The organism is Novosphingobium clariflavum (assembly GCF_026420865.1).
Classification (GTDB): Bacteria; Pseudomonadota; Alphaproteobacteria; order Sphingomonadales; family Sphingomonadaceae; genus Novosphingobium; species Novosphingobium clariflavum.
This window is the reverse complement of the sequence record NZ_JAPCWC010000001.1, coordinates 403,362-461,032: the sequence shown is the minus strand read 5'-3', so window position 1 is coordinate 461,032 and position 57,671 is coordinate 403,362. Positions and strand designations below refer to the sequence as shown.

The following is a 57,671-nucleotide window of genomic DNA, read 5'->3' as shown; positions in this document are numbered from 1 at the left end:
CGCGTGCGATCGCCAGCTGGGCGGTCTTGGTCATGCCGTAGTGGATCATCTCGCCGGGGATCACCAGTGCGCTTTCGCTGGCGATGAAGATCACGCGGCCCCAGCCGCTCGCCAGCATCTGCGGGAAATAGTGACGGGCAAGGCGGGCGCCGCTCACCACGTTGACCTCGAAGAAGTGGTGCCAGTCGGCATCGGTGATCTCGGTGAAGGGCTTGGCCTCGTAGATGCCGAGGTTGTTGACGAGGATGTCGGCGGCGGGGACGGCGGCGATCAGGGCTTCGGCGCCTTGTGCGGTAGCCGGATCAGCCAGTACGGGGCGTACCTTGCCGCCGTTTGCGGCCGCTTCGGCGACGATGGCGGCTGCGGCGTCGAGCTTGTCCTGGCTACGGCCACTGATGGCGACGTCGACGCCCTCGGCAGCGAGGCGCTGGGCGATGGCAAGGCCGATACCGGCCGTCGATCCGGTGACGAGGGCGGTCTTTCCGGTGAGTTTGAGGTCCATCTGGGGCATTCCTTTACATTCGGGGGGAGAGGGATGACCGGAAGATAGGCGAAGTCGCTATTGATGATTAGATCGACGCAATGCATCTTAGAAGTGCATCGAAATCACGAGTACGGCCATGGACAACCGCTTGGGCGACATGCAGATTTTCCTCGCCGTAGCGCAGTCGGGCAGTTTTGCCGGTGCCGCTCGGGCCCTTCGGCTGACGCCGTCGGCGGTCAGCCGGGCAATCTCCCGACTGGAGACCCGCATCGGCGTGCAGATGGTGAGCCGCACGACGCGGGCCTTGTCGCTGACCGCCGAAGGCGAAGTCTATCGTGAGCGCGTGTCCGGGCTCATCGCCGAAGTGGACGAAGTGGAGCGCGGCTTCATGGCACATGAGGAAGCCCCAAGGGGGCCGCTGCGCGTCAACGCCTCGGTGCCGTTCGGAACCCAGTGCCTCCTGCCGATCCTGCCGCGCTTTCTGGTCCGCTATCCGGCGGTGCGGGTGGAACTGGCGCTGGCCGATGAACTGGTCGACCTGGTCGAGGCGCGCGCGGATGTCGCGATCCGCATCGGCCCGCTGCGGGATACCGGGCTCAAGGCGAAGAAGCTTGGCCGCAGCGCCATGGCCTTGGTGGCGAGCCCGGCCTACCTCGCGGCGCGCGGCGTGCCGGAGCATCCGCGCGATCTTGCCCGGCACGCCTGTCTCCAGTTCAGCTTCCGCCGCTCGCTCGACAGCTGGCCCTTCCGGATCGACGGTGCGCTTGTCCAGCGGCCGGTCGAGGCCGCGTTTCTCGGCAATTCGGGCGAGGTGGTGCGGCTCATGGCGGTGGCCGGCGGCGGGATCGCCCGGCTCGGGCAATTCCACGTCGCGGCCGATCTGGCTGCCGGGCGACTGGTGGAAGTTCTCGGCGACTTCAATCCCGGCGATCACGAGGAGATCCACGCGCTCTACGTTGGCCACCAGCGCATGGCTTCGCGCATCCGCGCCTTCCTCGATTTCCTCGAGGAAGACCTCGAACTACCGCAGCGCATTTCAAGATAATCGAACATTTGCATTGAGATTATCGCGATTTCGCGAAAACCGGAAAAGGCGCATCTGCAGCTGCGAGCCGGACGTCCGATAAGACGCAGCCCCCGGCACCCCATGCAGGAGCAGCGCCATGACCCGGATGATTGAAAGCCTCAATGAACGTGCCCGGCCTTACGCCAACATGGCACAGCCGGTGATCGTCGCGCTGAGCACGGCGGGCCTGACCGGCGGGACGATGGCCGCGCTGGGGCTTATCGCCGACCATGCCTGGCGCCGCCGCAAGGCTGGAAGCACTCTCGCCAACTGATCTAGGCGGTCGCTCCTGGGGCGGCGGCAAGCGGGAGCGGCGCATGGCGCCTTGTCGGAAAACCGTGAAGCAACGTTGCCCCGCCGGCCCTTTCGCCGGCGGGGTTTTTATGTCGGCATGAGCGGGGCGCAGGGGTCGGGGGGGGGACGCCGGCAAGGCGCCCCCAGCCCGTCAGGCCTGGTGCGGCAGTGCCGAGACCGGGTCGCGTGCGAACAGCAGGGTTGCCCCGATCACCACGATGCTGGCTACTGCCAGCGGCACCGCCAGGCTGAACCGAAGCAGGGCCGCACCAATCGCCGCGCCGAGGAAGATCGAGAGCACGGCGGCAAATCGCCGCGCGAAGTTGGGTGAGGCGGCGCGGCCGGTCTGGTCGGCTGCGATGCCGGTGATCGTCAGCGTGAGCACGGTGGTGGTGAGGTCGGGTACTTTGAGCGAGCGGATCGTTGCGTTGCGCAGGCCCATGGCAAAGCCGGTCAGCACGATCACCGCCAGCACGGCGGGTTCCGGCGCCTGTGCCGCGACGTCGATGTTCAGCGCGACCAATGCTGCGGCAAGCAGCAGGCTGCCTTCGACAACGGCGGCGCGCAGCAGCCAGCGCCGCAACGGCAAGGCGGAATGGGCGCGGGCGAGCTTGCCGGCCCCCCATGCGCCCACCATGAAGGCAAGCAGCGCCATGACCGCCGGCAAGACCTTGAAGCCCGGCGTGCCCACGGCCGCGAAGCCGAGAAACACCACGTTGCCGGTCATGTTGGCGGTGAAGACCTTGCCCAGCCCCAGCACCGAAGCCGCGTCGACAAGGCCGGTGGTGGCGGACAGCAGCAACAGCAGCCGTGGGAGCGAGGAAGATGAGCTTGGTCGGGGCGGTGTTGCTGTCATTGCGATCTCCGGGGGGAAAGAGAGGTTGTGCCGCAGGTCTAGGTCCATGCCGCAATGGCCGGTATCCGCATAAGATCGTTCGTTTCGTTCGAAACGATGGAACGACGATCAGAACCGGAAATTGCTTTCGAGGCCGAGCATGTGGATCGTTTTGGCGGAGCCGGTCTCGCGGATGAAGGCACCCGGCGCAAAAGCGGAAAGCGATGCGGAAAGTTCGAGTTCGGCGCTCGCCTGCCAGGCAAGCGTCGCTTCCACTTCCTTGCCGACGAACCTGGCGCGGCTGTCTCCGGCGTCTCGGATCAGGTTGCCGGGGATATCGTAGATGCCGTCCGCCCGCGAGTAGCGCCAGTAGGCCATGGCGGCGAGGCTGGCCGAGACATCCGGCGCCAGTTGCAGGCCGAGCGAGGAATAGGCATTGACGATGTTGTAGGGACCGACCGGCGAGAGTTCGCCGAAGTATTTGCCCTTGGGGAATAGCGCGTTGAATGTGCCGAGCCGGTTGTCATTGCGCTTGGCGTCACCGCTGACGACATTGACGCGCACGGTGAGATCGGGCGCCAGCGGGGCATCCGGGAAGGCGTGGCCGAGTTCGGTGCCAAGGGTCCAGGCCGAGATCGGCCCGCCTGCAAAGCGGCCGGACTGGTAGACGCCCTCGACGTTCCAGTGCCAGTCATCCTGCTTGCCGTGCCAACGCGCGCCAAGGCTGTGGCGGGTTTCGGTGCCGCTGCGTGTGCCCCAGTGGGCGGCATCGTTGCGGTAGCCGAGATAGTAGAGGTCGAGCGTCGGCAGCGCGGCATAGGCGCCCCAGAGCGACTTGTCGGGCGAAGTGCGGTCGTTGAAATCGCCCTTGCGGGCCTGAACCGGCTTTACCGCGAGCAGGCTGACGGTGGCTGCGCCCAGCTTTACGTTGGCGCGCAGGCCGTCGAAGGCGAGCGGCACGTTGGGGCCGTAGCGGGTGCCGATCAGCCGCTCGGTGCCGAGCGAGAGCATTTGCCGCCCGCCGCGCAGGGTGACCGGGCCAAGGTCGGCCTCGACGAAACCTTGCAGCAGGTCGGCGCCGGTGCCGTCCACTGCGCCGGGAGCAGGCGCGACGCTGGCGGAGGTCGAGGCGATCGGCTGCACGAAGGCGCGAAGCTTGCCGGCATGGAGATCGGCATAAGGCAGCGCGCGAAACCAGACGTAGCTGTCGTTCAGCGCCTGCGCGCTGCCCCAGAGGTTGTTCTCCAGATTCTCGCTACGCACGCGCAGTTCGATGCCGGTGGAGAGCCAGACATCGTCGCTAATGGGAATGTACTTGAATTGGCCGGTCCAGTGGTGCGCGCGCTTTTCGGTGTCGGCGAGGTCCGACCAGTCTTCGTCGTAGCGGGTGATCGAAAGGGTGGGGGCCTGCCAGGCCTCGGTGGGTTCGGCGTGAGCAGGCGTTGGCACAATGCCCGGCAGGACTGTGGCCGCAAGCATTGCAAGCGGAAGAAACCTAGGCACTTCGCTGCGTCCGGTAGGCGAGAATCGCAACGAGAACGAACCCGCCGACAAGGCCCATGTGCTCGAAAAAGGCATTGGTGGCGCCGAAGCGCGCGGGCCCCTCGGGCATGGCCCAGAAGGCATTGGCGACGAGCGCGGCGAAGAACGTGAACACGCCGAGCATGCCGGCGCCCAGCCAGACGAGGCGCCCGGTCAGGATCAGCAGCGGGCCGATCAGTTCCACCGCGATGGTGAGAGCGGCCCAGAGTGCGGGCGGGGTCAGTCCGAAGTGGACCTGTTCCGCCACGGCGCCCTGCCAGTCGGTCAACTTGGTAAGACCGCCCACGAGGTAGGCGCTCACCAGCAGCAGGCGGGCGAGCAGCCCTGTCGGCGCGAAGTCCAGCACCGATGCGACCAATTTGGGCATAGCGGTGCCGGACATGGCTCAGTTAGCCTCGCCCGAATGGATCTCGGCGATGTAGCCGCCGGGGAAGCGAACGATGGCAGCTTGACGCTTGCCGGTCGTGTAAGGTGCAACCAGCGTTTCCACGCCTGCCGACGAAGCCTTGGCGAGCGTCGCGTTGAGGTCGCTGACGGCATAGCCGGTCATGTCGCGGCCATAGGGCCAGGGGAGCGGGCCGTCCGAGACGTAGACCACCATCTTGCCGTAGCCGCTGGTGAGCGCGACGCGGCGGATGGTCTTGCCGGGTTCGCCGATCTCGGCGCCATTGGCCGCCTTGTCGTCGGCGGTGATCCTTGCGTGGGCGAAGCCGGTCCAGCTCTTGATGAAGGTGTCGGCGGCATCGACGGTCAGGTAGATGCGGTTTTCGGGCACGGTTTCGAGCGGGGTGTAGCTGGGCTTGGCGGTGTGCCAGTAGAGCTGCATGTTCACGCCGCCCGGCCACTGGACCACCGAATCCCGCCCGATCGGATCGGGGAAGGTCTCCAGACGGCGCACGGCGCCATGCCTCTGCGCCGACTTCACCGCGGCGTCGAGGTCGGTGACCAGATAGCCGGTGCGCTCATCGCCGAAGGGATAGGGGATCGGTGTCTTGAAGCCGAACACCGAGACGGTGCCGGCAGGCGTCAGCACCAGCTGCGACTTGGTGAGGCTCTTGGTCGGCGTCACCTGGAATTCGCCCTGCTTGCTGGTGGTGCCGCCGAACGTGGCGACGAAGCTGGACACGAAGGTGTCGAACTGGCCTTCCGGTACGTAGACATGGGTGGTGTCGTACTGGGCGCCGACCGCGTAGTCGGCCGAGGCCTTTTCTGCGGCGAAAGCAGGCGTAAAGGCAGGGCTCGCGACCAGTGTGGCGGCCGCGATGATCAGGGTGAAGCGTGTCATGTCTGTGGCTCCGATGGGGGGAGGGCAGTGCCGCTCGGTCGTTGGCGCAGGACCTGTCTAGGGGGTGACCGAGGATCTATCGATCCGAATAATATCGACCATTATGTTCGGAATTATGGAATAGTGTGCGACACGGCCCCTCCTCGCCCGGAGGGGCCGTGTCGGATCAGACGGCCCAGCAGCCGCAGCCGAGCGAGCCCCAGAAGGTCTGGACATCGGCGGCGGGAACGTTGGCGCCGAGTGCGGCGGCATGGTCGTGGCCGTGGACGCCGCAGGAACTGGCGCAGCCGCAGGCCGAGGCCAGCTTCTGCTTGGCTTCCGGCGTCTGGTAATAGCCACCGAACGTCGCGACCGGCGACCAGTCCGGCATCGCGCGCGGCAGTTCCGGCGCGAGCGGGCGATAGTCGCCCTCGCCATGCACCACCTTGCCGCCCAGCAGCGTCAGGATCGAACGGATGTGGACGATCTCGTTGTCGGGTACGCTGAAGTAGTCGTCGGAAAGCAGCGCAAGGTCGGCCAGCTGGCCCGCCTTGATCTGCCCCTTCTTGCCCACTTCGTTCGAGAACCAGGTGTTCTCGTGCGTCCACATGCGCAGCGCCTTTTCCCGGCTGACGCGGTTGTCGCCGCGATATAGTGAGAGGCCGCCCACGGTGCGCCCGGTGACGAGCCACGAGAGCGAGACCCAGGGGTTGTAGCTGGCGACGCGGGTCGCGTCGGTGCCGCCGCCCACGGGGATGCCGGCGGCGAGCATCCGGGCGATCGGCGGCGTGCGTTCGGCGGCCTTGGCGCCGTAGCGTTCGACGAAGTATTCGCCCTGATAGGCCATGCGGTGCTGCACCGCGATGCCGCCGCCGAGCGCGGCGATGCGGTCGATATTGCGGTCCGAAATCGTCTCGGCGTGGTCGAAGAACCAGTTGATGCCCTGAAGCGGAATGTCGCGGTTGACCTTCTCGTAGACGTCGAGCGCGCGGCCGATCGTCTCGTCATAGGTGGCGTGCAGGCGCCAGGGCCAGCGATGCTCGGCGAGCAGGCGGATGACCGGTTCCAGATCGCCTTCCATGCTGGGCGGCATGTCGGGGCGCTCGACGCGGAAATCCTCGAAGTCGGCAGCGGAATAGACCAGCATCTCGCCCGCGCCGTTGTGGCGATAGGTGTCGTCGCCCTGTCCGGGGCTGACCTGCGAGACCCAGCCCGAGAAGTCCGCCAGTTCCTCTTTCGGCTTCTGCGTGAAGAGGTTGTAGCTGATGCGCACGGTCAGCTGGTCTTCGGCGTGGAGCTTCTCGATGATGTCGTAATCGTCGGGATAGTTCTGGAAGCCGCCGCCCGCGTCGATCACGCCGGTCACGCCCAGCGCGTTGACTTCGCGCATGAAGTGACGGGTGGAGTTGAGCTGGTACTCGGGCGGAAGCTTGGGGCCCTTGGCGAGCGTGGAATAGAGGATCGTCGCGTTCGGCTGGGCGAGGAGCAGGCCGGTCGGGTTGCCGGCAGCATCGCGCACGATCTCGCCGCCCGGCGGGTTCGGCGTGTCCTTGGTATAGCCGACGACGCGCAGGGCAGCGGCGTTCAGCAGCGCGCGGTCGTAGAGGTGGAGGATGAAGACCGGCGTATCGGGCGCGACGGCGTTCAGTTCCTCGATCGTCGGCAGGCGCTTCTCGGCGAACTGGTGCTCGGTAAAGCCGCCGACGACGCGGACCCACTGCGGGGCGGGGGTGTTGTCGACCTGCCTCTTCAGCATCGCCATCGCTTCGGCCAACGAGGTCACGCCGTCCCAGCGCAGCTCCATGTTGAAGTTCAGGCCGCCGCGGATGATGTGCATGTGGCTGTCGATGAGGCCGGGGATCAGGCGGCGGCCCTTGGCGTCGATCACGACGGCGTCAGGAGCGGCGGCTTCGCGGGCTTCCTGTTCGCTGCCTACGGTCAGGAACTTGCCGTCGCGGATGACCACGGCTTCGGCCTGCGGGTTCTCGCGGTCGAGCGTGGTCACTTTGGCGTTGACGATGATCGTATCGGTCATGGGGGCTTCCTTGGATCGGGCAGTCTGGCTGGTGAGCAGGGAGGGCATGAGCGACGTGGCGGCCGCTCCGAGCAATGTATGGCGGCGGGTGATCACGCCTCGCCCTTGTGGTCGGCGGTGCGGCAGGGGAACTTGTCGCCCGGCAGACGGCCGAGAACGTGCTTTCGGCAGTCGGTCTGGACGAACCGGGCGACTTCCTCGTGCGCCCAGATCTTCTTCGCCAGCGGGACGATCTGTTCGCCGAGCAGGATGCCGAGAAGCCCGATCAGGGCAATCATCGGCGGGGCCGGCGAACGGACGCCGAGGAGACTGTAGACCACGCCCACCAGCAGCCCGGCAGCAATCGAGAGAAGGTAGGGTTTCATGGTTCAGTCTCCCCGGAGTCTTGAGCTTAGTCTTTGGGCTTAGGCCTGCACGAAGGCGAGCAGGTCGGGGTTGATGGTGTCGGCGTTGACGGTGAGCATGCCGTGCGAGAAGCCCTCGTAGATCTTGAGCGTCGCATTCGGCAGGATCTCGGCCTGGAGCACGCCGGCGTTCTTGTAGGGGACGACCTGGTCGTCATCGCCGTGGAGGACGAGGGTGGGCACGGTGATCGCCGTCAGATCGTCGGTCTGGTCGGTTTCCGAGAAGGCCTTGATGCCTTCGTAGTGGGCCTTGGCGCTGCCCATCATGCCCTGGCGCCACCAGTTGTCGATCACGGCGGGCAGCACGTTCGCGCCTTCGCGGTTGAAGCCGTAGAACGGGCCGGCGGCAACGGCGCGGAAGAATTCGGCACGATTGGCGGCAAGCGCGGACCGGAAGCCATCGAACACCTCGATCGGCAGGCCGCCGGGGTAACGCTCGGTCTTGAGCATGATCGGCGGCACCGCGCTCACGAGAACGGCCTTGGCGACGCGGCCCTGCGGGATGCCGTAGCGGGCGACATAGGCTGCCACTTCACCGCCGCCGGTCGAGTGGCCGATGTGGACCGCGTTCTTGAGGTCGAGGTGTTCCATCACGGCCGCGGCATCGGCGGCGTAGTGGTCCATGTCGTGACCGTCGCTCACCTGCTCCGAGCGGCCATGGCCACGGCGGTCATGGGCGACGACGCGGTAGCCCTTGGAGAGGAAGAACAGCATCTGCGCATCCCAGTCGTCCGACGAGAGCGGCCAGCCGTGGTGGAAGACGATCGGCTGGGCATCCTTCGGGCCCCAGTCCTTGTAGAAGATGTCGACGCCGTCCTTGGTGGTTACATATGCCATGATGCTGATCCTTCGGTGGGTTGGGAGAGGGATTTGGGGAGGGCTTCGACAAGTTCAGCCTGAGCGGGTCTGGATTTGCGGGGGGCTACTTCCGCTCATCCTGAGCCTGTCGAAGGATCACGAACTGAACTTAGTGAGCGCCTTCGGACGCGCCGAACATGGTCTTGGCATAATTAATGCCGATACCATATGCGCCGCCCCACTTCTTGGCGATGCCGGTGGTGCTGTCGTAGGTTTCGGTGCGGGCCCAGTCGCGCTGCAGTTCGAGCAGGTACTGGAGCGAGGTCATCGGCACGGCGCCGAGCTGGATCATGCGCTCCACCGCACGCTCATGCGCTTCTGTGGAGATATCGCCGCAAGCGTCGGTGATGACGTAGGCTTCGAAGCCCTGGTCGATGGCCGAGGCGACCGGGCCGACGATGCAGACCGAGGTCCAGAGGCCGGCGAAGACGATGCGCGGCTTGGCGATGCGGTTGATCTCGGCGATCACGGCTTCGTCTTCCCAGGTGTTCATGCTGGTGCGGTCGAGCATGGCCTGGCCTTCGAAGGCTTCGGTGATCTCGTCGAACATCGGGCCGGAGAAGCTCTTCTCGGCAACCGTGGTGAGAATGGTGGGGACGCCAAACGACTTGGCACCGCGCGAGATCAGGGCGGCATTATTACGCAGCAGTTCGGCCGAGATCGACTTGGTGGCAAAAGCCATCTGCGACTGGAAGTCGATCAGGACAAGCGCGTGATTGTCAGGCGAGATCAGCGACTTGCCGGGGGTTGCGGTGGCGGTGGGGGTTGCGGTGACGGTCATGGGTAAGCTCCTGTCCTCAAAGTGTCCGTGCCGGGGCGGCGTCTGGTGAAGCCTTTGTTGCCCGGTTTCGTCGAATGGAAAATCCGGATAAAATCACTTGAAACATTCGATGAAATTGAAATGTTTTCGAACGTGCGCGATTTTGCCGCCTGAGGGGCCCGCTGGGTATCAACCGTTGGTATAGGCAACCTTGGCATAGGGGCGCTCATCCGCCGGGACGGGGGCAGCGCAGGTCTGCGTAATCGGGATGATGGTTGCACACATCGCGCGAGGCGTCGACGGGGGTTAGTGCTAGAGGACAGCGAGAGACCGGCGCCCGTACCGTTCGCCGCGTGCTTGTCGAGGAGAGATTACGTGATCGCCATCGGATGCCTTGCCCTTGTCGTGCTGCCGCTGATCGGGCTGGCGCTGGGCGGGTTTCTCGGCGGGCCGACCGGGGCCAAGTGGGGCGCTGCAACCGGTTTCGTGCTCGCGCTCGGGCTGTGCGGGATAAGCAGTTACGCCCTGCTCAAGGCCGCGCGTCGGAAATAGCGCGCAGACACGCTCCGCAGTCAGTTGGAACGACAAGGGCGCCGACCCCGGCCGCGCCCCGCGATTGCGGGATATGCGGTTCGGGGGGCCGGCGCCTATGGTCACGGCGGCGGGGCGGCTTGCGGAAGGACCGCTCCGCCGCCGCTAGGGGGGATTACGCGGTGGGCGGGTAGGGATGCAGCCCGAAGATCCATTTCGTGCGCGGGTCCTGCGCCGTATCGGCGATCAGGACTTGCGCGTCATGCCCGGCCATGCCGGCCTGGTGGGCGGCATCGATCGCGCGGTTGAGGGCGGCTTTCATGTCCGCGAACACGGCCAGGGCAACGCCGTGGAGAGTGACCGTCCAGCGGTCGCCCTGCGGGATCACATGATACTCATTCTGAGCCATTTGCGTCTCTCCTCTTGCGATACTTCCTCGTTCTGCCCGCACCCGAAGAGCGCGAGGCAGTGGAAAGCGTGGAACGCCGGCGGGCGGTGATGCCTCTGCTGGCGCTGCGTCGCTTCAATCTCAACTGTAATGGTAGAGAATATGGAGTCAACGGGAATTCGCAAGGCTGCGGCAGTCTCGTCGCGCCGTAGCCTCCGCTCGTCGCCGGGCTCGTCCTGTGCCTTGGAACCCCATGTTTCAGTGCGACAAAATTTACACAATCCTTACATTTCCGCGCAAACTCTTAACCCACAAGACAGGGTTATGCCGCCATACCGGCGGGCATGTCGACCAAGCGCCGTCTCGTAATCGGTGGCATCGTTGTTGCCGCCGCCCTTGCCCTGTTCCTTGCGTGGAAGCTGTTTTCCGGCCCCGCCGAACCCGTCGTCGCCACGGCCAAGGTCACGCGCGGCGAACTGGAGCAGACCGTCGAAGCCACCGGCACGCTGGAGCCGAAGGAACTGGTCAGCGTCGGCGCGCAGGTTTCCGGGCGGCTCGAGCAATTGCATGTGGCGGTCGGCGATGTCGTCCATCAGGGCGACCTCATCGGCATGATCGACCAGCGCACCCAGACCAACAGCCTGGAAACCGCCAAGGCCGATCTGGCCAACATGCAGGCGCAACTGGCCGGCGCCAAGGCCACTTTGGCCAAGGCGCAGCTTGCCTATCGCCGCCAGCAGGCGCTGGGTTCGGGCGAGGCGACCTCGCAGGCCGATTTCGAGGCGGCACGCGCCGAACTGCAGTCCGCGCAGGCCAGCTACGATGCGTTGCAGGCGCAGATCCGTGCGGCGACCGTCAGCGTCGATACTGCCGAGGTCCAGCTGGGCTATACCAAGATCACCGCACCGATGGACGGCGTGGTCGTTTCGGTCGTCACCAAGCAGGGACAGACCGTCAACGCCAACCAGTCGGCGCCGACCATCGTCATCCTCGCCAAGCTCGACGTGATGACCGTCAAGGCCGAAGTGTCCGAGGCCGACGTCATCAACGTGAAGCCGGACCTGCCGGTCTATTTCACGATCCTCGGCGATCCCGACAAGCGGTATCAGGCAAAGCTGCGGCTGATCGAACCTGCGCCGGAATCGATCGTCAACGAGGTCGATTCCAGCAGCTCGACATCGTCCAGCACCAGCACATCGGATTCGGCGATCTACTACAACGCGCTGTTCGAGGTTCCCAACGAGGACGGCCGCCTGCGCGCGCTGATGACCGCCAAGGTCAGCATTGTCCTGGCCAAACGCGCCAATGCGCTGACGATCCCATCGACCGCGCTGGGCACCAAGGGCAAGGACGGCACGTATACGGTGCGCGTGAAGGGTGACGACGGCAAGATCGCCGCGCGCAAGGTGCGTATCGGCATCGACAACAACATCAGCGCCGAAGTTCTTTCGGGCCTGAAGGAAGGCGAATCCGTGGTTGTCGGCGAGGCAAGCACGGCAACCAAGAGCAACCAGGGGCCGATGGGCCCGCCCCCGGTCTGAGCCGCCGGTCCGACGCGTGATGACCCGCACTCCGCTCATTTCTCTCTCGCACGTCCGGCGCGAGTATCCCTCGGGCGACGGCGTCTTCGCCGCCCTCAAGGACATCGACCTGTCGATCGAGGCGGGTGAGATGGTAGCCATTGTCGGCCAGTCCGGTTCGGGCAAGTCGACGCTGATGAACATCCTGGGCTGTCTCGACCGGCCGACTTCCGGTTCCTACAGGATCAACGGCCGCGACACCGGCGATCTCGAGCCGGACGAATTGGCGGCGCTGCGGCGAGAGCATTTCGGCTTCATCTTCCAGCGCTACCACCTCCTCACCGACCTTTCCGCCCTCGGGAACGTCGAAGTGCCTGCGGTCTATGCCGGCCGCGCGCGCGGCGAGCGGGCAGGGCGTGCACGCGAAATCCTCGCCCGGCTTGGCCTGGGCGAGCGTACCGGGCACCGGCCGGGACAGCTTTCCGGCGGCCAGCAGCAGCGCGTCTCGATCGCGCGCGCGCTGATGAACGGCGGCGAGGTGATCTTCGCCGACGAACCGACCGGCGCGCTGGATTCCGCGAGCGGCGTCGAAGTGATGCGCATTCTCGGCGAACTTCACGCCGAGGGGCATACGGTCATCCTCGTCACCCACGACATGAAAGTGGCCGAGCATGCCGACCGCATCATCGAAATCCGCGACGGCGAGATCATCGACGATCGCCGTACCCGCGACAGCGCGGCGCGCCCGGCGGTGCAGAAAGCCGCGCCGGTCGCCAGCGGCCTGCAGCAGGTGGTCGACCGGTTCCGCGAGGCATTCCGGATGGCGGTGCTGGCGATGTCGGCGCACAAGCTGCGCACATTCCTGACGATGCTGGGCATCATCATCGGCATCGCCTCGGTTGTTTCGGTGGTGGCGCTTGGCGGCGGTGCGCAGGAAAAGATCCTCTCCGACATCAGCAGCCTGGGCACCAATACGCTGACGATCTACCCCGGCAAGAGCTTCGGCGACATGCGCTCGGCCAAGATCGAGACGCTGAAGGACGCCGATGCCGATGCCCTGGCCCAGCTTCCCTATGTCGACAGCGTAACGCCCAGTGTCTCGACCAGCGTGACCGCGCGCTACCGCAACGTGGCGGCCACCGCGAACGTCAACGGGGTAGGCGCGGACTACTTCCGTGTACGAGGCCTCGAACTGGTGTCCGGCGGCCTGTTCGATGCCCAGAGCGTTCATGAACTGTCGCAGGACGTCGTGATCGACGAGAACTCGCGCGACACCCTGTTCCCCAGTGGCGAGGATCCGCTCGGCAAAGTCGTGCTGCTCGGCAAGGTGCCCGCGCGCATCGTCGGCGTGGTCGGCACGCAGCAACAGGGGTTCGGCGGCAGCGACAGCCTGACCGCCTATGTGCCCTACACCACGGCGATGAGCCGCATGCTGGGGCAGACCTATCTCTCCAGCATCACCGTGCGCGTCAGCGACGATACCTCGACGGCAGCGGCCGAAACAGCGGTCACGCAGTTGCTTGCCAAGCGCCACGGCACCACCGACTTCTTCATCAGCAACTCCGACGACATTCGCCAGACCATCACCAATGCCACCAACACGATGACGCTGCTGATCGCCGCCATCGCGGTGATCGCGCTGATCGTCGGCGGAATCGGCGTGATGAACATCATGCTGGTGTCCGTCACCGAGCGCACCGCGGAGATCGGCGTCCGCATGGCCGTTGGTGCGCGCCAGTCGGACATTCTCCAGCAGTTCCTGATCGAAGCGGTGCTGGTCTGCCTCATAGGCGGGGTGATCGGCGTCGGCCTGTCGCTGGCGGTGGGCGTGGCCGTCTCGTTCACGCCGATCGACTTCCGAATGGCCTATTCGGTGACCTCGATCGTGGCCGCGTTTGCCTGTTCCACCCTCATCGGCGTCGTCTTCGGCTTCCTGCCTGCCCGCCGCGCGGCCCGGCTCGACCCGGTCGATGCCCTTTCGAGAGACTGATCCCGTGTCCGAGCCGAAGACCCTGCTCCTTCGCCCCGCGCTGCTGACCGCGCTGGCCCTCGTACTAGGCACTGGGGGTTGTGCGGGCGTGACGCGCTCGCAATATGCCGCGCCGGAACTGCCCGTGGCGGCGACCTGGGACCAGGCCGCGCCGGGCGCGCCAGGGACAGCGGGCGCGCCGTGGTGGAATGCGTTTGGCGATCCCCGGCTGACGACGCTGGTCGCTCAGGTGCTGGCTGCCAATGCCGATCTTGCGGCAGCGGGGCTCAGGCTGAAGCAGGCGCATCTTTCGGCCGAACAGGCACGCCAGGGCCTGTTCCCGAGCGGCACGGCAAGCCTTTCCACGGATGGCTCCAAGGCGTTGCAGGGCGGTTCGGCGTGGAGCAAGAGCAGTGCTGCTTCGCTTGGCGTATCCTGGGAACTGGACTTGTTCGGTCGCCTCGGCGCAGCGGCGGATGCCGCGCAATGGGAAGCCCGGGCCAGCGCGCAGGATCTGGCGGAAACCCGCCTGTCGCTGATCGCGACGACCGCAGAGGCATGGTGGCAGCTCGGCTATGCCAACGAGCAGGTCGCCATCGGCGAACAAAGCCTGGCCTACGTGCGCCGCGCGCTGGAACTGGTGCAGCGACAGTATGATGCAGGCGCGGTCTCGCGGCTCGAACTGCGCGATGCCCAGCAATCGGTCGCGGCGCAGGAATCCGCGCAGACGCAGTTGGTGCAGGCGCGGGTCTCGGCGCTCAAGACAATCGCCGCACTGCTGGACCAGCAGTCCTATGACGGCACCGAACTGACCGTGCTGCCCGCGCAGCCATTGCCCGAAATCGCTGTCGGGGTTCCCGCTTCGCTGCTGTCGCGGCGCCCGGACCTTGCCGCCGCCGAACTGCGCCTGCGCAAGACACTGGCGACCAGCGATGCGACGGCGGCGAGCTATTATCCCAGCTTCAGCCTCACCGGAGCGCTGGGCACCGCGAGTTCCTCGCTGCTCACGTTCTTTTCCAATCCGGCCGCAAGCCTTGGAGCGGCACTATCGCTGGCAGAACTCAATCCGGAGAAAGTGCGCCTCGGTACCGGCATTGCCCGGGCCGATTACGATATTGCCGTTCAGGATTTCCGTCAGACATTCTACGACGCGCTGCGCGACACGCAGGTTTCCCTCTCTGCACGCGAGCAATACGTGAAGCAGGGGCGCTTCGCGCAGGCCAACTACGAGGCGGCGCGTGATGCCGAGGCGCTTTATGCGCGGCAGTACCGCGCCGGGGCGATTCCCCTGCGCGACTGGCTCGATGCCCAGGAACGCCTGCGAACCGCGCGAACCGGCCTGATCCAGAACCGTTACAATCAGCTGGTGGCGCAAGTTGCGGTCTATCAGGCACTTGGCGGAGATCCCGCCGAGGCTACGGCGCCGTAACCGGAGCGGGCAGTTCGCCTGCCGGGAGTTCGATCGTCACGACAAGACCGCCGGTGTCGCGGTTGGTGGCAAAGATCCGGCCGCGATGGGCCGCCACCGCACGCGAGGCGATGGCCAGTCCGAGCCCGAGATTGCTGCCACCGGGCATGCCGCGCACGAAAGGCTCGAACATCGCACCGGCCAGTTCCGCACTGACGCCGGGGCCTTCGTCGATCACCGAGATCCGAAACAGACGGGCTTCCGGCAGGTACTCGGCGCGGACCGCGATGTGGCCGTCGCGCGGGGTGAAGCGCAGGGCATTGCGCACGACGTTGTCGACGGCGCGGTGGATCAGTTCGGCGTTCCCGCGCACGCACGGCGGATCCTCGGCCAGTTCCGGAGGGAGCGCCAGCGCGCCGAAAGAGATTTCGATACCGCGCGGCTCTGCTTCGTAGCGGGCGTCGGCGACGATGCTCTCGGCGATGCCGCTGATGTCGAAATACTCGTCGCCCGGGTGCTGATCGTTCTCGGCGCGGGCCAGAGTGAGCAGTTCGCCGACAAGCCCCTCGAGCCGGTCCACTTCGTGCTCGATCCGGTCCATGGAACTGTCGAAGCGTGATGGCGACTGCCGCGTAAGGGCGATGGCCAGTTGCAGCCGCGCCAGCGGCGAGCGCAGTTCATGCGACACGTCGTGGAGCAACCGGTCGCGGCTTTCCACGAGTTGCTGGAGACGGGCGGCCATGCTGTCGAATTCGTGGGCAAGGTCGGCCACTTCGTCGCGGCGACTGCCGATCTGGGGGGAGACCCGGGTCGTCAGTTCACCCCGGGCCAGGCGCTGGAAACCGCGCCGCAAGTGGTTGATCGGCCGTACCAGATACCAGGCCAGGAAGGCGCTGAAGATGATCCCGGCGAGCAAGCCGATGACCAGGAGTTCCGGCGGGACGTTGAAACGCCAGGGCGGTTGGTTCGCATGATAGCGGAAGCGCAGGACGTAGGCGCGGCCGGCGGGATCGCTGACCTGCCGGTCGATCACGGCATTCTCGTGGTCGTCCGCCGATGGTCTGGCCGTGCCGGGATCCAGCAGCAGGATATGGTCACGCTGGTCCGGCGGCAAATCGGCGACCATGCTGTCGAACCGGGAACGCCCGCCCGCGCGCACCGCCTGGGTCCCCGCCTCCAGTACGGCGGGACCGATCTGGCTGGACATCAGGAACGGGGGAAGCTCGCGCTCGCGGTCGTCATGGAGCGCAAAAAGCAGCCACACCGCCTGCGTCATCAGCAGGAAGGTGAAAATGAAACCCAGCAGGATCTTCCAGAACAGCCGCCGACGGGTCATTTCACCTGCAATCTGTAGCCGACACCCCGGATCGTTTCGACCCGCGCGCCGCCCTGCGAAACGGCTTCCAGCTTGATCCTGAGGTTGCTGACATGAACGTCGACGCTGCGATCGTAACTTTGACGAGGTCGGCCAAGGCCGCGCAGCGACAGATCGTCCTTGGTCGCCACCGCCTCGCCGGCGCGCAGCAGCACCAGCAGGATGTTGAATTCGGATGCCGTCAGTTCGACCAGCTTGCCCTGCCACAATGCCTTGCGTGCGGCGACCTGGACTTCCAACCGCCCGGCGGTGAGCATGGCAGGGGCCGGTGCGCCCCGTTCCGAGGGCTGATGGCGACGCAAGTTCGCACGGATGCGGGCAACCAGTTCACGCGGATAACAGGGCTTGGCCACGTAATCGTCGGCGTCCAGTTCCAGGCCGATCACCTTGTCGACCTCGTCGCCGCGTGCGGAAAGCATGATGACCGGAACCTCATTGGTCTCGCGAAGCTGGCGCAGCAGTTCGATGCCGTTGAGGCGTGGCAGCATGATATCCAGGACAATAGCGTCGTGTTCGCCGGACACGGCCCGCTGCATCCCGGCCAGTCCGTCGGCCACGATCTCGACGCGAAACCCTTCACTTTCCAGATACTCGCCGAGCATCGCGCCCAGTTCGAGATCGTCGTCGATCAGCAATATGCGTTTGGCGTCCTCTTCCACGCGATCCTGATGGCGCAATCGGGCGCGGTTGTCAGCCTGTGTCTGGGGGCATTACGAAAACTTTACGCAGGGCTTGCGAAGTCTTTACCCACAAATCGCGCATTGCCGGCCATATCGAATTAGTCAGACTAATTAAGCGGTCTGCTTCGTCGATATGGGGCATGGTAATCGGCCAGCCCCTCAGGGAGGGTTGATCCATGGCGCTCAAGCCATTTGCGTTTTGCACCGTATCCATTCTGGCGCTCGGCCTTGCCGGTGTTGCCCATGCGCAGGACTCTGTCCCTGCAAACAGCGGCGATGGCACGGAACGTGCAGAGCCCAGCGCCGAGGACATCATCGTCACGGGCGTGCGAGCGTCGATCGTCGGCGCGCTCAACGTGCGCAAGGATTCGGTGCAGATCGTCGATTCGATCGTCGCCGAGGACGTCGGTAAATTGCCGGACAATAACGTCGTCGAAGCGCTCCAGCGCGTGACCGGCATCCAGATCACCGACCGGGCCGGCGGCGAGGCCGCCACCATCACCATTCGCGGCCTTCCCGACGCGGCCACGACGATGAACGGCCGCAACATCTTCACCTCCACCGGGCAGTCGTTCTCGCTGCAGGACATCTCGGCGAACCTCGTCAAGCAGGTGGACGTCTTCAAGACGCGCTCGGCAGACCAGCTCGAAACCGGGCTTGCCGGGCAGATCGACGTCAAGACCCGCCGTCCGTTCGATTTCGACGGTTTTGCCGTCTCGGGCCTGGTGCGCGGCACTTACAACGAGATTGCCGACAGCTACAATCCCAACGTGGCGCTGCTGGTCTCTGACCGCTGGGAAACCGGGATCGGCGACATCGGCATCCTCGTCAACGGCAGCTACAGCAAGACCAAGTACCGCAACGAAACGGTGACGGCCGGCGCGCTGGTGCCTTTCGCGACGGAAAATCCAACGGATGGATCGGGGCTGTCCCCGCTCGAGCGAATCTTCTCGGGCTGGACGCCCGGGCTTAACGAAGGCCTGCCGACGACGCCGGGTTCGACGATCAACTACAACGGCGTCGAGGTGCCCTATTACCTCTCGCGCGATGCGGTATTCTCGACCGACCAGTACGGCACCCGCAAGCGGCCATCCTTCAATGTCGCCTTGCAGTGGGCCCCGAACAGCTCTTCGGTCTACACCGCCGAGATGTATTACACGGGCTTCCGCGGCTCGCTCTACAGCGACATGATGTTCAGCTATGTCGACTATTGGAGCAATCCCGGTGCATTCGAGACTTATGATGGCACCAACATCATCAAGTCGCGCACGGTGGACGATGTCTACGGGTTCAATAGCGGCGACTATACGAAAAACAGTACCGACAGCTACGTCTATGCCCTGAACGGCCAGTGGGACGTCGGTGACGGTCACGGCAAGATCACCGCGGATCTCGCTTATCAGGACAGCGTCTACAAGACCTCGTTCATTGCCATGCGCACCGATCGCACGGCGAACCAGATCACCGCGGACTTCAATTCCGGCGGCGGCGTCCCCTCCTATCACTTCGATGACGATTCCCTGCTGACCCAGGCCTCCAGCTGGAACGTCGCACAGCTTTACGACAACGCCGAGCGCGACAAGGGCAGCGCCGTGACGGCACAGTTGGACGGTTACTACAGCTGGGACGAAGGCTTCCTGCGCCGCATCAAGGCGGGTCTGCGCTACGACGACCGCAAGGCGTCGAGCTACAGCCGTACCGCCGACGCGAACAGCCTCGGAGTCAGCCTGACGACGCTGCCCGAGGCGGCCTATTTCACCAATTCCGGTTTCATGAGCGGCGAGGCCGATGTGCCCCGCAGCTGGATGACGGTGGACGGATCTTGGCTTTACAATAACGCCGACTATGTCCGTGGTCTCTACGGACTGGCAACGTCCGATCAGTTGACGCTCAACAAGACTTTTGACATCGACGAGATCACCATGACCGCCTACGTCATGGCCGATGCTCAGGCGACGATCTTCGGACGTCCGCTCGATCTCGAAGCCGGCGTGCGCTACGTCAACGTGGCGAGCGATTACAACTTCTTCGACCGTTACAACGACTATGCCTTGACCCGCGCGGGATCAGGTTCGGCGAAGTTCCTGCCCAGCTTCACGGCGCGTTATGCGATCACCGACAAGCTGCGCCTGCGCTTCAACTATGGTGAGACGCTGCGCCGGCCGAGCTTCACCGACGTCAATCCGACCTATTCGCTGACGGGAGACCTCACCAGCGTGGGCTATGGCAGCGGATCGGCAGGCAACGCGAACCTCAAGCCGACCCATTCGAAGAACTTCGACCTTGCGCTCGAATGGTATTTCGACCGCGACAGCGCGATCACCGTCACTGCCTTCCGCCGCGAGATCGACGGCCTCGTGGTTAGTCTGCCGGTCATGACCTACATTCCCAACAACGGCATCGTGGCCGGGGCGACCGACTATTTCGTGGTGACCAAGCCGGTCAATGCCTCGGACGGCGTGCTGAAGGGCGTGGAACTGGGCCTCACCTACTTCCCGCACTATCTGCCCAGCGTGCTCGACGGCCTGGGCTTCCAGGGCAGCCTGACGGTGCTGGATTCGAGCCAGACCATTCCCACCTCGGATTCGGCTGGCACCATCACCGGCTATACCAAGTCGGCTTTCTTCGACGTGTCGAAACTGTCGTACAACGCGACGCTGGCCTATGACCGGGGGCCGTTCAATGCCCGCCTGTCCTATGTCTGGCGCAAGGGCTTCCTGCACAACAACGAATCCAGCCTGTTCGCGAACCCGATCGGCATCTGGTACAAGTCCGAGGAAAGCCTCGACTTCCAGCTGACCTGGAACGTGACGCACGACATCGGGGTGACGTTTGACGCGACCAATCTCACCAAGTCGAAGCAGCAGAGCTACTACAAGTTCGGGGATGCCGGGGGGGCGACCACCGACAATCTTGCCACCACGCTGCTGGCTCGTACCTTCTCGATCGGCGCGCGCTTCACGTTCAAGTGAGGGTGCGCAACGCCGGACGCCGCGCGATGACCGCGCGCGGCGTCCGGTCGGCGGTGCGCCGCGGCAGGACCTTCAGGCTTCCAGTCGGTACGTCATCGGCACCAGAAAGCTGAGCGCGTCTTCCGCAGCGCTGGAAGGTGGCTTGGGGAAGGGGGCAGCCTGACGCAGTTGCTCGAGCGCGAGGCGATCGAGTTCGCCGAAGCCGCTGCTTCGGGCCAGCGTCAAGCGGTCTATCCGTCCTTCACGGGTGAGCGAGAAGCGCGCGAGCACGGTGCCTTCACAGCCTTTGCCGGCGAGTGCGGCGGGGAACGCCTTGTAGCGGCGGATGTGCCGAAACACCCGCAGGGCATAGCCATCGGATGCGGCTGTGCGGCGCGTTGAAGGCACTTCGGCGGCGGAGGCTGCGGATCCGTTTTGCGCCGTAGCGGCAGCGTCGGACGGCATCGATCTATCCAGCGATGGCGGCAGGTTGGTCGTTCCCGGCATGGCGGCCGTTCCCGGCGTGGCCAGAGCTGCCGGTGTCGCGGTTCCGGGCAGCACCAGCAGCGGAGGCGGGACGTCCTGTCGCCGTACAAGTGAAGCGGTTTCAGCATGCGTTGACGTGTGCCGCGATGCCGGAGCCTGGGTGGGCTCGGTCTCTTGCGCTGGCGGCTGCGGCGCGGCCAGCGACATCACTGTCAGGCCGTGCCGTGCGTCCGGGCCGTTGGTCGGCGCCGCATGCCACGAGAGCAGCAGCGCCGTCAGGAGTGCTGCATGTACTCCACCGGCCAGCCCTGCGGAAACTGTTCGCGAACCCAACATGCCGTGATCGCTAATAGATATGCGAGTGACTCGCAATAGCATATGCACCGAAGAATACCGCAGATCGCGTTCAGAGTGTTTCCAGGAATGCAACGAGCGCGGCGCGTTCGTCCGCCGTCAGGTCCAGTTTCCTCACCAACGGGTCGGCGCTCGGCACGGGGACGTTGCCGCTGGGTTGCTGCCGGTCCTTGCCGCCGCCACCGTTGTAGAGGGCGACGACGTTGTCCAGCGTCTGGAACAGCCCGTTATGCATGTAGGGGGCGGTCTTGCGCACCCCGAGCAGGGACGCCGTGCGAAACCTGCCGACATCCTCGGGCTTGCCGGTCACCTCGTAGCGGCCAAGGTCTTCAAGACGGCGCCCGTAAAAGCTTATGCCGAGGTTGTGGAAACGCTGATCGGACAGCAACGGGCCGTTGTGACAGGCCGCGCAGCCAGCCTTGGTGCGGAACAGGTGCAGGCCGAGGAGTTCGCGGTCGGTGAGCACGCCCGTACCGTTCTCGAAGACCTTCATCCAGCGCGAACGCGGCGGGCGCAGGGTTCGCTCGTGTGCTGCGAGCGCGGCCGTCACGTCCTTCATGGTGATCGGGCGCTCTTGTCCCAGTGCGGCATAGGCGGCGCGATAGCCGGTATCGGCGTTCAGACGCGGGAGCACCGTTTCGGCCGTTGCCGCCATTTCGGCGCCGTCGGTGATCGGGTGAAGGGCCTGTTCGGCAAGATCCGGGCTGCGCCCGTCCCAGAACAGGGGTGTCATCCAGGCAGCGGTATAAAGCGACTGGGCGTTGCGCCGTCCGCGTTGCCGGTCGTGGCCGAAGGCGGTGCGCAAGCCGTCGCCCAGCCCCAGTTCCGGACTGTGGCAAGAGGCACAGGCGATCTGGCCGGAACCGGAAAGCCGGGGATCGTCGAACAGGCGTTTGCCGATCGCCGCGAGCGCCTTCTCGCGCGCGCCCGGGGCGGGCAGCGAGGGCGGCGGTGCAAACTCGCGAAATTGGGCGCCCGGACCGAGCAAGGGGCGAGGCCAGCTTTGCGGCGGTCCGGCATAGAGACGCCGGAGATCCATCACCGACACGTCGCCGGGCATGGCTTGTGCGGTTTGCGGTCCAGCCGGTTCCGGCCGCAGCGCCGCCCTTGGCGCCTGCCCCTCGCCCGATGCCTGCACGGCCACGAAAACCGCGGACGCCAGCAACAGCGCCCGCGGGACAAGTCGTTGCAGATTCATGCGCGCGCTCAGAACCGGTAGTTCAGGCCCACCCAGAACGAGCGGCCAAACTGATAGGGCTGGGTGGTGGCGACGCTGTTCGGCGAGGGGATGCGGTCGAGCAGGTTGGCGATGCGCGTTTCCGCCGTCAGCACGCCCATGGCCGAACGGATCACTTCGAACTGCGCGTTGAGGTTGACGTCGATCGCCTTGGGATAATGGATGTAGTCGTAGACATCGTAGGCGGTGCCATCCACCGTCTGGCTTTCACCGGTATCCTCGATCTGATCGAAGCCGCTGCGATAGCGCAGGTTGACGTTCGTGGTCAGCCGCTCGTCGCGCCACCGGGCGGTCCAGGTGGCATTGATGATGAGCGGCGCGGCCATGTCGTCGCGCTGGTTGAGGGCGGAAAGCTCGGCCAGCGTGGTGACATTGCCCTGGAACAGGACCGGCGTATCGTCGAACAGTTCGCTGTCGATGGCGTCGAGGTAGTTGTCGTTGCTGGACTTCGTTTTGGAGAAGTTGGTGTTGATCGCGAAGTCGTGCTTGCCGAAGCGGCGCGTCCATTCCACCGATGCGCCGCGGTAGCTGCTGAATCCGGTGTTGGTGACGACAAAGCGGGTGACGGTGGAGGTCTTGCCGTTGGGCAGAGTGATCGTCTCGCGCTCGCCGGCAGCCCGGACGAATTCGTCCTTGCCCTCCCGGTAGATGCCCTTGACCCGCAGATTGCCGCCAAGAATGCGAGCGGACAGGGTTGCCGACAGTTCGTCGGAGTAAGGGGTCTTGGTCTTGCTTCCCGAGTAGCTCGTGGAATAGCTCATCGACGAAAGATACCAGTCCGTATCGGCGTAGGTCGTAAGCCCGCCGCTGCTGGTACCCGTACGCAGATAGGTGGCGGAGGCCGGGTATTGTTCACGCAGCGCGTAGGCCAGCATCGAGCGGCCATAATAGCGATTGGCGCCCAGGGTCACGCTCCAGCCGTCCCAGGGCAGCGCATAGCTGGCCGAAAGGCGCGGCGCAAAATTGTGGTCGCCGAGAAAACTCTCATAGTCGTAGCGCAGCCCGCCGCGCAGGGAGAACGCGCCGAGCCGCGCCGAGTATTCCGCCCAGCCTGCCACACTGTCGAGCGCGACTTCAGCGCGATAGGCAGAATAGAGCGCAAATTGGGTAAGGGCGTATTCTCCGGTTACGCACGTCAGGCTGTTGCCGTCGGCGCAGACGATGGCGGCGGTCGCCGATTGCGATGTGCCCCGCGAGTAGGCGCCGCCGTCGACCGGGCGGCTGCGCATGGCTTCGATATGCTGGTAATCGAAGCCCATGGCCAAAGTGCCGGGACCGATGGGCCGCGACCAGCGACCGTTGAGGTTGTAGACGTCCTGTGTCTGGTCGATGTCGCCAAAGCCACCGATGGTGCAGTTGGTGTTGCTGCAGACGCTGCCGTTGGTGCTCCACGAGGGCACCGAATAGTTGAAGGGCGAGGCATCGCGGCCGGTGTCGCTGTGCGTCAGGTTGGCCGAAAGCGACCAATCGCTGGCGCCGGAGTGCGCCAGTCGTAGCTGGCTGGTGATGCCGCCGCCCCTGGAAACGACCTCATTGGCGACGCCGTTGGCCGATGCCGCTTCGCTACGGTAGGGCGAATAGACGAATTGACCCGAGAGGGTGAGGTCGCCGGTGAGGTCGGCTTCCATCTTGGCCATGAAGTTGTCGCTGGTGCTGGACTGACCGAACGTGGTCGCGCCATAGGCTGCTCCGCGGGTGTAGACGACGTTGGCGGTCGAGCGATTGTAGGCCAGCAGCAGGCCGATGTTCGGGTTGACAGGCACGTCGAGGCTGACCCCATAGCGCCACTTTTCGAAACTCGGCCGCGCGGGCATTTCGTCGTCGGCCAGCGCAGCGCGCGAGGCTGGTGACACCCGGTAATGGGTGAGCGCGTCCGAGGTATAGGAAACGTTCGCGCTGGCGCCCCATTCGCGTTTCGGCGCACGGGTCTTGATGTCGAGCGCGCCGCCGGTGAAGCGTCCGTATTCGGCCGAGACGTTGGAATCGCGCAGCGTCACTTCGCCCACCAGATTGGTATCGACCCAGATCGACTGGGCGGTGGCGCCTGCCAGTTCGTATGCGGCAAGCGCGTTGCTGGTCCGGCTGGTGCCGGTGATGTCGACGCGGGCGTTGGCGTCGATGCCGTCGATGGTGATCAGGTTCTCGTAATAGCGCCCGCCCGAGATCGAAAGGTCGGCGGGGCGAATGTCCTGAATGTTCTCGCGGGTGGCAAGGCCCTCGTCCCGGCTGAACTGGACGGTGGGGAGCGCCTTGAGCAACTGGTTGGCATCGCCCGATCCGGCGGCGCGCGCACGGATTTCCCCGGCGGTGATGCGGGTCGTCCCGGCATCGGCACCAGTGCCCATGAGGTAGGCGCCGCCGTCCTGCCCGCCTTCGGCGACGACTTCCGGCAGCACTTGCTCAGTGCCGCCGGCGGTGCCGGTATCCTGTGCAAATGCATTGGCGGGTGCCGCTAGCGCCGACCCCAGCAACAAAACCCTCATTTTCAAGCGCATGACGACCCCTGTTTGTCTCTGACGGGGCGCCGCTAACGCGCTTGTTTATTTATTGCAAGCGATTCGCATTAGCATATTTGGGCTAAGCGGCCTGATTGGTCGAGAACACGCCGGAATTCGTACTGTTCGCTGTCGCCCACCGTTTGGGAAGTGCGATTGCGACACTCGGCAGCGCTCGATGTGTGCCGCAGGCGAGACAGCGCAACGGCGGGGACGCGCCCGCCTGAACGACAGGCGCGGAACATTCGCGACAATCCGGTTTCGGGTAATGGTCTGAGGAAAGACGACATTCATGGTGGAAGCGGGAATGGTGCAGGCCCAAGCACAGCCCGTCCAAACGCCGCCAGTGGCGAAGGTCCACCGGGGTGTGGCCGCCGGATCGCTTGAGATCTGCACCGTTGTCCGGATTGCAGGAGTAGATACCACCCGAACACGCCATCGCGAGCGTCAGCGCCGATGGCGCCTTTGACACCAGGGGCTTTCACGAGACCATTGCCGCGCGCGATGCCTGTGCCATCATCCCGGCCCGCAACGAGATCGTTTGCTCAAGTCGGCGGTTCGGCAGGACGATCTGGAAGCGATGGAGCGGCTATCACCAGCGCAGTCTGGTCGAAACGAAAATCCGCGCCGCCATCCTCAACCGCGTGCCGTCAAAGCCCACGCTGGCTTGCGACCGATTTGTGCAACATGGCCGCCGCGCGTAGGCGTGAAGTGGGCCGTCATTCGGCCGCGACCAGATTGGCGGAGCCGGCCCTCAGTCCTTCGGCCGTGGCGGTGACGGTGAAACGGCCGTGGCCCGTGCCCCGGACCAGCGCGACGGCAAGACCGTTCTGCGCCGCACGGTCAGGCGATGAGAAGGGGGTGTGATCGACCGAGGAGCCATTGTCGGTCGCGATCAGCTGCCCTTTGCCCTTTACCGCGAAATGCAGGCGCTGGCTGGCGGAAGGCACGGTGACGCCGTTCGCATCGACCACCCGCGCACGCACGTAGACCATGTCGTCGAAGGTGGAGCCAACGGTTGCCGTGTCCGGCTTCAATTCGATGCGGACCGGCTTCCCCGCCGTTCGCAGGCTGGAGGAAACGGCCTCGCCACCGGGATCGCGGCAGGTGGCACGCACCTCTCCCGGCGCATAGCGTACTGCCCAGCGCCGGGGGGAGGCGTCCGCATTGATCGGCAGCGTGCCCAGCGAGCGACCGTTGAGGAATGCCTCGACCTGACGGCAATTGCTGTAGACCTCGATCGTCTCGTCGTGGGGGCTGCGATCCTGCGGCGTCCAGTCGTCGAACAGGGAGACCTTGGGCTTGGGCGTGGCCACGGCGATCATGGTGGGCAGCACGGGCTGGTTCGGGCCCCCGGCACCATCGGTCGCCGGTCCGGCCGCCGCCGGATCGGCATTGCGCACGACATGCACCACCGGCCGGTCCGACCACCAGCTTTCGCGCTCCATCCCGCTGATCTTCTGGCGGCCGGTGCGATCGAGCAGCCCGGCCGGATTCTGGATATTGGGCCAGCCGGACCGGTTCGCCTCGCCCAGATAATCGACGCCGGTCCACAGGAACATGCCTGAAAAGGGCGCATAGTCGCGTACCGGCAACCAGTTGCTGCGGTTGTGCGCGTTTTCCGTGCCGATGATGCTGCGTTTCGGGTTCTGTTTGCTTGCCGCGATCAGTTCGTTTTCGCGATAATTCTGCCCGACCACGTCCAACATGTCGGCCAGGCCGTTGTCGTAATCCTTGGTCACGTTCGGCCGGAAAAGCGCCATCGTTACCGGCCGTGACGGATCGGCGGCATGAACGATGTCGAGGATGCTGCGCAGCGCCGCCTTGGCCTGGACCGGATAGGCGGAGTCATGGATTTCGTTGCCGGCGCTCCACAGCACGATGCTGGGATGGTTGCGATCGCGGCGCACCATGTCCAGCGTGTCGCGCTTGTGCCAGTCGCCGAAGAAGAGATGGTAGTCCTCTGGCGTCTTGGCGACATTCCACTGGTCGAACAACTCGTCCATCACGATCAGCCCCAGCTCATCGGCAAGGTCGAGAAATTCGGGGCTGGGAACGTTGTGTGCGGTGCGGATCGCGTTGACGCCCTGCGCCTTGAGCGCGGTCAGCCGCTGGCGCCAGACGGCCAGCGGGACGGCGGCCCCCACCGCACCGCCATCCTGATGCAGTGCCACGCCTTTCAGCTTGAAGTTGCGGCCGTTCAGCCAGAAGCCGGTTGCCGGATCGAACCGGGCTTCGCGCAGGCCGAAGCGGACGTCCTCATTGTCCAGCAGCGTGCCGTCGGCCGCCAGCACGCGGATGGAGGCGCGATACAGGGCGGGATCGTTTATGTCCCAGCGATGCGGGCGGGGCAGCGCGATCTCGGCCGGCAGGTTGATGGTGCGCCCGGCTGCCACACTGGTGGCCGGCGTCACCGTGCGGGCGACTTCGCGTCCATCGGGATCGGTCAGCAGCAGTTCGACCTTGATGTCAGTCGCGGCACCGGCGTCATTCTGCACATCGGTGGTGACCGCGATCGTCGCCTGCGCATCGCTGATGGCGGTCGCCCGCACATAGGCGCCGCCCTGCGGGATATGAACATCGTCCGTCTCGATCAGGCGGACGCGCCGATAGATGCCCGATCCGGTATACCAGCGTGACGAGGGCGCGGCGGAAGTATCGGCGCGGACGGCGATCACGTTGTGGCCATCCGCGCGCAGATGGCGCGTCATGTCGTAGCGCTGGCTGACATAGCCCATCGGGCGATAGCCGATGTGATGGCCGTTCACCCAGACTCCGCTGCGCTCCATGATGCCGTCAAATTCGATGAAATAGCGCCGTCCCGGCTGGGGCGTCAGGTCCAGCGTCTTGCGATACCAGGCGACTCCGCTGGGCAGGAAGCCGTTCTCGCCTGCGGCCTTGGCATTGGGGTCGAACGGGCCGGCGATGGCCCAGTCATGCGGAACGGTGACGACTTGCCACGATGCATCGTCCAGCGTGGGCGTTTCCGCGCCTTCCGGATCCGCCTGGATAAAGCGCCAGCCGGCCGGCAGCGGGGTGACCATGCGGGGGGCAGCCTGAGCCGCGCCGATCGAGGCGAGAGCTGTCGCCAGGGTACAAAGTAGCGTCCTGCTGCCGGTCTTGCCCACCCGAGTTTCCTGTCCTGCTCCTAACCCTGTCCTTCAGTGACTCAATATCCCGCTATTTGCAATATTATTTCACAATGCGGCATTGGCTGCATATGCCAGATTTGTAGCGCATCGTAGATCTAGATCAGGTGGTTCAGCAGCTTGGAGCGTTTTCCGATCTGATTGAATCAGATCGGGCTCTCCAGGTTCTTTGTGTTCCGCGTTTTTCGGAGTCACTGCGTGTTCCACTCCGTTCGAAAAACGCTCTGGTGTTCTCCTTGCAGCAGAAGGGTAAACTTCATCACGTCGCAATCAGGCGTCGCTGAACTACCGCAATGCCTGCCAGACCCACCTTGGCCCATCAAGGCCATCGGCGGGCGGTCACATCATCAAAGCCGGTCGACGTAGCTTTGCAAAATTATGGGAAAGTGCTGCGATCTCAACAGCACATCGACATTTTGCACACGCAGCTCCCGCCAGGGCCGCGTCACCTCTCCCCCAAAGCGCCGACTTCCAGGTCATAACAGTCGTTGGCACAGTTCTTGATTGGGCGACCTCCGAGTAACCATAGGGGGTATAATGTCTAGAATGCTGCGTGCCGCCGCCACCGTAAGCTTCGGTGGCATTTTGATAGCATCCCACGCCCAATCCGCGTTAGCGGCGGATTTCGGGGCGGAACCAGAAGTTGCAGCAGGCGAAGCGGCTGATATTGTTGTCACCGCGCTCAAGCGAACGGTGAAATTGCAAGACGCACCGGCAAGCATTACCGCGATTTCGGGTGATGCGCTTCGAACTGGAAGTATCGATTCCGCCAACGACCTCGTCCGCGCGGTTCCCAGTCTGACCATCACCGACGCCGGACCGGGGCAGCGTCGCATCACCTTGCGCGGCATTCGTAGCGCAGGCGATGCGCAAGTCGGCATCTATTATGACGAAACCCCGGTGGCGGGCCCGCCGGGTACGACTAGCGATCCGGGCGGCAGCCAGTCGGACTTCAAACTGTTCGACCTTGAACGGGTGGAGGTTCTGCGCGGCCCCCAGGGCACGCTCTATGGCGCCGGATCGGTGGGCGGGACCATCCGACTGGTGACGCACAAACCCGATTTCGAATATGGCGCGCTGGTCGATGTCTCGGGCACGACGACCGAAGGCGGAGGGCAGGGGTATCAACTGAATGCCGCAGTGAATGTGCCGATCGTCAAGGACGTGCTGGCCGTTCGCGGTGTCTATTTCCGTCGGCACAGCGACGGTTGGGTGGACAATCCGGGGCTGGGGCTCACCGGCATCAATTCCGAAAACAGCGATGGCGGCCGCATTCTCGTGCGCTTCGTTCCGGCATCGTGGCTGACGATCGATGGCGCCGCGCACTTCCTCTATACCGAAGGCGGTGCCAGTACATGGTCGCCCAGCGCGGGCAAGTACAACGCCGTCAATGCGTCGCAGGTGCCTTACAGCGACAAGCAGCGACTTTACAGCCTTTCCGCCAAGGCCGATCTGGGCTTTGCCGATCTTGTCGCGACCACCGGCTATCAGGATCGCGACACGCTGGTTACCCGTGACCCGACCGCGCTGTTCCGCAGTTTCAAGACCCGGGCGACTTGCGCCACGCACTTCACTGCCGCGACTTGCGCGACTGCTACGGGTTTCGCCGCCTACAATTCCTATGTCGATGGGCTGCTGCCGGTTATCTACTACCAGCCGCAATCGGTTACCGACTGGACGAGCGAACTTCGCCTTCAGTCGAGCGGAACGTCGTGGGTACAATGGTCGGTGGGCGGCTTCTATGAAGACCGCGACGCCAAGGTTCTTTCGGAAGCCCGCCGCACCAATGCCGCCGACGGCTCGCAGATAGCCGGGGCCACGCCGCTGCTTCAGCGCCATGTCGTCGATCATCTCAAGCAGACGGCAGCGTTTGGCGAATTGGCGATCACGCCGCTGCGCGGGCTCACGCTGACGGGGGGGCTGCGTTACTACAGCTATGACAAGACCGTGGGCGGCGACACCACGATCGGGCTGGACATCCTGCGCACTTCGGTCACGCCCTGGGCGACCTACAAGACCAACAACAATGGCTGGCTCTACAAGGGCAATCTCAGCTGGAAGGTGAGCGATGACCTGCTTGTCTACGGGCAGGTGGCAACGGGCTACCGGCCGGGCGGCGTGAACCAGGTGCTTGGTCTCGCGCAGGCGCTGTCCTACAGCCCGGACAAGCTGACCACTTATGAAGGCGGCATCAAGAGTTCGTTCGGCGGCGGCGCCCTTGTCCTCAATCTTGGTGCCTACCTCACCGACTGGTCGGACATGCAGGTGAGCATCAACAGCGGCAGCTTCCTCTATCTCGGAAATGCCGGCGCGGCGCGGATCAAGGGTGTGGAGGCGGAAGCGACCCTCAACCCGACGCAGGGCCTCACGTTCAACATCAATGCGGCGTTCACCGATGCGAAGCTGACCGAGGATCAAGTGCCGGACGGCGTCACGCCGCTCGCCTCTACGGCGCGCCGTGGCGACAAGATTCCGTTCATCGCGCCGCAGACGATTTACTTTGCCGGGCAATATGAATGGGCGCTGGGATCGGCCGGATGGTCGGCGCTGGTGCGCGGGGATCTTGGCTATACGGGCGCCTCGCGGGCCGATTTCCGGCCGACCTCCACCAGCTACCGCAAAGTTGGCGACTATACCTTGTCGAACGCCAGGATCGGCGTGCGCAATGAGCGCTACGGCGTGTTCTTCTACGTCAACAACCTGTTCAACACGGTAGCCCGCACCTCTGCCGGGAACACGCTGGGCGGCACGGTCGAGACTGTCACCACCGTTCCGCCCCGCACTTACGGCATAAACCTGACCGGTTCGTTCTGATCGGCACGAAAGGGTAATTCCATGAAACATTCCTACCTTGTGCGCGCCGGGATCGGCGCGCTCGCCCTCGGCTTTGCCGCAGTTTCCGCGCAGGCACAGGCAGAGAGCCTGTCCGACAAGGACACAGCCGCCATCATCGCGGGCATCGATGCCCGCAAACCGCAGCTCGCGTCCAATGCCCGCAAGATCTGGGAATGGGCAGAAGTCGGCTTTCATGAAGACCAGAGTTCTGCCTTGCTCCAGCAGCAGCTGAAGGCCGCCGGCTTCCGTGTGGAAGCCGGGACCGACGGCATTCCAACCGCCTTCACCGCCACTTATGGAAACTCCGGGCCGGTGATCGCATTGCTGTCCGAATACGATGCCTTGCCGGGCCTGTCGCAAACCGACCAGCCGGCGGAACAATCGCGGGGCGGTGTCGCCGGCCATGCCTGCGGGCATAACCTGCTGGGCACGGCATCGGTGGAGGCGGCGATTGCCTTGGCGAAGTGGCTGAAGGCCAGCGGAACGCCGGGCACGGTACGCCTCTACGGCACGCCGGCAGAGGAGGGTGGCTTCGCCAAGGTCTACCTCGTCCGCGATGGCTTCTTCAAGGACGTCGATGCCGTGTTGAGCTGGCATCCCAGCAGTTCCAACGGCGCCTCGCAGGGGCAGCTTCTGTCGATGGTGACCGCGAAGTTCCGCTTCACTGGTGTCGCATCCCACGCCGCTGCCGCGCCGGAGCGCGGCCGGTCCGCTCTGGACGGGGTGGAGATCCAGAACGTAGCGGTGAACTACTTGCGCGAACATGTGCCGTCCGATGCGCGCATCCACTACACCATCACCGATGGCGGCGATCAGCCGAACATCGTGCCTGCCCATGCCGAGAGCTTCTACTACGTGCGCCATTATGACCCGGAAGTGGTGCGCGACGTGTTCGATCGCGTAGTGAAGGCAGGCGAGGGCGCGGCGCTCGCCACCGGTACGAAGTTCGAATACGAGATTATCGGCGGCAGCTTCGGAACCTTGCCCAACGATACGCTGGGCCGCGTGGTGGACGCCAGCCTGCGCCGCGTGGGTGGCTACAGCTACACGCCGGATCAGCAGCGCTATGCCGATGCGATTGCCAGGACACTGCCGAAGGGGGCCGCGAAGGATGGGCCATCGGCGATCGGCACATATGATTTCGGGCGCAAGAGCCCGGCATCGTCTGACGTGGGCGATATCAGCTGGGTCGTGCCGACGGCCAGCCTGGGCACCGCCACCTGGGTTTCGGGAACCGCGCCGCACAGCTGGCAGGCGGCTTCGGCCAGCGGCACGTCGATCGGTGTGGAGGGCGCCGAGGTGGCGGCCAAGACGCTGGCGATTTCCGGCGCCCAGCTATTCCTCAACCCCGAGAAGCTGCGCGAGGCGAAGGCGGAACTCCAGCGCAGCCAAGGGGCGGATTTCAAATACACGCCCCTGATCGGCGATCGCAAACCGCCGCTGGACTATGCCCGCAGCGCGCTGCCCGCGGGCCGATCTGGGCAGTAGAACTTAGGCGGCGTGGACAAATCCACGCCGCCCTGATCGTCTGACTTTGGGGAAAGCACAGTTATCCTTGCAGGGTTTTGACCCCACCTCCGCTCCGGCTGAGCCTGTCGAAGCCCGCTCGCAACGCCTCGCCGCCGGAGGCTTCGACAGGCTCAGCCTGAGCGGGAGGGAGAGGGAGAGGTCTGGTTAAGGGGCGAAACCGGCCGCTCGAATTTGTCCACGCCGCCTAGGTCGTAAACTCATAAACGGCACCATCGAGGTTTGAGGCAAAATGGCTCAGCGACAGGAGGGAAGGGGCTGGAATATGTCGATATTTCAAGACTTCCCGACGCAGCGCTGGGCCATTTTGGTCAAACGAAGCTCACCGCAAGGTAAACCCCGAAGGGGCGCCCAAATGGCTTCCATCTCGAACCGAAGCTGCCTTGGACGGGCAACCAGCCCGCCCGGCGGCAACTTCGGCCCGATCTGTTCGCCATTTGGGCGCCTCGATGGTGCCGTTTATGAGTTTACGACCTAGTCTTCGGAAATGCAGAAAGGCCGTCGTTTCCCAACGGCGGCCTTTCTTTTAGCCTGTAATGGTTCAGCGGCTGCGTTCGAGGCGTTCGTAAGCGGCCTCCAGCGGGCGGGGATCGACCCAGTCGGACAGGGCGAAGTCACGTTCCAGAAAGCCGAACAGCCCCAGCGCCTTCTTCTGCTGATCGAAGAGGGCGAGGCGCTCCGCGTCCAGCGTCGGATGCAGCGTCTTGTGGAAGTCCGCGCCGTAGGCCTGCGTCACCGCCTCCACGCTGCCGCGCGTTTCGAACTGCAGGATCTCATGCACTTTCGCGACGTTCAGCGCCGCCCAGTCTGCCGCGCGCAGCGTCGTTTCCAGGAACCGCACCAGATAGTCGAAATGATTGTCGATCAGGCTCTGATGCACCGTAATCGGCCGGGGCGTGCCATTGTTCACGCGGGCGCTCTTGTCCGGCAGTGCGTCGAGATCGATGCCGACGATCACGCCTGCCTCACGCGCACCGTCAAGCGCAGATGCGCCCTTGACGTAGACCGCGTCCACCGTTCCGGCAGCAAGTGCGTCGATGGCCCAGAGCCGGTTGAGGCCGCCGCGTCCGCGGCTGGCAGGGTCTGCCGGATTGTCGCGCCCGGCGCCGCCGATATTGCGGATGGTTCCGTCCACTTCGACCAGATCGACGTCGTCGAAGGTGAGGCCGGCGCTATGGAGCGCGCCATTGTAGCCAAGCAGCGACATGCCGCGCGCAATGCTGGTGCCGCGAATGTGGCTGGGGATCTCGTGATCCGTCCAGCCGGGCAGGGCGAGGCGCTTGCCCTTGAGGTGCGCAGGCTGGGTAATGCCCGAATCCGGACGCACCAGGATGACCTGGCTTTCCTCGATCCAGGTCAGTCCCACCAGCTTGGTCGGCTCGCCCTGCGCCCGGGCGGCGAAGGCCAGGATATTGCCGCCTTCGCGGATCAGGGTGGGCAGCCGGTGATCGTAGTGGCGCAGCGCGATCTCCGGCGTCGATTCCTGCAAGGTACGCACGGGAATGCTCTCTGCCGCGAATTCGTCGCCCAGCCAGCCCAGCTTGTAGGCAAGGCCGGTTGCAGTCGGCACCGGACAGCGGGTGAACCAGATTTCTTCGGGCGCGGAGGACCGGTTGGCGGCATGGGTGGCCATTGGGAAGCTTCCTTTCGTTCAGGACAGGACGTCTGCCGTTATGCGCAGATGCCGGTTGGCGGGGCGATGCAGGCCGAGGTGATCGCGCAGCGTCCGCCCTCCGTATTCGCTGCGGAAAATCCTCCGTTTCTGAAGCTCGGGGAGGACGAAACCGGCGAAGAACACGCCCAGGGCAAGCTGGCGCTTGCGCTTGGAAGCGTGGCTCCGCCCGGCCATCAGAAGCTCACCGAAACGGCGCCGCCCCACACGCGCGGCTCGATGATGTACTTGATATAGCCGAAGTTTGCCGAGGGGATGAGCGTCGATGCCGCGTGGCTGTTGGTCACGTTGCGGGCAAAGACCGAGAGCTTGATGTCATTGGGCAGCTGCCAGGCGAGCGAGGCATTGCCCAGCCATTTCGGCCCCTGTTCCAGCGGCGCGGCCTGGGTGCCGGCGTTGAAATAGAGGTGCGAGCGGTAGGACCAGTTGGTTTCGGCAACGATGCGATGGCCGTGGCCCAGATCGAACGTGTAGTCCCCCGCGATGCTGGCAGTGACGTGCGGCGCGCGCACGAACTGGTTACCGGAGCAGTCCACGCCGGACTTGCAATTGGGGAATTCGGTATACTTAGTGTCCAGCAGACCCAGCGTGCCCGACAAGTGCAGGGCGTCCACCGGGCGGGCGCTGAGCACCGCTTCGATCCCCTTCGACCAGCCCTTGCCCGCGTTGGAAAGCTGGCTGAGCGGCAGCTGGATCACCGTGACCTGAATATCGGTATAGTCGTTGTAGAACGCTGCAAGATTGGCGGACAGGCGGCCGTTCAGCCATTCCGACTTGAGGCCGATCTCATAGCTTTTCACATATTCGGGATCGACGGTGGCAACCTGCGTCTGCAAGGTTGCACCGGTGTTGAATCCGCCCGATCGGAAGCCCTTGGCGTAGCGGGCATAGACGTTGAGATCGCGCGTGAAGTTGTACTTCGCGGTGGCGTCATAGGTGAAGGCGCCCCAGTTGCGCTTTTCGTTCTGCGCCGCGCGCGTCGCGATCCCGGTGCCGGTCACCGAATTGCGGGACCAGAACGCCACTGTGTCGAGATAGGTCAGTGTGCCGGTGCCGCCGCTCGCCGTGCCGATCGTATTGAGGTCGATGGCCTTGTTTTCCCAGGTGTAGCGGCCGCCCAGGATCAGTTCCAGATTGTCGATGGGCTCATAAGTCACATTGCCGAAGAGGCCGTAACTGTTGTTGCTCTGCGTGAACTGGGTATTGGTCCAGCTGGCTTTCAGCCCGACGGTATTGGGCAGTACGGCAGTGGCGGCTTCGGAAGCCAGCTTCTCGTAGTAGTAATTGGCACCGGCGATCCACTTCAGGCGTCCCTCGTCCGGGGAGGCGAGGCGCAATTCCTGGCTGAATGCCTTCGCGTTCAGGCTGCTGTAGGTATGCGTGCCTTCGTGATTGACCTGCGTGCCCAGCTCGGACCGGTGCTTGAATTCGTTGTAGGCGGTGATCGAAGTGAGATGAAGGTCGCCCACATCCCAGTCGAGATTGAGTTGTACGCCGCGCTGGCGCAGGTCTTGCCCGCTATTGCCGAGCGAATAATTGTCCTTGTAGCTTTGCGGGATCGGAAAGCCGGCGGAATCGGTGGTTCCAAGCCCCCGATAGATGATGTCACCCACGTTCTTGTAATCGCGGTACTGGACGCGCAGCAGCGCCTCGAACGTGTCGGTGGGCTTGGCAAGGATGGAGAAGCGCGCGGCGGCTTCGCGGTTCTTGCCCATCGGCGTACCGTCATGCTGGTTGGTGGCGAAGCCATCGTCATCGCGGAAGTGACCGGCGAAGCGGACGGCCACCTTGTCGCTCAGCGGCCCGCCCCATGCGCCTTCGAGCAGGGTAGAGCCATAGCTGCCGTATTCGGCGCGCGCATAGCCGCTGGCATCGAAGGACGGCTTGCGGGAGATGAAGTTGATCGCGCCCGCCGTGGTGTTCTTGCCCCACAGCGTACCCTGCGGACCGCTGAGCACTTCCACCCGTTCAAGATCGAAGACCGGGAACGCCTGCGCCACCGGGATGCCGACATAGACTTCGTCCTGATAGACGCCGAGCGGACTGGTCTGGCCGTTGCCGGGGACCGAGTTGCCGATACCGCGCAAGTACCAGCGCGGCGTCAGGTTCCCCACCGAAGTATCGGCACTGAAACTGGGCACGAAGCGCGAGATGTCGCTGGCGCGGGTGATGAGCCGGTCGCGCAGCGCATCGCCGCTCAGTGCGACGATGGAAGCGGGCACATCCTGCACGCTTTGGGTGCGTTTTTGGGCGGTGACGAGGATCGTATCGCCGCCACCGTTCGCGCCCTCGGTAACGGGCGTTTCGGCAGTATCGGCCGCTTCGGCATGGGCTGCTTGCCCGGAGAGCGCTGTGGCAAGGCCCAGCGCCAGCACCAAAGCGCTGACGTCGGAAGCGCGACGGGCAGAAGAATGTTGGAGCGGCGCCCTGAATGCCATGACTATGTTTTCCTCGATTGCGGACCTGTGGTGCGCGGGTGCCGGACGATGTCCGCTCCGCTGTTTCGCAATCGAAGGAGCAAGGGGCGTGCCACTTGCGGAAACTCAGGGAAATGGGGCGATGGAGGCGAAAGACCGCGCCTGCGCTGTTCAGAATGGTGCAGCCGGTGCGCGGATCTGCGCGCCCCGGCACTGGGTGCGACGCAAGTCAGGCGGCGCGGTCTTTGGTGCGCAAGGCCAGTGCCGCGGTGAGCGGGCGCGCGTCGATCCAGCCATCGATGTCGACGGCGTTTTCCAGAAACCCGTGTATCCGTAGGAACAGTTCCTGAATGCGAAGCATGTCGATCCGCTCCGGCGAGAGGTCGGGGTGGAGCGATCGGTGGAAACCGTCACGATAGGCGGCATCCACACCCGCCGGGCCGGAGAACGTCTCCCGCGCCAGGATATGGCGTAGTTCCACCGGGTTGCTTGCAGCCCAGTCGGCCGCCCGCAAGCTGCTCAGCAGGAAACGCACGACGATGTCGAAATGTTCCTCGATCATGCGGCGATGCGTCAGGATCGGGCGCGGGGTTCCGTTGTTCACCCGGGCCATCCGGCTGGGATAGGCGTCGAGATCGATCCCGACCTCCAGCCCCAGTTGCTGGGCCGCTTCGGCGGCGGCGGCGCCTTTGACGTAGACCGCGTCGACCCGGTCATCGGCCAGGGCCTGGAGGCCCGACCACATGCGCTGCATCATCTGCGGTTCCGAGAAATCGACTTTCGGCGTCGGCACATCCACGAAGCGCACGTCTTCCAGCGAGAGCCCGGCTAGCCGCAGCGCGCTCTTGATTCCGTGGAGCGACATCCCGCGCACCACCGAGGCCCCGCGGGTGGAAACATAACCGGGCAGGGCGAAGCGCATCCCTTTCAATTGCACGGGATCGAGCACATTGGCGCCGGGGCGGACCATGATCGCCTGCCGCTCGTCGATCCAGGTCAGGCCGATAACCCGCGTATCGGCGCCGAGCGCGCGGGCGGCAAGCGCCGGGATATTGCCCCCTTCGCGAAAGAGGCTGCGGGTCATGACATCGTGGTCCCGCTCGGCGATGCGCAGGCGGTCTGCGCGCAGCCAGTCTACGGTTATACCGTCGGGCGCGAACTCCGCGTCCAGCCAGCCGAGCGACCAGGCGATCGACGATGCGGCCGGAACCGGAGAGCGCACAAGCCATATCCGATCCAGCTTTTCGTTTGCCGTCACACCCTTTCGCCCCATCTGTGTCGCAACTCCGCTTGTCTGTTCGTCCGTCCGTTTATGAGCTTACGGCCTAGCAAGCCCCATGCCAGCCGTCTGTGGGGCCTGCCATCGGACATCCGAAAGCGTGAATGGACCCTCGAGTGTGCAGATCGGCGCGATCACTGCGCAGAATTGCGCAGCGGCCCCGATCTTTCGCCTGTCGCGACACGATTTCTAGCAGGTTTGCCGCAGGTGGCATGAACCGTGCTTCGGAAGCCTTCGAGATTTCGCATTATCGATCCGAAGGAGATTTCCGAATGGCGCTGAGCTTCTACTGGCATCTGTCGACCACCGCGCCTGCGGATCGCGGGCGCGGCGAATGGTCGGATGGCGAACGACCCTGGGCCCCGGTCCGCGACGCCGGTAGCCGCCGCTTGCAGATCAACCACTACGACTATCTGGCGCAAATCGCCCGTGCCGCCGAACTGACCGGCTTCGATGGCGTCGTCGTGCCCGATGAGCCGGAAGGCGAGGAGCCATGGATCGTCACCGCGGCATTGCTGCGGGAGACCCGGCGGATAGGGATCGTCACCGCCGTCGCGCCCGGCTCTGCCTCGGGCGTCTATCATGCCAAGATGGCGTCTAGCGTCCAGCGCTTTTCGGGTGACCGGCAGGCCTGGCTGATCGAGGCCGGGCAGGGCTTGCGGGCCGGCGACACGGTTGCGGCGCAGGACCGGCATGCCCGCACCGAAGAGCTGCTGTCGCTGCTGGACGGCGTCTGGAGCGATGGGCCATTCGATCTGGAAGGCGCTCACTTCGTTGTCGAGAAGGGCGGACTGGGCAGTCTGGTGCAGGGCAGGCGCAAGCCGCCGGTCTGGCTGCACGGGGCGGATGCGCCGGGCGCGGGGCTGCTGGCCCATACCGCAGTGCTCTTGATCGATGCGGCGCCGTCGCTGGAGGCTCTGGCAGACCGGATCGCCGACGCGCGCCGGGCCAATCCGTCGCTGCGCATCGCCGCGCAGCTTCCCCTGCTCACGCGGGCAGAGGAGCGGGATGTGGCGATCGAACGCGAACACCGCTCTTTGCCGCCTTTCGCCCTGGTAGGCACGTTCGAGGACGTCACCGCGAAGCTGGGCGAGCTGGTCCATGCCGGTCTCGACATCGCCGTCCTGTCGGCGCCGGACCAGATTCAGGAGGTCCATATCGCCGGCGAACAGATCATCGGTCGCTACCGCGCGCAAGCGGCCATCGCGGCCTGAAGGAGAGCCTGACATGAGCATCGATTTCTACTGGCGCATCCCCACGCACGGTTGCAGCAGTTCCATCCGAGAGCGCAATTCGAACCGAGGCGATTGGTCGGCGCTGGTGCCGGGCAATCAGGCGCCGGGCCTGCTGAACGGTGAGCCGGACGGCACCAGCTACCTCGACCATATGGCCGAGATCGCCAGGGCCGCCGAAATTTCCGGCTTCGTGGGCGGATTGCTGCCGTCCTTCCCGATGACCGACGATCCCTGGGTCATCTCGGCGGCGCTGGCACGGGCGACCAAGGCCTTCCGCTTCATGATCGCGTTCCAGCCGGGTTTCCTCAATCCGGTACGCGCAGCGCGCATGTCGGCCAGCCTCCAGCGTGCGAGCAATGGACGCGTGGTCTACAACATCATCACCGGCGGCGGCGGCCCGGCCCAGCGCTGGTGGGGCGATCCGTTCGATCATGACGACCGCTATGGCCGCACCACCGAGTTTCTCGACGTGATGAAGGGCGTGTGGAAGGAAGGACCGTTCACCCACAAGGGCCGCTTCTACGAGGTGGAGGATGCCGCGCTTCCGCCTGCCCTGGCACGCGAGGATTTGCCGACGATCTACTTCTCGGGCTCGTCGGAGGCCGCCCTGCAATCGGCGGCGCGCCATGCCGACTATTACCTTTCGTGGCTGGAGCCCTTCGCGCAGCTTGCCCAGAAGTTCGATGCCGTAAAGGCGCGCACGGCGGAACTGGGGCGCGGGATCAAATGCGCGATCCGTGTCGAAGTGGTCGCGCGGCGTACCGAGGAGGAAGCCTGGCGAGAGATCGAGATCGGCTTCGCCAACGTCAAGGCGGCCAATCGCGCCGCATTCGGTGGGCAGAGCAGCGATTCCGTGGGCGTGCGGCGGCTGGCCGGCCTGGGCGTGGCCGATGCGCAGGACTATCGCGACCTCATCGTCTCGCCCAATGTCTGGGGCGGCTTCAGCCTGTTGCGCCCCGGCCCGGCACTGGGGATCGTCGGCAGTTACGAGAACGTCGCGGCGCGGCTGGACGAACTGATCGGGCTGGGCGCGGACTCGTTCATTCTGGCCGCCACGCCGCATCTGGAGGAAGCCTACCGGGTGGGCGAGGAAGTGCTGCCGTTGCTGGGCCATCAGGCGGTTCAGCGGCTGGAGGCGGCGGAATAGTCCCACCGCCGAGATGGAAACAGCAAGGCCCGGCGCGATATGGATCGCGCCGGGCCTTGCTTTTTGGCGATTGTGGGGACGGTCAGTTCTTGGGATCGGTCCACCAGCCTTCCAGCTTCAGGTCCTTGGTCGCCTGATCGACGTATCGCCGGTCGATCAGCTTGGAAACGTCCACCTTCTTGCGCGTCAGGCCGGTGCGGAAGGCATAGTCGGAGACGAAATCGAAATGCTCCTGAATGGCGGGGCTGGGCAGGGGGGAGAAGCGCTGGCGCCAGGGCAGCGGGTTGTTGTCGGTATCCTTCACGACGGCAGCCAGCGGGGTGCCGCCCAGCGTACCCCACGACAGCACCGTGTCGCGGTTCTTCTCCTGGCTGGACCAGTAGGCCTGTCGCACGAATGCCGTCACCACGGTCTGCACGATGTCGGGATGGGCATCGAGGAACTCCTTCCGCGCAAAGGAGCCCGCCACCATCTTCCAGCTTTCGGGGGCATTGGCGGTGGACCACAGGATGCGCGCCAGTCCCTTGTCCTGCAGCACGTAGGCTTCGGCCTGGATCAGCACGATGGCGTCCACCTTGCCGCTGGTGAGGGCCGCCTGTCCGGCCACGGCGTTGACGTTGATGATCTTGAAATCGTCGAGCTTCAGCCCTTGCGACTGGACGTAGCGGGCAAACCCGGCTTCCCACGGGCGCCCGCGATGGAGCGCGATCCGCTTGCCCTTCAGGTCGCGAAGGGTGCGCGCCGTGGAATCCTTGCCCACGGCAAGATAGATGTTGGTGCTGCTGCGGCTGGGCACGACGAGGCGTAAATCCACGCCGCCAGCCATCGCGATGACCGAGGGCAGGTCGCCATAGTTCGCCATGTCGATGGTCCTGGCCGCGAACCCTTCGTTCACCACCGGGCCGCCGACCGAGGCGGGAACCGGCACCCAGCGCGCATTCCAGCCCTTCTTCGCCAGTTCGGCGTCCAGCCATCCGTCTTCCTGAATGCGGGCGATGCCGCCGACGAACTCGTTCTTGCCGTCCTTGGGAGAGACGATGCCGGCGATGTCGACGATCTTTTCATCCGCTTGCTTGCCCGATGGGGAGCAGGCCGTCGCCAGGGCGAACAGCGGCAGCAGCAGGGCCAGTAACGTGCGGCCTTTTGTCATGGTGGGAAAGCTCCGGTGCAGGGCGTTCAGGTTCAATTGCGGATACGGGGCGGGAACGAGACAAGCGTGCCATCATCCTCGCGCGGTTCGCGGGTGAGTTCGGCCAGGATCTCGTCCTTCAGGCGGTGCAGCAGGGGCGAAGCGCGGTCGCGCGGGTGGGGCAGGTCCACATCGACGATCCGCGCGATACGTCCGGGTCGGGAGGACATCACCACCACCCGGTCGCCCAGGAACAGCGCTTCGTCCACGTCATGGGTGACCATGATCATGGTGGTGCCGGCCTCCATCCAGATGCGCTGCAATTCGGCCTGCACTTTGACGCGGGTCAGCGCGTCGAGCGCGCCCAGCGGTTCGTCCAGCGCCAGAACCTTGGGCTCGTTGACCAGCGCGCGGGCGATTGCGGCGCGCTGGGCCATGCCGCCGGAAAGCTGGTACGGATAGGCATCGCCGAAATCGGCAAGACCGACGAGGGCAAGATGCTCGGCAATCAGCCGGTCCCGCCGCTCGCGCGGCAGCTTCTGGTTGAGCAGGGCGACTTCCACGTTCTTGGCCACCGTCATCCACGGAAACAGCCGGTGGTCCTGGAACACCAGCCCGCGTTCCAGTCCGGTTCCCGCCACCCGCGCATCGTCGAGCCGGATTTCGCCATCGTAATCGGTGTCGAGCCCGACGATCAGGCGCAACAGCGTGGACTTGCCGCAGCCGGAGGGGCCGACGATGCTGACGAATTCACCGGGCCGGATGGCGAGATCGATGCCGTCCAGCACGGTCATGGCCTTGCCGCCGATGGCGTAGTGCTTGGACAGGCCGGAAATGCGCACGGCACCCGTTCCGGTGCTGGTGGGGCGCAAGGCGGGGTCGCGCAGGATTCGGGGATCGGACATCGTAATTCCTAATTCCGGATGGGGGGCTGCCAGCGCAGCAGGCGCGCGCGAAGCAATCCGAAGAGCTGGTTGAGAGCGAAGCCCATCACGCCCACGCAGGCGACGCAGACCAGCACGACATCGGTGCGGGCGGCGACCTGCGCGGCCATCATCTCGGTGCCAAGGCCGGCGGTGGCGCTGAACAGCAGTTCCACGCCGATGGTGGCGATCCACGAGAAGGCAAGGGCCTGCGAAATGCCGGTGAAAATCAGCGGCAGCGCACTGGGCCAGGCGATCAGGCGCAGCGCCTGCCAGCGGGTGAAGCCGTAGAGCCGGCCCACTTCGGCATAGCGCGTCTCGATCGCCTGCATGCCCTTTTGGGTGTTGAGCACCGTCGGGTAGAAAGCGGAAAGCGAGACGAGCAGCAGCTTGGCGCCGTCGCCATTGCCGAACCACAGCGCCACCAGCGGCAACCAGCCGAGGATGGGAACCTGCCGCAAGGTGGTGATGAGCGGGGTGGCAGTACGGTCAAGCAGGCGGGAAAGCCCGGTGGCCACGCCGATCGCGATGCCGATCGAGCCGCCGATCAGCAAAGCCGTTAGCGCGCGTTGCAGGCTTGCGCCAGCCTGGAACAGCAGGGTCCCATCGGAGAGCATGTCCACGAAGCTGCGCCCGATCTGTTCGAGCGGGGCGAAGGCATAGGCATGGCCGGCGCTCTGGCGCGATTCCCACTCCCACCAACCCAGTACCAGGGCGGGGAACAGCAGCGCCAGCGCTGCGGGTTTCAGACGCGGCGTCATGCGGTCCTCCAGCGGCTGAGACGGCGTTCGAGGCGGACCACCGAACCGTCGAGCAGGAAGCCGATCAGTCCGGTCACGATCACACCGCACAGCACGACGTCGATCTGGAACAGCTGCCGCCCCATCTCCATCATCTGGCCAAGCCCGCTGTCGGCAGCGAGCAGTTCGGCGGCGACCAACGAAAGCCAGCCGCGCGTCAGGCCAAGGCGCAGGCCGGTCAGCACTTGCGGCACCGTGGCAGGCAGGATCACCCGGCGCAGGAACGAGGCCAACGGCAGGCGATAGAGCCGCGCCACTTCCCGGTGGCTGGCCGGAATGTCGCGCACGGCGTCGTGCGTGGCGAGCGCGGAGGGAAAGAAGCTGGCGATCGCGACGATCACGATCTTGAAGCTGTCCTCCACGTCGAAGAACAGGATCAGCAAGGGAATGAAGGCGATCACCGGAACCTGGCGGACGCAGGTGAAGCTGGGCCAGAGCAAGCGATGGACGTTGCGCGACAGCGCCATGGCGACCCCGGTGGCGACGCCGATCGTGCTGCCGGTCAGGAATCCGCAGGTGAGGCGATAAAGGCTGGCGGAGACATGGCGCTCCAGCTCACCGCTGGATGCAAGGGCCAGCAGGGTCGCCCCCACTTGTTCGAGCGGAACCAGCACTTGCCGGGGCCATAGCCCGCTGAGCGCGGCCAATTCCCAGGCGATCAGGATCGTAACAATGGGCGCGATCCGAAGGAGTGTGGTTCGATAGGCAGATAGCGGCGAGGAGCGCGATCTTCCGGGATTGTCTGCTGGCACTGCGCTGCATCTCCTGCGGCCTTTGCGACCGGTTTGGATTTCAGCAAGGTCCGTGCCAGTCCCGCGAATGGGGCGATCGGCGTCCGGCGTGGCTGGCTGGAACTGCGCAACTGTCGAAAATTGCGCAGCGGGCTGCGCGGATCCGACCATTCCGGCACCGGCGCGCAGATTTGCGCAGCACGGCGCACGTCTGTGTAGTTCGGGCCAGCCAAAACCCTTGCGCGTCCGCCCAAAATTCAGGAATTTCGGCCGTTCCCGGGCCGGAAATCGGATCGGCACGCTTGTTGCTTTTGCAGGGGCTTGCGCAAGACGATGCGAAAGGTTCCGTCATGAAGCCGACCTCCGATACACCGCAGCCAAGAGGCCACCGCAGACTGGGGCAGCACCTTGTTGCGCTGGCCAGTGCCTTCGCCTTGGCTTCCTCTCCGCTGCTATCATCCGCCGCGATGGCCCAATATGCCCCGCAACCGAACCCGGAGCAGGGCGACGGGCGAGTATCGGCCTTCTACGAATGGAAGCAGGCGATCCCGGAGGCGCCGGGCAAGCTGCTGCGCAGCGAACCGCTGCCGGAAACGATCGGCCTGTCCAGCGCCGGTCGGCAGCTTCGCATACTCTACAGCTCGACCAGCGGGTTCGACAGCAAGACGCCCATCGTCGTCTCCGGCGCGCTGTTCCTGCCCAAGGGAACGCCGCCGAAAGGGGGCTGGCCGGTGATCGCCTGGGCCCATGGCACGGTGGGACTTGCCGATATTTGCGCACCGTCCTGGGCCGGGCGGTCGTACCGCGATACCATCTATCTCAACCGCTGGCTGGAGGAAGGCTACGCCGTCGTCGCCACGGACTATGAAGGGCTGGGCGTTCCGGGGCCGCATCCGCTCATCAACATTCCGGCAATCTCCTACGGCGTGCTCGACAGCATTCGCGCGGTGGTGAACGGAGTGCCGGACATTGCCAACAATGCCGTGATCGTTGGCCAGTCGCAGGGCGGGGCCGCCGCTTTCGGCGCGGCTTCCTACGCGCCGACGTATGCGCCCGACATTCACCTGAAAGGCGCAGTCGGTACCGGCGTGATCTACAACCGCCCGCCGGAACTGGGCCCACTGCCGCCGCCGCCGGTCAAGGCGAACCCCAATGTCTTCGATGAGGCGATCGTCTACAGCCTGTTCGGTTTCGTGGTGGCGCAGCAGTTCGATCCCGCGCTGCAATTCTCCGACCTGTTCACCGCCAAGGGCATCCCGCTTGCCGAAAAGGCACGAACCGCTTGCCTTGCGGCGGTGGAGGGCGATGCCGCATTCGGCGCCTTCACCCGTGCCGAGACGTTTCTGGACACGCCGGGCGAACGCTATCGGCGGTTTCTAGCCTCGGCCGACGACAGGACCGCGCGTTACAGCCGCTATCCCACCCTCAAGCTGCAAGTGCCGATCTTCATCGGCACGGGTGCGTCTGACCTGACGCCATCCGCGCTCAATCAGTTGACGCTGATGAAGGACGCCTGCGCGGCGGGATCGGTGGTGGAGGGCCACGTCTATGCAGGGCTTGGCCATAGCGCCACGGTCAACGCCTCGCTGCGGGACTCGGTGCCGTTCGTGAAGAAGGTCTTCGCGGGCGAGAAGATCACGCCGGTCTGCGAACCGCGGCTGCAATGATGACCGGGCTGGCCAGTCCCCATGCTGCGCGAAAGTGGCCTTTTGTCCGCCCGGATGCTGCGAAAGCACCATCCGGGCCGGGCCGTCTCATCGGCGCATTCCGGCGGAAAACGGCGGCGGATTGCGGGTGACGGGGACTGGCATCGTTGTTGCTTCAGGCAGCGCGTGGCCGGTCGGGCCCAGATGCAAGGAGTGATCGATGCCAGTCGAATTCGTCGGAGGCCTGTTTCCGCGCAACCAGCTCAATCCATTTGGCGCTTATGGTCAGGCGCCGGACCTCACCTATTTGCGCGATCTGGCGCGGGCGCACGAACATGCCGGCTTCGATCGGGTGCTGATCGCCAATGGCGGGGCCGATCCGATCTTCCTGGCCGCCTATGCCGCCGCGCACACTGACAAGCTGGGCTTCATGATCGCCCATCGCCCCGGCCTGACGCCGCCCACGGTGGCCGCCCGCGCCTTCGCGACGCTGGATCACACGACCGGCGGGCGCGTGCGCCTTCACGCCATCACCGGCTTCGCGGCCGAGCCCGAGCATGGCGAGACGCTGGTGGACAAGACCGAACGCTATGCCCGCGCGGACGAGTATCTCGAAATTATCCGTCGATCCTGGACGTCCAGCGACCCCTTCGACTTTGCAGGCAAATACTATCAGGTGAAAGGGGCGTTCCTGCCGGTCAAACCCCTGAGCAAACCCTATGTGCCGATATCGGTGGGGGGATCTTCGGATGCGGCCTATCACGTGGCGGTCAAGCATGCGGATCTTTACGCGCTCTGGGCCGAACCCTTGGCGGACACTGCCGCGCGGATTGCGAAGCTCCACGTCATCGCCGCCGAACACGGCGTTTGCGCGCCGCGCGACAGTCTCTCGGTACGGCTGATCATTGGCGAGACCGAGGAACTCGCCTGGGCCAAGGCGCGCCGGATCGAGGCGGCGCTTCGCGCCAGCCATGCGGCAGGCTCTCGTGGCGGCGATCGCGGGCAGAGCGGTGGCGGCCAGCGCCAGCTTGCTTTCGCCCGGCAGGCTGAACGGTTCGACCGTGCGTTGTTCCTCGGCACGTCAACCGCGATTGGCGGGGGCACCGATTCCACCTCGCTGGTCGGCACACCCGATACCATCGTGGCGGCCCTGCTCGATTACTATGACCTTGGTGTCACCACGTTCCTGAACCGGGGCTACGATCCCTATCCCGACGCGGTCGATTATGGCCGTTACGTGATTTCTGCCGTTCGCGATGCTGTGCGGCAGCGGGATGATGAGGCTGCAATCAGGCTCAGGGCCTGAGCGCCAAGGCACAAGGCGGCGTTCGCAGCGCTGGGCGCGAACTACCGCCTCCTTCCTATGCGATGAGGGACAACCCGATCGCACTCCGGAAGGGCACTGGGTGGCGCAGTGCGGGCTTCGGCGGTCTTTCCCTGTGCGCCGAAGACGTGCTGCGCCACTTGCGGCGGCCGGATCAATCGCTAGCTTCTTCCATCATTACGATGGTGAGCAGACCCGGAAAACGCGCTTCCAGATCGCGCCGGCGCAACGTTGCCGCACGGCTATTTCCGCGATCGACCTGCTGGATAAGCCCCGCGTGGCGCAAGACCTTGAAGTGATGGGTGAGCGAGGCCTTGCTGACGGGAAAGCCGAAGGAGGCGCAAGTCCGCTCGGCCTCTTCCGGCAGGCGCGCAAGCGTGGCGACGACATGACGGCGCAAGGGATCGGCAATGGCGGCGAGCACCGCACCCAATTCGATCTCGTGAAGCTCAGGATGGCCATGTTCGTCGGGCATGCAAGGTAAGCCTTTCATATTACCTTCGGCAAAGGTATGGCTATCTTTATACCAATGGAGATGAACGATGTCCAAGAATGCGCTCGACTTGCCGCAGCTCCAAACCGGAGAGACCGGCCCTTATGCATTGGCGGGCACTGCGCGGGCCAAACCCGGATGTGCCGATGCGCTGGAGGCGCGCCTGGTCTCGATGGTGGCGCCGACCCGGCAGGAAGAGGGCGCGCTGGCCTATCACGTGCACCGAGATCGTTCGGACCCGTCGCAGTTCTTCTTCTACGAAGTGTGGCGCACGCGGCAGGATCTCGAAGAGCATTTGGCCATGCCCTATGTCCTCTCGTTCCTGGAGGACCGAAGCGATTATCTGGACGGCGATCTTTCGATCACCTGGCTCAGGATGGCGAGCCCGTTCACAAGCTGACGAATGGCGCGAGGCAGCGTGATGGACCGCGATCCATCGCGCTGCCTTGGCATTAGATCCTGAAACTGGGCTCAGTCGTTCAGCTTGGAGTGGGAATCCGCTTCGCCCTTGCGCCAGTAGCCGCCTGCCTTGATCCATTCGCGCGGGTGCTGGCGTTCGTCCAGAATGTACGCGCGGACGGCCCGGGCAACGGCGGTTTCCGCCGCGATCCAGACGAAACCGTCACCCTGAGGCAGTTCGACATCGCGCAGCGTAGCAAGCAGCGCTTCGGGATCATCCGCGCGTTCTGCCGGGCGATGGGCCCAATGTGCGGTATGGCGCGCGGCGGTGTCGAACGTCTGTTCCTCAGCGGCAGAAGTCACGGCAACCACGCTGATCGCTTCCACGCCTGCGGGGAATTCCTCGATCCGGCGCCCGATCGCGGGCAGGGCGGTCTCGTCGCCTAACAGCAGCCACCAGTCGAACGTGGGCGAGACCACGGCAGAACCGCGCGGCCCGCCGATCTCGATTTCGTCGCCGGGCTTGGCGCCGAGCGCCCAGTGAGTTGCCGGCCCTGCCTCATGGACCGCGAAATCCAGCGCAAGACGGCGCGTTTCGGTGTCGTAGCTGCGCGGTGTATAGTCGCGCTTTTCCTGCCGGCCCGCCTCGTCGGCGGGGAGGAACAGCTTCACATGATCGTCAGCGCCAAGGCTGATGAAGTCGGCAAGTTCTTCGCCTTCCAGCACGACGCGGATCATGGCGGGCGTGACGTGGAACTTCTCGGCCACGGTCAGGCGGCGTCGGCGGGTTTCGTGGCGGTGTCGGATGATTTCATGCTTCATGTGAGGGGAAGTCTCCGTGGGGGGATCAGAGCGGGTCGTAGCGGCTGACCTCGATCCCCGTGCCTACGGGGAGGAGGACGCTGGTCATGCCGGGCAGCGCGCGCACGGCTTCGCTGTAAAGGCGGGCGTTTTCTCCGCCGGGGCGGATCATATTGTCGGCAACCACGATCGCGCCGGGATTGAGGCGGGGATAGAAGGCACGCAGAGCGGGGACGTAGAGGTCTTTCCAGAGATCGAGCAGCACGAAATCTATCTTTTCGTCCAGCCCCTCGATCAGTTGTAGTGCATTGCCGACGCGGAAGTCGATGTGGCCCTCCAGCCCTGCCTCGCGCGCTTTCTCGCGGGCATGGGCGGACTTGTAGTCCTGAAGTTCCAGCGTGATGACTTTGCCGCCGGAGGCGCGGGCCGCTTCCGCCAGCCAGATCCCGGAATAGCCGTAAGAGGTGCCGATCTCCAGTATTGTCGGCGTTTGAAGACTGCGGGCGAGGATATTGATCAGGCGGCCGGTTTCGGGGCCGACTGCCAACAGGCGTTCGTCGATATCATCGCGGGAGGCGGGGCGGGGCAGGTTGCGCTCCCGCTCGATCCGCGCGTGATAGTCTTCCAGAACTGACGAGACGATTTCATCCATTCCTGTTCTCCGGCTGAGACCTTGCGGGTCGTCGCCGGAGAAAGGTAACCGTTCTCAAGATGGATTCAAGATATATCTGGATAGGACTTGTAACAGTTCGTATCGGTTTTCAATCGCCCTAGAAATTGACCCCGAACTGCGCGACGATGGAGCGGCCACGGGTGGGTTGCAGGAAGGTATTCGTGGATCCGGCCAACCCGCTCACGAAGTTGAGCTGGTTGGTCAGGTTCTGCACCTGGATCGCGGCATTCCAGCGCGGTTGGCGATAGAACAGGCCCAGATCGAGGTTGTAGCTGGTGGGGATCCGCACGGTCTTGCTCAGGTTCAGCCACCAGGGGCTGGTCAGCCAGCCGGAAAGCTCCGCGCCGAAGCCGGAAGGGTGCCGCCAGTCGACATAGCCGCTAAGGCTGTACTTGGGGATCTGTACCGCGTCGTAGCGGCCGGCGGGAAGCTGGTTCAGCACATTGTTGTCGCTGAACACGGTGCCATTGTCCGGCACGAAGCCGCGCGGCGCGAAGCCGGTCTGCGAGGTATATTCGTTGTAGGCCGACAGGTAGTTGAAGTTGATCCCCGTGCGCCACGCTTCGCTGGGCTGATAGCGCAGCGTCGTCTCGATCCCTTTCACGATCAGGCGGGCGATGTTGTTGAACTGATCGGGGCTTTGATCGCGCGCCTGCCGGAACCCGGCAAGCGTGACAAAGAGTTGCCCGGCAATCGGTTCTGCCTTGATACCGGCTTCATAGAGTTCGCTCAGGCTCTTGAACTGAAGCGGATTGAGCAGGTTGGCATAAGTGCCGCTACCCCAACTGAGGCCATTGGCAAAGCCGCCGGTATTGATCGCGATCGACCGGTCGTACGTGAAGTAGATCGTCGAGTTCGCGGTCGGCTTCACATAGGGGCTGACCTGCACCGAATAGAGTTTGTAGATGCCGCTGTCGGCCCGGTCGCTGCCGCCGGGCAGGACGAACGGGTTCTTGATCGAGGCATCGACCCAGCTGTGGCTGCCGCCCACGTTGAGACCGGCGAATTCGCCGAACTTCAGGTTGTGCTGGGTGAAGATCGTGGTGGTGCTCCATTTCGATTGCGAGGTGTAGGAAGCCACCGATTCCGCGTAGAACCCGTTGCCAGCGTAATACATCGGCGGCAGGTTCAGCCAGCCGAGCGAGCTGGAATACTGCGGCACGCCGGCCGTGCCGATCCAGGCGGCATTGCCGCCATTGGGGTTCGACGCGGTCAGCCCCAGCAGGTCCCCGGGGTTCTTGGTGGCAGGATCGAGCGTCAGGTCATAAGCATAGATGCTGGTGCCGAAGCTGTTGTTGGCCGCGATCGATCGGTTGGTCTCGCGGCGGTAGATCACGCCGGTATTGCTGTCGTCCTCGATCCCCAGGCCCAGCAGGTTCGCGAAGCGGTGACGCAGTTCCAGGCGGTTGTCGAAGATGCGATCGCGCGACTGCACCTGGAAGGCGCCGGTGGCATCGGTGGTATCGTTCGAGCGCTCGTAGAACGTGCTGTTCACCAGGCTGGTGTTCTCGTCGAAGTCATAGTTCAGCTTGAGCTGTGCAGTGATGCGCTTTGCCGTATTCTGGTCTTCCGCGCGCTGGGCGGCCTGGCGGGATAGCTTGACCAGTTCGTTGCCTTCCAGCGTGGGATCGTAGACCCAGCCGCGCAGGGTGCCGGGGCTGGTCTGGGTATTGGGCGATGCGGTCTGGAACGATCCGGGGACGACCACGTACTGGCCATCCGCATTGCGCGTGCGCTTGACCCAGCCGAGCGTGGCGGAATCCGCTGCGCCGGAGGCGAAGACCGGAGACCAGTACGTGGAGCCGTTCTGAAGGATCGGCGTCGCGCGGCCGGCATAGTAGAGGCCGTCGTCCACCAGTTCCTGCGTGGCACGGTTCCAGCCGTGGGTCACGTTCCAGTCGTAATAGTTGTCGTAGGAGAAGTTCGCATCGGCATGAAACTGGCTGTCGGGTTTCCACGATAACGCGCCATAGAACGCATAATAGTTGTTCTTGACGTTGTCGTAGTAGTCGTCCTGCCTCTGCACGGTAATGCTGGTGCGGTAGGCCAGAGTGTCGCTGATCGGGCCGGTATCGTCCCCGCTGATGGTGAAGCCCAGCTTGCTGTCGCCATCCGGGATCAGCGTGCCGATGCGCGTGGTGACGCTGGAGTGGCGCTCATCGAAATCGGGCTTCTTGGTGATGTAGTTGATATAGCCGCCGCTGCCCGTCACCGATCCGAAGATCACGGAGGAAGGGCCTGCCACGATGTCCGCACCTTCATAGGCATTGAAGTTCGCGGGGTGGCGCACCGAATAGCCGCGCTGGCCATCCTGGAAGATTTCCGTTGCCTGTCCGCGCAACTGCGGCGCTATGCCTGCATTCTGACCGCCGCCGCGGGTGATGCCGGGCGTATACTTGGCCAGATCGTCCGAACTGAGGATGATGTCCTTGGTCAGCTGGTCGGTATTGATCTGCGTGACCGAGCGCGGCGTGTCGAGGATGCTTTCGCTGGTGCCGTAGATCGATGTCGGCGCGCGCGCCGGCAGGATCGAGGTTTCCTTGTTCAGACGATCGGCATTGACCGTAATCGTGCTGCCGCTCCCCTCGGCATGGTTTTCGCTACCATCTCCAGCGGCATCGTCGGTTGCGGCGGCCGCAGCAGTGCCTGAAGTGGCCGCCGCGCGGGCGGCGCCCGGCACGACAAGGCCAAGGATACTGATGCCGAGAAGGTATTTGGTCACACGCATGAACTGTTCCTGCCTTGAGCCGGTGAATCCGGTGCTTCTCCGGGTGAAGCCGAACGCCCCTGTTGCGCGCCCCGATGGATCGCCACACCCTTGCGTGCTGTTCAAAGCAAAGCGCGTGCCAATGGAGATAATGGCGACATTCCAGTGAAATCGATTGAGAGCGCTGTTGAATTGCGTGCAGTTCTGCTGCGCATTGTTCAGTTCCCGGTTCGGTTATGAGCTTAACTCCGGCGCTTCGATTGGCTGATCCCCACGCGAAACAGGTCATGGCCCAAGTCTTGCTTTGACGGCTTCGACGGCGGGCCCGCGTGCGAAATGCCGCAGCCCGTCCGCGAATGCGGCGGCGCATCGCCGCGCACGTTCGAAAGGTTGAGCGAACATGGCAGTCAAGATTCTGTGGTATCTCACCGCGCCCGATGGCGTGGTCCCGTGGGAGGAGAAGGGGCGGTGGGATACCGGCTTCGACCATCTTCAGCAGCTTGCCGCGACGATCGACAAGCTGGGCTATTACGGGGCGCTGCTCGCCACCGGCTATGGCGGGAACGACGTGCTGACGGTGGCGGCGGCCACGCTGTCCGCCACCCGCCGCATGACGTTCCTGGGCGCGGTGCATCCGGGCCTGCTTTCGCCCGCGAAACTCGCGCAGATCGCGCTCACCATCAACACGTTCTCGGGCGGGCGGCTGGCGCTCAACGCGGTGAACGGCAATGATGCGACCCAGCAGGCCTATGGCATGCACCTGGCGCACGACGAGCGCTATGACTTCAGCCTGGAATACTGGCGGGCGTTCAAGCATGCCTATTCCGGCGCGCCCGAAGGCTTCCACGGCAAATACATCCAGCTCGCACCGCCGCCGCCGGGCGGCTATCGCCCTGCCCATGCGGGGGCGGAGCGCGAACCGGTGTCGCTGTGGGGCGCAGGCACGTCGGCGCCGGGCGTGGCCCATTCGGTGCAGCTTCTCGACACGTATCTCAGCTTTGCGGATACGCCCCAGCGCCTGGGCGACAAGTTCCGCCGGGTGGGCGCAGAGGCGGCGAAGCTCGGCCGCTCGCTGGAATATGGCACCCGTCTCCAGATCATCGTGCGCGAGACGGAGGAGGAAGCCTGGGACTATGCACAGTGGCTGGTCGACCAGACCTCGCTCGACTACGCGCACCAGTCGCTGCGGCGGCAGCTCCCGCCGGGCGAAACGCTGGAAACCTATCGCAGCCCGGACGAACGGATAAACCGCAATCTCGATGCGATCCGCGCCGGACGCCTGCCGAAGGCGCGCGATTACGAGATCTATCCGAACATCTGGACCGGTCCCGCGCTGCACGGCTTCGGACTGCTCGGCCCCGGCGCCGGCACCACGCTGGTCGGCAGCGCGGAGAACGTTGCGGCGCGCATACGCGAGTTCGAGGCGCAGGGGGCGAAGTCGTTCATCCTGTCCGGCTGGCCGCTGATCGAGGAAGCGCACCGCGTGGCGCATCTGCTGTTCCCGCTGCTCGATCTCGATCACGGCTTCGATGTGCCGCTGCTCAATGCGCGCCGCGCGCGTTCGTTCGTTCCCGCCAGCCTGAAGGAGCCGCAGCCATGACCACGACTGTTCCCGCCGAAGCCCTGGACCAGATATTCGGCGCTGCGCGCAGCAACCACCGCTTCGTCGATCGCGCCGTCGATGATGCAACCCTGCGCGAGCTCTACGAACTGACCAAGCTGGCGCCGACCGGGTTCAATGCCCAGCCCGCGCGCTATGTCTTCGTGCGCAGCGAAGAGGCCAAGGCCCGGCTTGCTCCGGCATTATCCAGCAGCAACCGCGAAAAGACGCTGGCGGCGCCGCTCAACGTGATCGTCGCCTGGGACAGCCGCTTCTTCGAACATCTGCCGGCGCTGCTGCCCGGCCGCGATGTCAGCGCGTTCTTCGTGGAGGAGGAGCGCATCCGGTCCGCAGGCGTGTTCAATGCCACCCTGCAGGCTGCATTCCTGATCGTGGCAGCGCGCGCTTTGGGACTGGACGCCGGCCCGATGACTGGCTTCGACGGGGCTGCGCTGGACCGGGCGTTCTTCCCGGATGGGCGGCTCCGCTCTCTACTCGTCCTCAATCTGGGTTACGGGGATCGCAGCGAAATGCGCGAACGCGGCCCCCGGCTTGCTTTCGAGGAGGCGGTTCAGGTTCTGTGACTTTGCGGGAAGGGCCGCCTGCGTTCATCGCGGCGGCCCTTCCTGCGGGCCGGGCCTGCTGCCCCCGGACAGGCCGGCCAGTTGGGTCAAATTTTTTAGACGGGCGCGAATTCGCGGGTGTAGGAGCGGCCTTGCTCCAGCAGTCCGGTCCGCTTCCATTGCAGGTCCAGCGCGCCTTCGGTGTACGTCTGCGCGCCGCCGATCTGCGCGGCGATCGCCTGCAAACGTGCGGATTCCTCGATCAGCAGGATCAACTGCGCCGTTTCGACAATGCCCTTGCCCCAGAAGTTCGCCCCGCCATTGCTTTCCAGCAGGCCGGGTGGCGGCGCCAGATCGGGATAGGCGTCCAGCCGCTGGCGGATCGTGTCGAGCACGCTGACGCGGCGTTCGAGATGGTTGGGTATCTCCCGCGCAAGCAGGTGGCGCTGCGCGGCGACGTAGAGGATCGGGAAGGGTTTGTGCGCCAGCGACCATGCCGCAAGGTGCGGCGTATGCGCATGGATCAGCGTGTCCGCCCCCAGTCGTTCTTCATTGAGGACGGAATCCGGGTGCTCCGAAAACGGCGTGGTCGTGACTTTGATCTGCGCATCGCGCGACCATGGCGCGGGAAAGCGGATGGCGAGCAGCAGATCGCGCCCCGGTACGCGGTGGGCGATGTTGAAGATCAGGCTGGCGGTCAGCGTGCCGCTGTCCTTCAGGAATTGGAAGGCATGGGCGGCATCGTCACGCGCCTTGGCGATATAGTCGGCCAGTTCGGCGTCGGCGGTCTTGGGCATGGCTGTGCCTCCTTACTCGGCCGCAACGCGCGTTTCGGCGGCGACCAGCGCAGCGGCTTCTTCCAGCGGGCCGCGATCGATCCACTCGGCCACGTCGAAATCCGCTTCCAGAAAGCCCCAGTCGCGCAGGAAATCCTTCTGCGCGGACAGCCCGGCGATATAGTCCTCGGTCAGTTTCGGATGCAGGCTGGTGGCGTAGTTCGGGAAAGTCGCCGCAATCGTCCGCCGGTCGGAACGGCCATCCTCGCGGGTGAGGGCATCGAGCGCGGCGCCCGGATTGGCCTCTGCCCAGTCCGCCGCGCGGATCAGTGCGGCGATGTAGCGCACCACCAGATCGCGGTGTTCGGCAAGGAAGCTGCGATGCACGGTCAGCGGGCGCGGTGTGCCGTTGTTGATGCGGTGGAGCGGATCGGGCTGATCGGTCAGCCGCACGAGTTCACGCAGGCGTTCGGCATGTTCGTTGAACAGCCGCAGGCCGGAGGACTGGCGCAGGAACACGGCATCGACGCGCCCGTCGAACAGCGCCTCAAGCTCGGCGGCGCCGGACTCCCTGCCGCCGTTGCCGCCGCTGGTGCTGGTATTGCCGCGTTCCACCGGCACGTCCACGAAGGTCACGTCCCCGGCGCTCAGACCGGCGAGGGAAAGGCCGCTGGCGAACCCGTGGAAATTCGCGCCGCGCTGGAAATCGATGGAAATGCCTGCGTAGAGAGGCACCGCCAGCCGCTTGCCGCGCAGTTCGGCCAGTGAGCGGATGCCGCTGTCCCCACGCACGACGATGGACTGGAACTCATCGACCCAGCTGATCGCCAGCACCACGGTATCGGCGCCTTTGGCCCGTGCCCAGATCGGGGGAATGTTGCCGCCTTCGCGGAACATTGCGGGGATCGAATGGTCGAAATGGCTTTCGCGCACTGCGCTGTCGTTCGATTCCTGGAGCGATCGCAGGATCACGCCATTATCGGCGAATGCGTCATGCAGGAAGTTCTCCTGGATCGCGATAGTGGATGCCGTCGCGCCGCCGCAGCGGGTAAACCAGATTTCGGTATCGCTCATCTGAAGGCTCCTTGGTTGAATGGGCCAGGGGGGGGAATGGGCCAGGGGGGGATGGCTCAGGTCCGGCGCCACAGCGCATCGGTGCGCCAGGCGGAAAAGGCGGTCCGGTCCGGGGTGACGCCGCCGATCAGGCTGGATGAGGCATCCTCGTTGTTCGCGAAGCCCCAGATCAGCAGCCCGCCGCGTTCATGCTGGATGCGCTGCGCTTCACCGACGAGGGCCTTGCGCTTTTCGACGTCGGGCTGTGCTGCGGCCGCGGTGACCAGCCGGGTGAATTCGGCATCGTTGAAATGCGTGCGGTTGCCGGCTGAGCGCGGCCCGTCATGCTGCTGCAATGTCAGCAGGAACGGGCGCGACACGCCGACCAGGGTGCTGAAGGTCCAGTTGTTCTTGTCAGGTCCGTTGAAAATGGAATCGTCGACCAGCCTGATCTTTACGTCGACCCCTGCCTCGCGCGCCTGTTCGGCAAAGACGATGGCGGCATTGCCCCCCGCGCCCGCCGTGGTGACGAGTTCGACGGTCAATCCGCCGGCATGTCCGGCGGAACGGAGCAGGCTGCGGGCTTCGGCCAGATCGCGCCGGCGCTGGGGAATGGCATGGTTGAAGGTAGGGTCGCTGGGCGAGTAGAGGTCGTTCGCCACGCGGCCCTGCCCATGCAGCACGCGCTTCACCAGTTCCGGCCGGTCGGCGATCAGGCGGAAAGCCGCCGCAACGCGGGGATCGTCGAACGGGGCTTTCGACAGGTTCATCGCGAAGCCGTGCCAGGCATCGGTTTCGGAAGAGACGACGCGAAAGTGATCGGAAGAGCGGAAGAATGCCAGCTGTTCGAAGCCGATCGTCGGCGCAATGTCCACTTGCCCGGTCTGCATCGCCTGAAGCCGGGCGATGGGGTCCTTGAAGTCGATGATCTCCACTTCGTCGAGGTAGGGCTGGCCGGGCTTGTAGTAGTTTTCGAACCGGCTGAAGACGGATCGCTGGCCGGGGGTGAAACTCTTCAGCCGATAGGGGCCGGCGCCCACCGGATTGTTCACCGGATCGTAGTCGGTCGGCACGATGCCGCCCCAGCTCATCCAGAGTTCGGGCAGGGCGGCAAGTCCTTGGCCCTGATCGAAGGGAATCCGGACCGTCAATGGATCGAGCGCGCGGACATCGCCGCGCCGCAGCGAAGGCAGATAGGAACCGTAGGGCGAGGCGAGCCGGGGATCGGTCAGCCGCCGGATCGAGAACACGACGTCCTCGGCCGTGATCGACTTGCCGTGATGGAATTCCAGCCCTTTCTTCAGGCGGATCGTCCATTCGGTGGCATCGCCGTTCACTTCGGCGAAATCGGCAAGGGCAAGGCCGGGATTGGCCTGCCGGTTCCATTCCCACAACTTGCTGTAGAGCGCCCAGCCCCGGAAAGACCCGGTGCCGAGCGGCTTGTGCGCATCGAGATTGCCGGTCTGCGCACCCGCGATGATCGCGATCCGGGCCTTGCCGCCCCGACTGGGCGCGCCGCCGGAAGCGCTGGTTCCGGGCTTGTCGGCGCCGCAGCTCGAAAGCAGTCCCGTGGACAGCAGGCCGCCAGACAGTGCCGCCCCGCGCGTCAGGAACGAGCGCCGTGACTGGTCGGTCACAGCGCTGCCTCTGCGCACACGCCATCTCGCGGCCGGGACACGGATCTGGCGATAGCGGGCGATGATGCGGCGGACGACATGGGAAGGCTCTCCTTGCAGGATGGTGCGAAGGGGAGGGAGCAAGGGGCGTGCCAAGCGCGGAATTTGCGGATTTTTGGGTGTGGCGGGAACGGCAGCGCTGCGCGGTTCTCAGCGGCGATGTTCGGTTTGGTGCAGCAC

The 57,671-nt window shown here is 64.8% G+C and carries 47 protein-coding genes and 1 pseudogene (1 of these 48 only partly in view); 17 read left to right on the top strand and 31 right to left on the bottom strand.

The genetic code is table 11. The features are described from left to right. On the bottom strand, positions 1-502 hold the 5' portion of the coding sequence (locus OKA11_RS01850) for an SDR family NAD(P)-dependent oxidoreductase (protein ID WP_267218528.1). 296 nt of this gene lie to the left of the window's left edge; the window shows 502 of its 798 coding nt (coding positions 1-502); the start codon lies at positions 500-502; its stop codon lies off the left edge, out of view. Positions 503-620: 118 nt separating this feature from the next. Between OKA11_RS01850 and OKA11_RS01845 the strand changes: the two genes are divergently transcribed. Then, positions 621-1,529, top strand: a complete 909-nt coding sequence (locus tag OKA11_RS01845) for a LysR family transcriptional regulator (RefSeq protein ID WP_267218527.1) — start codon at positions 621-623, stop codon at positions 1,527-1,529. 118 nt (positions 1,530-1,647) lie between these two features. Beyond that, on the top strand, positions 1,648-1,824 hold the full coding sequence (locus OKA11_RS01840; protein ID WP_267218526.1) for a hypothetical protein: 177 nt from the start codon (positions 1,648-1,650) through the stop codon (positions 1,822-1,824). Between the two features lie 171 nt (positions 1,825-1,995). On the opposite strand, the gene OKA11_RS01835 is transcribed toward OKA11_RS01840, so the two are convergent. From OKA11_RS01835 to OKA11_RS01800, 8 genes are all read right to left on the bottom strand, one after another. After that, positions 1,996-2,700, bottom strand: coding sequence for a YoaK family protein (locus OKA11_RS01835; protein WP_267218525.1), 705 nt, complete (start codon positions 2,698-2,700; stop codon positions 1,996-1,998). Positions 2,701-2,808: 108 nt separating this feature from the next. Then, positions 2,809-4,158: an alginate export family protein gene (locus tag OKA11_RS01830; RefSeq protein WP_267218524.1), complete on the bottom strand. Its 1,350-nt coding sequence runs from the start codon at positions 4,156-4,158 to the stop codon at positions 2,809-2,811. Positions 4,159-4,174: 16 nt separating this feature from the next. After that, positions 4,175-4,603, bottom strand: coding sequence for a DoxX family protein (locus OKA11_RS01825; protein ID WP_267218523.1), 429 nt, complete (start codon positions 4,601-4,603; stop codon positions 4,175-4,177). Positions 4,604-4,606: 3 nt separating this feature from the next. Beyond that, the gene (locus tag OKA11_RS01820; RefSeq protein WP_267218522.1) at positions 4,607-5,506 is read right to left on the bottom strand and encodes a glyoxalase; all 900 of its coding nucleotides are present in this window, start codon (positions 5,504-5,506) and stop codon (positions 4,607-4,609) included. A 166-nt stretch (positions 5,507-5,672) separates the two neighbouring features. Then, positions 5,673-7,520 carry an amidohydrolase gene (locus tag OKA11_RS01815; RefSeq protein ID WP_267218521.1) on the bottom strand — a complete coding sequence of 616 codons (1,848 nt, stop codon included), beginning with the start codon at positions 7,518-7,520 and terminating at the stop codon, positions 5,673-5,675. Between the two features lie 92 nt (positions 7,521-7,612). Then, positions 7,613-7,885 (bottom strand): DUF1427 family protein, encoded by a 273-nt coding sequence (locus tag OKA11_RS01810; protein ID WP_267218520.1) that lies wholly within the window; start codon positions 7,883-7,885, stop codon positions 7,613-7,615. Positions 7,886-7,924: 39 nt separating this feature from the next. Further along, positions 7,925-8,761: an alpha/beta fold hydrolase gene (locus tag OKA11_RS01805; RefSeq protein WP_267218519.1), complete on the bottom strand. Its 837-nt coding sequence runs from the start codon at positions 8,759-8,761 to the stop codon at positions 7,925-7,927. A gap of 130 nt (positions 8,762-8,891) precedes the next feature. Beyond that, positions 8,892-9,563 (bottom strand): hydrolase, encoded by a 672-nt coding sequence (locus OKA11_RS01800; protein WP_267218518.1) that lies wholly within the window; start codon positions 9,561-9,563, stop codon positions 8,892-8,894. Between the two features lie 354 nt (positions 9,564-9,917). Here OKA11_RS01800 and OKA11_RS01795 point away from each other — a divergent pair, with 354 nt between their 5' ends. Continuing rightward, the gene (locus OKA11_RS01795; protein WP_267218517.1) at positions 9,918-10,094 is read left to right on the top strand and encodes a hypothetical protein; all 177 of its coding nucleotides are present in this window, start codon (positions 9,918-9,920) and stop codon (positions 10,092-10,094) included. Between the two features lie 154 nt (positions 10,095-10,248). Here the strand turns inward: OKA11_RS01795 and OKA11_RS01790 are convergent, their stop codons facing one another. Then, complete coding sequence (locus OKA11_RS01790; protein WP_267218516.1) at positions 10,249-10,482, bottom strand: hypothetical protein; 234 nt, start codon at positions 10,480-10,482, stop codon at positions 10,249-10,251. Positions 10,483-10,805: 323 nt separating this feature from the next. Between OKA11_RS01790 and OKA11_RS01785 the strand changes: the two genes are divergently transcribed. The 3 genes from OKA11_RS01785 to OKA11_RS01775 are packed head-to-tail and all read left to right on the top strand — an operon-like array spanning position 10,806 to position 15,379. Continuing rightward, positions 10,806-12,002, top strand: a complete 1,197-nt coding sequence (locus tag OKA11_RS01785; RefSeq protein ID WP_267218515.1) for an efflux RND transporter periplasmic adaptor subunit — start codon at positions 10,806-10,808, stop codon at positions 12,000-12,002. 19 nt (positions 12,003-12,021) lie between these two features. Then, positions 12,022-13,971, top strand: a complete 1,950-nt coding sequence (locus OKA11_RS01780) for a MacB family efflux pump subunit (RefSeq protein WP_267218514.1) — start codon at positions 12,022-12,024, stop codon at positions 13,969-13,971. 4 nt (positions 13,972-13,975) lie between these two features. Then, positions 13,976-15,379 carry an efflux transporter outer membrane subunit gene (locus OKA11_RS01775; protein WP_267218513.1) on the top strand — a complete coding sequence of 468 codons (1,404 nt, stop codon included), beginning with the start codon at positions 13,976-13,978 and terminating at the stop codon, positions 15,377-15,379. Here OKA11_RS01775 and OKA11_RS01770 read toward each other — a convergent pair. Together OKA11_RS01770 and OKA11_RS01765 are read right to left on the bottom strand one after the other, a co-directional pair. Continuing rightward, positions 15,366-16,694, bottom strand: a complete 1,329-nt coding sequence (locus OKA11_RS01770) for a sensor histidine kinase (protein WP_267218512.1) — start codon at positions 16,692-16,694, stop codon at positions 15,366-15,368. The genes OKA11_RS01775 and OKA11_RS01770 overlap by 14 nt on opposite strands. After that, complete coding sequence (locus OKA11_RS01765; protein WP_267218511.1) at positions 16,691-17,392, bottom strand: response regulator transcription factor; 702 nt, start codon at positions 17,390-17,392, stop codon at positions 16,691-16,693. The genes OKA11_RS01770 and OKA11_RS01765 overlap by 4 nt, the downstream gene beginning before the upstream one ends. A gap of 197 nt (positions 17,393-17,589) precedes the next feature. Here OKA11_RS01765 and OKA11_RS01760 point away from each other — a divergent pair, with 197 nt between their 5' ends. Then, positions 17,590-20,385: a TonB-dependent receptor gene (locus OKA11_RS01760; RefSeq protein ID WP_267218510.1), complete on the top strand. Its 2,796-nt coding sequence runs from the start codon at positions 17,590-17,592 to the stop codon at positions 20,383-20,385. A gap of 72 nt (positions 20,386-20,457) precedes the next feature. Here OKA11_RS01760 and OKA11_RS01755 read toward each other — a convergent pair whose 3' ends face one another. The 3 genes from OKA11_RS01755 to OKA11_RS01745 all read right to left on the bottom strand — a co-directional run bounded on the left by OKA11_RS01755 (position 20,458) and on the right by OKA11_RS01745 (position 24,924). Then, positions 20,458-21,186 (bottom strand): energy transducer TonB family protein, encoded by a 729-nt coding sequence (locus tag OKA11_RS01755; protein ID WP_267218509.1) that lies wholly within the window; start codon positions 21,184-21,186, stop codon positions 20,458-20,460. A 70-nt stretch (positions 21,187-21,256) separates the two neighbouring features. Beyond that, positions 21,257-22,402 (bottom strand): cytochrome-c peroxidase, encoded by a 1,146-nt coding sequence (locus OKA11_RS01750; RefSeq protein WP_267218508.1) that lies wholly within the window; start codon positions 22,400-22,402, stop codon positions 21,257-21,259. An 8-nt stretch (positions 22,403-22,410) separates the two neighbouring features. After that, positions 22,411-24,924 (bottom strand): TonB-dependent receptor plug domain-containing protein, encoded by a 2,514-nt coding sequence (locus OKA11_RS01745; RefSeq protein ID WP_267218507.1) that lies wholly within the window; start codon positions 24,922-24,924, stop codon positions 22,411-22,413. Positions 24,925-25,241: 317 nt separating this feature from the next. On the opposite strand from OKA11_RS01745, the pseudogene OKA11_RS01740 reads away from it, so the two are divergent. Next, positions 25,242-25,559: pseudogene (locus OKA11_RS01740) on the top strand (IS5/IS1182 family transposase); the annotation flags it as partial. 96 nt (positions 25,560-25,655) lie between these two features. Here the strand turns inward: OKA11_RS01740 and OKA11_RS01735 are convergent. Then, positions 25,656-28,064 carry a glycoside hydrolase family 2 TIM barrel-domain containing protein gene (locus OKA11_RS01735; RefSeq protein ID WP_267218506.1) on the bottom strand — a complete coding sequence of 803 codons (2,409 nt, stop codon included), beginning with the start codon at positions 28,062-28,064 and terminating at the stop codon, positions 25,656-25,658. Between the two features lie 714 nt (positions 28,065-28,778). On the opposite strand from OKA11_RS01735, the gene OKA11_RS01730 reads away from it, so the two are divergent. After that, complete coding sequence (locus OKA11_RS01730) at positions 28,779-30,899, top strand: TonB-dependent receptor (RefSeq protein ID WP_267218505.1); 2,121 nt, start codon at positions 28,779-28,781, stop codon at positions 30,897-30,899. 21 nt (positions 30,900-30,920) lie between these two features. Then, complete coding sequence (locus tag OKA11_RS01725; protein WP_267218504.1) at positions 30,921-32,408, top strand: amidohydrolase; 1,488 nt, start codon at positions 30,921-30,923, stop codon at positions 32,406-32,408. 580 nt (positions 32,409-32,988) lie between these two features. On the opposite strand, the gene OKA11_RS01720 is transcribed toward OKA11_RS01725, so the two are convergent. The 4 genes from OKA11_RS01720 to OKA11_RS01705 form a co-directional block, all read right to left on the bottom strand. Next, the gene (locus tag OKA11_RS01720) at positions 32,989-34,080 is read right to left on the bottom strand and encodes an ABC transporter substrate-binding protein (RefSeq protein WP_267218503.1); all 1,092 of its coding nucleotides are present in this window, start codon (positions 34,078-34,080) and stop codon (positions 32,989-32,991) included. An 18-nt stretch (positions 34,081-34,098) separates the two neighbouring features. Beyond that, the gene (locus OKA11_RS01715) at positions 34,099-34,296 is read right to left on the bottom strand and encodes a hypothetical protein (protein ID WP_267218624.1); all 198 of its coding nucleotides are present in this window, start codon (positions 34,294-34,296) and stop codon (positions 34,099-34,101) included. Further along, a complete protein-coding gene (locus tag OKA11_RS01710; RefSeq protein WP_379489414.1) occupies positions 34,296-36,341 on the bottom strand; it encodes a TonB-dependent receptor in 2,046 nt (681 codons plus the stop codon). The genes OKA11_RS01715 and OKA11_RS01710 overlap by 1 nt, the downstream gene beginning before the upstream one ends. 424 nt (positions 36,342-36,765) lie before the next feature. Then, positions 36,766-37,794 (bottom strand): ABC transporter substrate-binding protein, encoded by a 1,029-nt coding sequence (locus OKA11_RS01705; RefSeq protein ID WP_267218501.1) that lies wholly within the window; start codon positions 37,792-37,794, stop codon positions 36,766-36,768. Positions 37,795-38,087: 293 nt separating this feature from the next. On the opposite strand from OKA11_RS01705, the gene OKA11_RS01700 reads away from it, so the two are divergent. Together OKA11_RS01700 and OKA11_RS01695 are read left to right on the top strand one after the other, a co-directional pair. Then, complete coding sequence (locus OKA11_RS01700; protein ID WP_267218500.1) at positions 38,088-39,029, top strand: LLM class flavin-dependent oxidoreductase; 942 nt, start codon at positions 38,088-38,090, stop codon at positions 39,027-39,029. 13 nt (positions 39,030-39,042) lie between these two features. Further along, entirely contained in the window at positions 39,043-40,197 is a 1,155-nt protein-coding gene (locus tag OKA11_RS01695; RefSeq protein ID WP_267218499.1) for an LLM class flavin-dependent oxidoreductase, read from the top strand. Between the two features lie 82 nt (positions 40,198-40,279). On the opposite strand, the gene OKA11_RS01690 is transcribed toward OKA11_RS01695, so the two are convergent. From OKA11_RS01690 to OKA11_RS01675, 4 genes are read right to left on the bottom strand one after another with little or no spacing between them, the layout of a single operon-like run. Next, the gene (locus OKA11_RS01690) at positions 40,280-41,347 is read right to left on the bottom strand and encodes an ABC transporter substrate-binding protein (RefSeq protein WP_267218498.1); all 1,068 of its coding nucleotides are present in this window, start codon (positions 41,345-41,347) and stop codon (positions 40,280-40,282) included. Between the two features lie 32 nt (positions 41,348-41,379). Beyond that, a complete protein-coding gene (locus OKA11_RS01685) occupies positions 41,380-42,231 on the bottom strand; it encodes an ABC transporter ATP-binding protein (protein ID WP_267218497.1) in 852 nt (283 codons plus the stop codon). Between the two features lie 8 nt (positions 42,232-42,239). After that, positions 42,240-43,010: an ABC transporter permease gene (locus tag OKA11_RS01680; RefSeq protein ID WP_267218496.1), complete on the bottom strand. Its 771-nt coding sequence runs from the start codon at positions 43,008-43,010 to the stop codon at positions 42,240-42,242. Next, a complete protein-coding gene (locus OKA11_RS01675) occupies positions 43,007-43,801 on the bottom strand; it encodes an ABC transporter permease (protein ID WP_267218495.1) in 795 nt (264 codons plus the stop codon). Before OKA11_RS01675 ends, OKA11_RS01680 begins: the two co-directional genes overlap by 4 nt. Positions 43,802-44,130: 329 nt before the next feature. Between OKA11_RS01675 and OKA11_RS01670 the strand changes: the two genes are divergently transcribed. Both OKA11_RS01670 and OKA11_RS01665 read left to right on the top strand, forming a co-directional pair. Beyond that, complete coding sequence (locus tag OKA11_RS01670) at positions 44,131-45,447, top strand: lipase family protein (protein ID WP_267218494.1); 1,317 nt, start codon at positions 44,131-44,133, stop codon at positions 45,445-45,447. Positions 45,448-45,646: 199 nt separating this feature from the next. After that, positions 45,647-46,732 (top strand): LLM class flavin-dependent oxidoreductase, encoded by a 1,086-nt coding sequence (locus tag OKA11_RS01665; RefSeq protein WP_267218493.1) that lies wholly within the window; start codon positions 45,647-45,649, stop codon positions 46,730-46,732. A gap of 172 nt (positions 46,733-46,904) precedes the next feature. Here OKA11_RS01665 and OKA11_RS01660 read toward each other — a convergent pair whose 3' ends face one another. Beyond that, complete coding sequence (locus OKA11_RS01660) at positions 46,905-47,300, bottom strand: ArsR/SmtB family transcription factor (RefSeq protein WP_267218491.1); 396 nt, start codon at positions 47,298-47,300, stop codon at positions 46,905-46,907. Here OKA11_RS01660 and OKA11_RS01655 point away from each other — a divergent pair. Next, entirely contained in the window at positions 47,293-47,643 is a 351-nt protein-coding gene (locus OKA11_RS01655; protein WP_267218490.1) for a putative quinol monooxygenase, read from the top strand. The two genes, OKA11_RS01660 and OKA11_RS01655, sit on opposite strands and share 8 nt — an antisense overlap. 71 nt (positions 47,644-47,714) lie before the next feature. Here OKA11_RS01655 and OKA11_RS01650 read toward each other — a convergent pair whose 3' ends face one another. The 3 genes from OKA11_RS01650 to OKA11_RS01640 form a co-directional block, all read right to left on the bottom strand. Continuing rightward, positions 47,715-48,464: a siderophore-interacting protein gene (locus OKA11_RS01650; protein ID WP_267218489.1), complete on the bottom strand. Its 750-nt coding sequence runs from the start codon at positions 48,462-48,464 to the stop codon at positions 47,715-47,717. Positions 48,465-48,489: 25 nt separating this feature from the next. Continuing rightward, a complete protein-coding gene (locus tag OKA11_RS01645) occupies positions 48,490-49,095 on the bottom strand; it encodes an O-methyltransferase (protein WP_267218488.1) in 606 nt (201 codons plus the stop codon). 118 nt (positions 49,096-49,213) lie between these two features. Beyond that, positions 49,214-51,844 (bottom strand): TonB-dependent receptor, encoded by a 2,631-nt coding sequence (locus OKA11_RS01640; RefSeq protein ID WP_267218487.1) that lies wholly within the window; start codon positions 51,842-51,844, stop codon positions 49,214-49,216. A 379-nt stretch (positions 51,845-52,223) separates the two neighbouring features. Here OKA11_RS01640 and OKA11_RS01635 point away from each other — a divergent pair, with 379 nt between their 5' ends. Both OKA11_RS01635 and OKA11_RS01630 read left to right on the top strand, forming a co-directional pair. Further along, positions 52,224-53,423: an LLM class flavin-dependent oxidoreductase gene (locus tag OKA11_RS01635; protein WP_267218486.1), complete on the top strand. Its 1,200-nt coding sequence runs from the start codon at positions 52,224-52,226 to the stop codon at positions 53,421-53,423. Further along, complete coding sequence (locus OKA11_RS01630) at positions 53,420-54,007, top strand: malonic semialdehyde reductase (RefSeq protein ID WP_267218485.1); 588 nt, start codon at positions 53,420-53,422, stop codon at positions 54,005-54,007. Before OKA11_RS01635 ends, OKA11_RS01630 begins: the two co-directional genes overlap by 4 nt. 95 nt (positions 54,008-54,102) lie before the next feature. On the opposite strand, the gene OKA11_RS01625 is transcribed toward OKA11_RS01630, so the two are convergent. The 3 genes from OKA11_RS01625 to OKA11_RS01615 are packed head-to-tail and all read right to left on the bottom strand — an operon-like array spanning position 54,103 to position 57,575. Continuing rightward, on the bottom strand, positions 54,103-54,783 hold the full coding sequence (locus OKA11_RS01625) for a class II aldolase/adducin family protein (RefSeq protein ID WP_267218484.1): 681 nt from the start codon (positions 54,781-54,783) through the stop codon (positions 54,103-54,105). 12 nt (positions 54,784-54,795) lie between these two features. Then, positions 54,796-55,836, bottom strand: a complete 1,041-nt coding sequence (locus OKA11_RS01620; protein ID WP_267218482.1) for an ABC transporter substrate-binding protein — start codon at positions 55,834-55,836, stop codon at positions 54,796-54,798. 56 nt (positions 55,837-55,892) lie between these two features. Next, on the bottom strand, positions 55,893-57,575 hold the full coding sequence (locus OKA11_RS01615; protein ID WP_267218481.1) for an ABC transporter substrate-binding protein: 1,683 nt from the start codon (positions 57,573-57,575) through the stop codon (positions 55,893-55,895). Positions 57,576-57,671: the final 96 nt, after the last annotated feature.

Excerpts from the sequence above, each read along its gene's own strand:
- OKA11_RS01845 (WP_267218527.1), top strand. The coding sequence starts at position 621 with ATGGACAACCGCTTGGGCGACATGCAGATTTTCCTCGCCGTAGCGCAG.
- OKA11_RS01840 (WP_267218526.1), top strand. The coding sequence starts at position 1,648 with ATGACCCGGATGATTGAAAGCCTCAATGAACGTGCCCGGCCTTACGCC.
- OKA11_RS01835 (WP_267218525.1), bottom strand. The coding sequence starts at position 2,700 with ATGACAGCAACACCGCCCCGACCAAGCTCATCTTCCTCGCTCCCACGG.
- OKA11_RS01830 (WP_267218524.1), bottom strand. The coding sequence starts at position 4,158 with ATGCTTGCGGCCACAGTCCTGCCGGGCATTGTGCCAACGCCTGCTCAC.
- OKA11_RS01825 (WP_267218523.1), bottom strand. The coding sequence starts at position 4,603 with ATGTCCGGCACCGCTATGCCCAAATTGGTCGCATCGGTGCTGGACTTC.
- OKA11_RS01820 (WP_267218522.1), bottom strand. The coding sequence starts at position 5,506 with ATGACACGCTTCACCCTGATCATCGCGGCCGCCACACTGGTCGCGAGC.
- OKA11_RS01815 (WP_267218521.1), bottom strand. The coding sequence starts at position 7,520 with ATGACCGATACGATCATCGTCAACGCCAAAGTGACCACGCTCGACCGC.
- OKA11_RS01810 (WP_267218520.1), bottom strand. The coding sequence starts at position 7,885 with ATGAAACCCTACCTTCTCTCGATTGCTGCCGGGCTGCTGGTGGGCGTG.
- OKA11_RS01805 (WP_267218519.1), bottom strand. The coding sequence starts at position 8,761 with ATGGCATATGTAACCACCAAGGACGGCGTCGACATCTTCTACAAGGAC.
- OKA11_RS01800 (WP_267218518.1), bottom strand. The coding sequence starts at position 9,563 with ATGACCGTCACCGCAACCCCCACCGCCACCGCAACCCCCGGCAAGTCG.
- OKA11_RS01790 (WP_267218516.1), bottom strand. The coding sequence starts at position 10,482 with ATGGCTCAGAATGAGTATCATGTGATCCCGCAGGGCGACCGCTGGACG.
- OKA11_RS01785 (WP_267218515.1), top strand. The coding sequence starts at position 10,806 with ATGTCGACCAAGCGCCGTCTCGTAATCGGTGGCATCGTTGTTGCCGCC.
- OKA11_RS01780 (WP_267218514.1), top strand. The coding sequence starts at position 12,022 with ATGACCCGCACTCCGCTCATTTCTCTCTCGCACGTCCGGCGCGAGTAT.
- OKA11_RS01770 (WP_267218512.1), bottom strand. The coding sequence starts at position 16,694 with ATGACCCGTCGGCGGCTGTTCTGGAAGATCCTGCTGGGTTTCATTTTC.
- OKA11_RS01760 (WP_267218510.1), top strand. The coding sequence starts at position 17,590 with ATGGCGCTCAAGCCATTTGCGTTTTGCACCGTATCCATTCTGGCGCTC.
- OKA11_RS01755 (WP_267218509.1), bottom strand. The coding sequence starts at position 21,186 with ATGTTGGGTTCGCGAACAGTTTCCGCAGGGCTGGCCGGTGGAGTACAT.
- OKA11_RS01750 (WP_267218508.1), bottom strand. The coding sequence starts at position 22,402 with ATGAATCTGCAACGACTTGTCCCGCGGGCGCTGTTGCTGGCGTCCGCG.
- OKA11_RS01745 (WP_267218507.1), bottom strand. The coding sequence starts at position 24,924 with ATGAGGGTTTTGTTGCTGGGGTCGGCGCTAGCGGCACCCGCCAATGCA.
- OKA11_RS01725 (WP_267218504.1), top strand. The coding sequence starts at position 30,921 with ATGAAACATTCCTACCTTGTGCGCGCCGGGATCGGCGCGCTCGCCCTC.
- OKA11_RS01720 (WP_267218503.1), bottom strand. The coding sequence starts at position 34,080 with ATGGCCACCCATGCCGCCAACCGGTCCTCCGCGCCCGAAGAAATCTGG.
- OKA11_RS01715 (WP_267218624.1), bottom strand. The coding sequence starts at position 34,296 with ATGGCCGGGCGGAGCCACGCTTCCAAGCGCAAGCGCCAGCTTGCCCTG.
- OKA11_RS01700 (WP_267218500.1), top strand. The coding sequence starts at position 38,088 with ATGGCGCTGAGCTTCTACTGGCATCTGTCGACCACCGCGCCTGCGGAT.
- OKA11_RS01695 (WP_267218499.1), top strand. The coding sequence starts at position 39,043 with ATGAGCATCGATTTCTACTGGCGCATCCCCACGCACGGTTGCAGCAGT.
- OKA11_RS01690 (WP_267218498.1), bottom strand. The coding sequence starts at position 41,347 with ATGACAAAAGGCCGCACGTTACTGGCCCTGCTGCTGCCGCTGTTCGCC.
- OKA11_RS01685 (WP_267218497.1), bottom strand. The coding sequence starts at position 42,231 with ATGTCCGATCCCCGAATCCTGCGCGACCCCGCCTTGCGCCCCACCAGC.
- OKA11_RS01680 (WP_267218496.1), bottom strand. The coding sequence starts at position 43,010 with ATGACGCCGCGTCTGAAACCCGCAGCGCTGGCGCTGCTGTTCCCCGCC.
- OKA11_RS01670 (WP_267218494.1), top strand. The coding sequence starts at position 44,131 with ATGAAGCCGACCTCCGATACACCGCAGCCAAGAGGCCACCGCAGACTG.
- OKA11_RS01665 (WP_267218493.1), top strand. The coding sequence starts at position 45,647 with ATGCCAGTCGAATTCGTCGGAGGCCTGTTTCCGCGCAACCAGCTCAAT.
- OKA11_RS01655 (WP_267218490.1), top strand. The coding sequence starts at position 47,293 with ATGTCCAAGAATGCGCTCGACTTGCCGCAGCTCCAAACCGGAGAGACC.
- OKA11_RS01650 (WP_267218489.1), bottom strand. The coding sequence starts at position 48,464 with ATGAAGCATGAAATCATCCGACACCGCCACGAAACCCGCCGACGCCGC.
- OKA11_RS01645 (WP_267218488.1), bottom strand. The coding sequence starts at position 49,095 with ATGGATGAAATCGTCTCGTCAGTTCTGGAAGACTATCACGCGCGGATC.
- OKA11_RS01640 (WP_267218487.1), bottom strand. The coding sequence starts at position 51,844 with ATGCGTGTGACCAAATACCTTCTCGGCATCAGTATCCTTGGCCTTGTC.
- OKA11_RS01635 (WP_267218486.1), top strand. The coding sequence starts at position 52,224 with ATGGCAGTCAAGATTCTGTGGTATCTCACCGCGCCCGATGGCGTGGTC.
- OKA11_RS01630 (WP_267218485.1), top strand. The coding sequence starts at position 53,420 with ATGACCACGACTGTTCCCGCCGAAGCCCTGGACCAGATATTCGGCGCT.
- OKA11_RS01625 (WP_267218484.1), bottom strand. The coding sequence starts at position 54,783 with ATGCCCAAGACCGCCGACGCCGAACTGGCCGACTATATCGCCAAGGCG.
- OKA11_RS01620 (WP_267218482.1), bottom strand. The coding sequence starts at position 55,836 with ATGAGCGATACCGAAATCTGGTTTACCCGCTGCGGCGGCGCGACGGCA.